The sequence below is a fragment of the Geothermobacter hydrogeniphilus genome, assembly GCF_002093115.1.
In the GTDB taxonomy this organism is placed as follows: Bacteria; Desulfobacterota; Desulfuromonadia; order Desulfuromonadales; family Geothermobacteraceae; genus Geothermobacter_A; species Geothermobacter_A hydrogeniphilus.
In genome coordinates, this window is record NZ_NAAD01000018.1 from 1 (window position 1) to 57671 (window position 57671).

The following is a 57671-nucleotide window of genomic DNA, read 5'->3' on the forward strand; positions in this document are numbered from 1 at the left end:
CACATCTCACATCTCACATCTCACATCTCACATCTCACATCTCACATCTCACATCTCACTGCCCTGCCAGCTGCGGCGCCGTGTCCTGTTGCGGCAGCCGTTTTTCCCAGGCGATCTCGAGGTCGGCGTCACGCTGGTAGACATCAGGGCGATACTGCACCCGACCACCGCTGTCGACCCAGGCCGTCCAGTAGAAGATATGAACCGGAATCGGTTCCGGCAGATCGACCTTGAGGGTCCGGTCGCTGTTCATCGCCGCCAGAATCCGCTCACAATCCCAGCCATCCAGTGACTGCAGCAGGTACTCGGCCAGATCGAGGGGACGTTCAACACGGATACAGCCCGAGCTGAAAAGCCTGGCGTTACGATCAAACAGCTGCGGGGAATCAGTATCGTGCAGATAGACCGCGTAGCGGTTGGGGAACATGAATTTGACCCGGCCGAGCGGGTTCCAGGGACCGGGACGCATGCGCAGTATGCCGGGGAAATTGTCGGCGTGGATTTTCGACCAGTCAAGTTTTTCCGGATCGAGCAGGCGCTCCCCCTTGCCGACCCAGGAAAGAATCTCGTAGTGATGGCGGGTCAGCCAGCCGGGGTCGCGGCGGATGATCGGCAGCTTGTCCTCACGCAGAATGGTTTTCGGCACATACCAGAAAGGGGCGAACTCCAGGTAACGCAACTGCGCGGAAAAGTTCGGTGTCTTGCGATAGGGGGTGCCGACCACCACCGGCATGCTCATCACTGTCTCACCATTCTCGACCACGTCCAGCCGGAAGGCGGCGATGTTGACCTGCAGACTGCGTCCGCCGAAGCTGTCCGGCTCGCTGCGCCAGCGCTGCAGGTTGTAACTGATCTGGCGGATCCTCGCCTCGACCGGAAGGTTCAGCTCCGCCAGGGTCATCGTCCCCAGCACGCCGTCCTCGCGCAACCCATGCCGCAACTGGAAACGACGGACCGCCTGCTCCGTTTCGGGTCCGTAGTTCTTCTCGTCCCAGGCCGCGTAGGGTTGCAGATCACCACCGAAAAAGAGCCGGTTGCGCAACACCGGCAACCGTTCATCCCGCATCCCCGGACGAAGCACCTCGCCCGCCGGAACCGTCGGCCAACCACCGTAAGCGGAGAGCGCCCGCAAGCGCTGCAGTTCATCGCGCAGGGCCAGATAGCCGGGCTGACGCGGTTCCAGGCGTTCAAGGCCGGCGGTTATTTGTCCACTGCCGAGGGCTTTCTCAAGATAGGGGACAAGACGATCAAGTCCCTTGCGGCGTTGACCGGCAACCGGTGGTATCCTGCCCCCGGAGATATCGACCGCGTAGCCGAAGTAGGCGTCGGTCAACAACAGGTCGATCAGCGCCTGGTAACGGGCATCGAACAGAACTTCGGACCGCAGGGAATCGGCCTCGTAACGAACCAGCGGCTCCAGTTCCTGCAGGTGGTAATGATCACTGCACAACCCCTTGTCGCCGCTGGCACGCAACACATCAAGCAACTGGTGCGCCATGGTGGTCAGACCGAGATTGTTCATCCAGGCGGGAACATGGTTCCGCTGCCGATAGAATTGCCGCAGGCGCGGATTCACAAGCAACTGCCGAATACCCGGCAATTCAACGGCCGGCGCGGCATCTTCCAGCAGGGAACGCAACTGTTCGCGAACTTCATCCACCAGCGGCGCGGCCATAACCGAACCCGGTCGACAGAAAGAAAACAGGATCAGGAACAGTAACGACAGAGCGGGGACCTTCATGTCTTCCAGAATACCAGAAACCACCGTTCCCGTTTGCCGCGGCTTGAAGAGCGGCCGCTTTTTTGTCATAGTGCTAACGACTCAAGCAGAAGGAACCTCATGAACCTGACTGAAATCTTTCGCGCTCTCGGCCTCAACACTCCCCGCTGGCAGTGGCGTGCCATGCGCTGGGAGCGCGCCCTGCGAAACCTCAAACGGGGCGAACTGCCGACCACCTCGATCCAGGTCAGCCGGACGCTGATCCTTGCCAACCTGGTCTTTTTTGTCCTGATGATTGTCCAGGGAATGCTCGCCGGACAGGGCCTGCGCCCCCTGCTCTCCCCCGACGGCTACCTGTTGATCCATGCCGGCGCCCAGTACTGGCCGCTGGTCCTCAGCGAGGGAGAATGGTGGCGCTGCATCAGCTACGCCTTCACCCATGCCGGGCTGATCCACCTCGCTTTCAACATGGTGGTTCTCTACCAGGTCGGTCCGCTGGTCGAAAGCGAACTCGGTCCCGGTCGTTTCCTGACCCTCTACACCCTCTGCGCCCTGACCGGCTCCTGGGCCGATTATCTCTGGCATCCCCTGGCCCCGGTGGTCGGCGCCTCGTCCGCGATCTTCGGCCTGATCGGCTTTGCCGCCGTCCACTATCACCGCCTCGGTGATCCCGGGTCCATTCAGCGCCGCAACTTCATGCTGCAATGGGCGGTGTTCGCCTTTATCTTCGGGCTGCTGGTCGGGGCCGACAACGCCGGACATGCCGGCGGCGTCATCGGCGGGGTGATCTTCGGGCTGCTGCTGCCGATGAGCTGGCAGTTGCGGCGCGCCACGAACAAGCTGTTCCAGGTTCTCGGCGGCGTCAGCCTGCTGGTTCTGGTCGGCAGCCAGCTGATGCTGATTCTCTCCTGGTTTCAAAGCAGGGGATAATCGATGGCCAAGATCAAGTTTCCGGTCACCCCGGCCGTCCGCCTGCTGAAACAGCACCGGGTCGCCTTCATCCCGCACCTCTACAGCTACCAGGAGAAAGGCGGCACCGCCGCCTCGGCCCGGGAACTGGGGATCGACGAACACCGGGTGATCAAGACCCTGATCATGGAGGATGAACGACGGCAGCCGCTGATCGTCCTGATGCACGGCGACCGGGAAGTCTCAACCCGGCAACTGGCACGCACGATCGGCTGCAAATCGATCCAGCCCTGCGCGCCGGAGGTCGCCAACCGGCATTCCGGCTACCTGGTCGGCGGCACCTCTCCGTTCGGCACCCGAAAACAGATGCCGGTCTACATGGAGGAAAGTATTACGGACCTCGAAACCATTTACCTCAACGGCGGCAAACGCGGATTCCTGGTCGAGATCGCCGCAACCGATGTGACCCGCCTGCTCGAACCGCGACCGGTCCGGGTGGCCATCTGATCAGGAACCGAAACGGGAGCACACGATGACAGAAGCAGTTCAGAAAGCGGCGGAGATCCTGCGGAAGGCCGAAGCACTGGTCATCACCGCCGGCGCCGGCATGGGTGTCGACTCGGGCCTGCCCGACTTCCGCGGCGACCATGGCTTCTGGAACGCCTACCCCATGTACCGACACCTCGGCATCAACTTTGTCGGCGCCGCCAACCCGGAGCATTTTGAACGCGACCCGGCCTTCGGCTGGGGATTCTATGGTCACCGCACCAACCTCTACCGCGAAACCAAACCACATGCCGGATTCGATCTCCTGCAATCCTGGGCCGCGCGTTTCAATCTCGACACCTTTGTCGTCACCTCCAATGTCGACGGCCAGTTCCAGAAAGCAGGGTTCGCCGAGGAGCAGATCCTCGAAGTACACGGCTCCATCCATCACCTGCAGTGCCTGATTCCCTGCAGCAACGCGATCTGGCCGAACCGGGAAGAGATAGCGGTCGACTTCGACTCGATGCGCGCCGACCGGGTGCCGCAATGCCCCCATTGCGGCGGCACGGCGCGACCGAACATCCTGATGTTCGGCGACTGTTCCTGGTTGCCGCAGCGCAGCCACGGTCAGCAGATGCGTTTCGACCTGTTCTGCGACCAGCACCGCGACCGGCGGCTGGCGGTGGTCGAAATGGGCGCCGGAACCGCCATCCCCACCATCCGCCATATCAGCGAAAGGCTCGGCGGCCGGTCGAACGCCGGGGTGGTCCGCATCAACCCGCGCGAGGCCCATATCCGGCCGCCGCACATCGGTCTACCCTGCGGCGCCCTCGAAGGCTTGCGGGCCATCGATCAACTGCTCAGCTGACAATCGAAGGAGTTGCCATGAAACCCTCAGCCCTGCTCACCGACCTTTACCAGCTGACCATGCTGGCCGGCTACCGGCGGGAGGGGCTGGCGGAACGCCCGGCGGTCTTCGACCTCTTTTTCCGCGATCTTCCCTATGGCGGCGGCTACGCCGTCTTTGCCGGGCTCGGCCCGGCCCTCGACTACCTGGCCGAACTCTCCTTCAGCGAAGACGACCTGGGCTACCTCGCCTCGCTGCAGCTGTTTGACGAAGCCTTCCTCGCCTACCTGCGCGACTTCCGTTTTCGCGGCCGGGTGCTGGCGCCTCCGGAAGGCAGCATCGTCTTTCCCCATGAACCGCTGCTGACCGTGGAAGCCGGCCTGGCCGAGGCGCAACTGGTTGAAACCGCCCTGCTCAATATCATCAATTTCCAGACCCTGGTCGCCACCAAGGCGGCCCGCGTCAGCCTGGCCGCCGGAGAGAGTACGGTTCTGGAGTTCGGCCTGCGCCGCGCCCAGGGACCGGACGGCGCCCTGTCGGTGGCCCGCGCCGCCTGTATCGGCGGGGTCGGCAGCACCAGCAACGTGCTGGCCGGCAAACAGTTCGGGCTGCCGATCAGGGGAACCCACGCCCACAGCTGGATCATGGCTTTCGACGACGAACTGAGCGCCTTCCGCGCCTACGCCGAAGCCTTTCCCGACAACTGCGTGCTGCTGGTCGACACCTGCGACACCCTCGGCAGCGGGCTGCCGAACGCCATCCGGGTGGCAGGGGAACTGCGCGCCAGGGGACACGAACTGCTCGGTATTCGGCTCGATTCGGGGGATCTCGCCTGGCTCAGTCGACAGGCCAGGCGGATGCTGGATGAAGCGGGTTTCCCGGAGGTCAGGATCGTCGCCTCCAACGAACTGGACGAAGAGGTGATTCACGCCATTCGCGACGAGGGTGGCTGCATTGATATCTACGGAGTCGGTACCCGGCTGGCAACCTGCGCCGGAAAGGGGGGCGGAGCCCTGGGAGGCGTCTACAAGCTGGTTGAAATCGACGGTCGGCCCAAGATGAAACTGACCGCCGACATCACCAAGGCGACCCTGCCGGGTCGCAAGATCCTGTGGCGGCTGAGTACCGCGGAGGGGCGTCATGTGCAGGATGTGCTGACCCGACCGGGGGAAAAACCAACGGCGGGAACGACCGTCTTCGATCCGACCAACCCGGCCCGGACTCGGACACTGGAACCGGACCTGACCATCCGCGATCTACGGCAGACAGTGATGAACAACGGACAGAAATTGCTACCGACCGAGCCCCTCGCCCGCCTCGCGGAACGCTGCCGGACCGGCCTTCTCGCCCTGCCGAGCGGAACCCTGCGAACCACCAATCCGCACCGCTACAAGGTATCGATCAGCCCGGACCTGCATGCCCTGCGGAACAGGTTGCGGACAGCAATGGAACATATCCCCGGAGACTGACAGTTCCCTGAATCAGTGAGCTTATGGCCCAGCCGTTACTTGCTGCCGCCGAACAATCCCTTGACCCCTTTCAGGACCTTGTCGGCCTCCTGCTGAACCTTGTCGGAATCACCGGCGGGCAACTGGACCTTGTCCAACTGTTCCTGAACTTTGGCGGCAGCCTTCTCCACCTCGACTCCGGCCTTGCCGATGACCTCGGTCCTGATCGTATCGAGCCCCTTGAGTTCACCCTTGAGCAGGTTGGAGAGCATTGGCGAGAGGCTGCCGCTGCTGTTGGCCGCGGCATCGAGAATCGCCTGCACCACCTTCTGGATCATCTCCTCCATCGGCATGCCGCCCTTGTCGGCGCCGAGATTCTTCAACTCGATCTTCGGCAGCACCAGGTTGATTTTCGAAGACTGTCCAAGAGCCGCGAGATGGGCAGTAACCCGGACATTTTCAATGGTGAAACGATCAACGATGAATTTCTTGCCGCTCCCTTCGGATGCCGCGGGCGCTTTTCGCCCCGAAGAAGCACCGCCGGAAGCAGCCTTGGCGTTTCGCAGCAGGGGCTGGATATTGTTCTTCTTGCCGTCCTGCTCAAGATTGACGACGATATCGGCGAGGCGCACCTTCGGGATGCGAATGGTGTCGCCGGTCAACGATCCGAGCGAGACAGCCACTTCACCGCTGCCGAGACTGAGAAATTGATCTCCGCTGAAACCGGGCGGGTTGGCAACCTTCAACCCGGTGAGTGAGGCCTCGCCTCCGAACAGCGAAATATGAATCTGCTGCAGGCTGGTCGGCACCCCGAGAGCCTGACTGCCGCCGTATTCAATCGCCTTCTTGGCAATCGTGTCGACATAAAACAGCACGCCGGCAAACACCGCGACGACAACGACCAGCAAGGCAACCAGAACTTTTATCAGACCCTTCATCTCTCAAATCTCCTTTTGAAAGAATGTACTTGTCATTATCCGCGTATTTATCCTGAACCCTGACTCAAGCCTAATCTTTCCGCCCTGAATTGCAAGCGTCCGATTTGCCGTGCGGAAATCTGTGCTACTGTTGAATATCATGCAGATTCTTCAGAACCCCAGCTGTGAAATTCCGGAAGACTGTCCCTATCTTCCCGGTCGACCGAAATCATCCCTCTCGTTTCTGGCCAGGAACCTCAAGGCAGAGGAACTGAACCGGTTGCTGACACGGGGATGGCGCAAATTCGGGCCCTATTTTTTTCAGCCGGCCTGTCCCGGATGCCGACAATGCATTCCGGTGCGGGTACCCGTCGCCGACTTTCGACCGTCACGCGGCCAACGACGGGTGGAGAGAAAAGGGCATTGCGTCGACGTTCGTTTCGGACCACTGCGCATCACAGAACGCGCCTTCGAAATCTACCGGGAGCATTCTCTGCGGCGTTTCGGAGAAGAGGTCGACCGGGATAGTTTCCTGATGCATTTCTATTTCCCTTCAGGACCGGCCCTGCAGAGTGAATATCGGCACAACGGACGGCTGATCGGCATCGGCTATCTCGACCGGAGCAGTGAAGCCCTGAGCAGTATCTACTTCTGCTACGATCCCGAATTCAGCCACCTGCGTCTCGGAACCCTGAGCGTACTGCACGAAATCAGCTACACGCGACAACTCGGCCTGCGTTACTACTATCTGGGATACTTCGTCCCGGGAGCGGAACGGATGGCGTACAAGGACAGTTTCCGCCCGCGCGAGCACTATGACTGGCAGGGTCGTTGCTGGCAGGACCCGGAGCAGACAGAGCAATGCCCGGCAGAGCAGGATCAGAGAATTCGCAGCGACTGATCGGAGTAGGTCAAGGATTTCAACCCGTCACCTGAAACCCAGAAGGTGTTCTCGATACCGACGGCGCCGAGACCGGGAAAAACAACTTTCGGCTCGAAGGCAAAGGTCATTTTCTCTTCGAGCAGTTGATCGTTGAACCCGCGGGCGATAAAGGGATATTCATCCAGTTCCACCCCCACCCCGTGGCCGATGAAAGACACCCGGGCATTGCCGGCACCCATGAAGTGCTCACCGTACCCGAGCTGCCGTGCCGCCTGCAGGCAGGTATCGTAGATCGCCCCCCAGGCGACCCCGGGGCGGGCCTGCTCCATCAGCAGCTGCTGGATCTGCAACATGTCGGCAAACCCCTTCTCCAGTTTCGGATCAAGTCCGCCGATGCAGAACAGCCGGGTCTGATCAACCATGTAACCGTCAAAACAGCTGACGAAATCAACCAGGACCGGCTCTTGAGGACGGATCTTCTTGTAACTGGCGCCTTGGGCAAAGGAAGGATTCAACCCCATCCCCCCGAGCGGGGTATCGCTGCCGGTCGGAACCGCGCTGTCGGGACCGGAAAAGGCATGACCGAAAAAGATTTCACTGTTGAACCCGCGCATGCGGATATAGCCCTGGTGCCCTTCCTTGCGAGCATGAAATTCCAGCTCCGCCGCCAGTTCCAGGTCGGTGATACCCTCGCGGATAACCTCGGCGGCACGCTGGTGAATCTTGTCAGCGATCAACGCCGCGTCCTTCATGATCGAGATCTCGTAATCCGACTTAACGGCGCGAACCCCACGGATCAACGGCGTGGCATCTCGAAAATCACACCCGGTCAAGACCTTTTCCAGACGACGGAAAAACGCAACCGGCAGCACATCGAGTTCCAGGCCGACCCGTTTCGGCGTCGCGTAGCCGAAATCCGCCAGGACACCGGGAAGATCACGTGGACTGCGCAACGGCACCAGGTGCTTGAGTCCCGATTCCATCCTTGCCCGGCCGAAATCCCTGCGCACCAGATAGAGCGGTTCCCCGTCAACCGGGATATAGAGCAGCCCCTGCTGGGTGGCGCCGGAAAAATAAAACAGGTCGGCGTTCTGGGCCAGAATCACGGCATCAAGGCTCTCTTGCAGCATCAGCGACTGCAGCCGCTGAAAACGATCGGTCAATTCTGTTGCCGGTGTGATACGCATCGCTTCTTCCTTTCCGGGCAAACCCTCCGGAACCGGCAGCACAGGCTGTCGGACCGGACGTATTCTGACAAGCCCGTCAGCCGTATGTCAACGCCAATTACGCAATTTTTCAATGACTTTATAAATATAGTGATTCTTTAATAATTGCAATTTATCGCAGACCTTGGGTGCTGCCGGTTTTCTAGGCAATTCGCTATTTCCGCCGTTTTCTGAATGCACTTACAGCCGGAATGAGCAGTTGTCAACACCCCTATCCACAGAATCTTGTGGATGGAAAACGTATGCTGTATACCTTTGACCTTGAGCTTCCCAAAAATGACCAGCGAACCTATGGGTGCGCTTCAAATTTTTGGGAATCCCATTCAGGCCAAGCACTTGCACTCTCCATCCGACAGGAACTCACGGATTCAGGTTTGACAGAAAGAACGCCGACCCCGGAAAAAGGTCGGCGTGATGGATGACGCGGACAGCAATCAGGAAACGGGTTCAGCCGTCCTCGTCATAACGACAACTGAGATCCTCACCGGCGAGCAGGCCTGAACAGTCGGCACAAACCGGCTCACCGTTGTCTTCCCGGATCAGCAGTTCCTCTTCCGGATAGAGCATGTGACAGCGACTGCAGCGTTGATCAGCCATGGCAACTCCTTTTGTGACGGGCCGAACCAAACTCGACAGGAAGCCAACTTTTATATTATCCCATGCAGCAGCCCGTTGTTAATAGCTTGTCGAGAAGGGCTTCACGTCACCGGTCCCGGGGATATGGCACTGGCGACAGTCGACATACTGCGGATGCTCTGTTTTTGGGGCTCCATTGTCGCCGTTGCGATGACAACCGAGGCAGGTATCACCGCCTTCATCGGCAGCAACATCATGGGGAATCAGGGGGGGATTTCCAGTCGACCCCGCCGGTACGGAAAGACTTGAATCAGACACCGCGGGCGCAGTCGGCTGCGCAGTCTGGCAGCCCCAGAACAGCGCTAACAGCAGGAATGAAATCAGAGTCAGGATAGTTTTCATCGTATTCTCCTTATTTGAGAGGATGTTGAAATCTCATGTTCAGAGCACCGGTCGGACAGGCGTCAAGGCAGGCACCGCAACGGGTACATTCTCCGGAGACAACATGGCTCGTCCCCTCGACCAGCGGCGCGTCCAGCACCTCGAAAACGAAGCAACTCCTGCGGCAACGATCGCAATGGGTACAGGCTTCGGCCCGATAACCGATGCGCAGCGGACTGACCCGCCCCGCCAGGCTGTAGAAGCCTCCCAGAGGGCAGAGACTGCGACACCAGAAACGCCGGACCAACAGCACCTCCACCAGTAAAATCGCCGCCACCAGCAACAGATCACTGGCTGGCCCGAAGCTCAGGGCGCGGCTGACAATGCCGATCGGGGAGATGGTTTCGAATGCCGGTATTTTCAGCGTCAGGCTGAGCAGCAGCACCACCAGCAGGGCGATCATCTTTCCCCGCAGGGGCCAGATCCGGAGCTGGCGAGTACTCGGCAGGTATTCGAACACATCGGTTACCAGTCCGAGCGGGCAGACCCAGCCGCAGAAGGTCTTGCCCCCCAGCAGTCCGTAACCACCGAGGACCAGCAGCGCCCCACCAAGCAACGGCAGCGCCACGGTACCGGTCAACAGCAGCACCTGCAGAGCGGCCAGGGGATCGGAAAGCTTGAGCCCGAGCAGCGACGCCGACTGCAGATTGCCCTGAAACAGCCCCCAGCCGAGACATGGGGTGAGAAGCAGGCCTATCACCGTCAACTGCACCACTCGCCGCGCTAGAGTCCAATGATTAACCTTCATAGAGACTCTCCGACGGAGGCTGCAGCGGGCCGACGACAATTGCCGGCCGATCCAGCACGCAGGCCTGTTCACAGATGCCGCAACCGGTGCAGTGTTCCTTGTGAACCACCGGTTCAAAGATCGCGTGGCGACCGGTACGGGCGTTGAGATAATTCTCGATGGTGATCGCCTTGTCGAGCAACGGACAGGTACGATAGCAGACTTCGCAACGCAGTCCCTTGAGCGACAGGCACTCCTGTCGCTCGACCAGCACCGCGGTGCCGATGCGGGTCTTGACGGCATCCTGTAGCTGCGGATCGAGAGCGCCGCTCGGGCAGGCCTTGACGCAGGGCAGGTCGGCACAGAGCCGGCAGGGATTTTTTCGCGCCCGGATAACCGGCGTGCCGAGAGCAATGCCGGCGTCGAGTCGCCCCATATCGACCGCCCGATAGAGACAGGACTGAGCGCAGCGTCCGCAGCGGATGCACTTGCGCAGGAACTCCTGCTCCTCGACCGCTCCCGGCGGCCGCAGCAGCCAAGCATAACCGGACCCGGAACGCAGCAGCAGATACCCCGCCGCGGCTCCGGTCAGGGCGGCGCGCACCCCGGTTATCACGGCTCGCCGACGTTCTTCCGACATCAGACTTTTTCGACTTTGACCGCGCACTTCTTGTAATCCGGCTCCTTGGAAATCGGGCAGAGGGCGTCCAGAGTCAGGTTATTGATCATCTTCTCCTCATCGAAGAAGGGGACGAAGACGCTGCCCCGTCCCGGCACGCCGCGCCCGCCGACACTGGCCTTGAGTTCCAACTGCCCGCGGCGGGTGGTAAGACGAATGCGGTCACCGTTCCTGATCCCCAGCTCTCCGGCATCCTCGGGGTGCAGCTCGCAGAAAGCCTCCGGTACCGCGCGATGCAGTTCCGGAACCCGGCGGGTCATGGTGCCGGTATGCCAATGTTCCAGCACCCGGCCGGTACAGAGCCAGAAAGGATAGGCGGCATCGGGCGGCTCGGCAGCCGGCTCGTAAGGACGGAAATAGATGGCCGCCCTCTTGCCGTATTTCTTGGCCTTGTGAAACTGGATACCGGCCCCCTTGTCAACCATGGGATCGTACTTCTCATTGTAGCGCCACCGGACGCTCTTACCGTTGATGTAAGGCCAAATCACCCCGCGTTCCTTCTGGTAGAGTTCGTAGGGAGCGAGATCTTTGCCGGTGCCGAGACCGAACTGGCGGTACTCTTCAAACAGCGCCTGGTGCAGCGGCTTGTCTTCCGGGTACTCGAACAGCTTGCCGAGCCCCATGCGCCTGGCCACCTCGATGATCTGCCAGAGGTCCTCTTTCGCCTCACCGGGAGCGTCGGCCAGCTTAAACCAGTGCTGGGTGCGGCGCTCGGCATTACCGAACATCCCCTCTTTCTCGACCCACATGGCAGTCGGCAGGATCAGGTCGGCGACCTCGGTGGAGCGGGTCGGATAGGCTTCCGAAACAACGATAAAGCGTCCCGGCTTGCGTGCTCCCTTGCGGAATCGATCGACGTTGGGGGCCGCCTGGAAGGGATTGTTGCACTGCACCCACAGAAAGCGGATGTCGCCGCGATCGAGCGCCCGCAGCATCTCGGTAGCATGGAAACCAGGCTTGGCGGAGATCTTCGAAACGGGGACATTCCAGATTCTGGCCGCTTTCTCACGATGCTCCTTCTTCATCACCACCATGTCGGCCGGCAGACGATGGGCGAAGGTGCCGACCTCACGGGCGGTACCGCAAGCCGAAGGCTGGCCGGTGAGACTGAAGGGCCCCTGCCCCGGCTGGGAAATCTTACCTGTCAGCAGATGAAGGTTGTAAACCAGCTGGTTGACCCAGGTGCCGCGCACATGCTGATTGAACCCCATGGTCCAATAAGAGCAGACCTTGCGCTTGGGATCGGCATAGAGGCGGGCCAGTTCTTCCACCTTGGCCGCCGGAACCCCGGAAATTTCTTCGACTTTTTTCGGCGTATACTCGGCGATCATCTCTTTGTAGGCCGCGAAGTCGATCATCTCCTCCTTGTCCCTAAACTTGAAGCGATCCTCGGTACCATAACCGATGTTGGTTTTCGCCTTCTTGAAGACCACGTTATTGGCAATAAACTTCTCATCGTAAAGCTTGTCGCGGATTATGACATGGGCAATGCCGTTGGCCAGCACCAGGTCGGTTTGCGGCCGGAAGCCGACATACATATCCGCTTCCTGGGAGGTGCGTGTGAAACGCGGTGCCAGATCGATGATTTTAACGTCGGGATTTTTCACCCGGTTGGCAGTCATGCGCGAGAAGAGGATCGGATGACACTCGCTCATGTTGGCGCCCCAGAGGAAAAAGGTGTCGCCGAGATCGAGATCCTCGTAATTGCCCATCGGTTCATCCGAACCGAAGGTCTTCATGAAGGCGGCGACAGCGCTGGCCATGCAGAACCGGGCGTTCGGATCGATGCTGTTGCTGCCGATACCGGCCTTCATGAACTTGGCGGCGACATAGCCGTCCTGGATCGTCCACTGGCCGGAACCGAACATGCCGACCGCCTGAGGACCAAAGGCCCGAATGGTGTTTTTGAGCTTGTCGGCTATCGTATCCAGGGCCTGGTCCCAGGAAATCTCAACGAACCTGTCCCCCTTGCGCAACAACGGTTTGGTCAACCGGTCCGGGCCGTAAAGAATCTTGGCGAGAAAATAGCCCTTGATACAGTTGAGCCCCTTGTTAACCGGCGCCTTGGCATCGCCACGGGTCGCGACCACCTTGCCGTTCCGGGTGCCGACCAACACCCCGCAGCCGGTACCACAGAAACGACAGGGGGCTTTGCCCCAGGTCAAACCGTCGTCGGCAGCTGCAGCCCGTTCCGCCAGAAGCAGATTGACTGGCAGGCCGGCAGCCGACAGGGCGGCGGCCGCCGCAGCTCCCTTGATAAATTCCCTTCGCTTGAGCGTCATATCCCGATCCTTTCTCCACGCAATCGCCGCCTGTTTCAGGCGTCGACCATATCTTCGAAATTGTGATAGGCGAGAGTCAGATCCGCGACCCCGTCGACCTCACGGATGCTTCGGGTCAGTTCTTCCTGGACCTCGAAGTCCGGAGCGTCGATCACGGCTACCAGCTTTCCCTCGGTACGTTCCGTCATCACTTCAACCCCCTGCAGACGATTCAGTTTCTCGACAACTTCGTTGTCGCGCGTGGCGTCGATGCTGATAACAACTCCACTGACCGGCATGGCTTTGTCCTCTCATGAAAAAGGGGCGACCGGTTCGCCGGTCGCCCCTGCTGTTGTTGACCGCTGTCAGTCAACCTTCTGCTGGTAACGCTCCTGGTAATACTTCTTCATCTCCTGGATCCGTTTTTTATCGAAGCCCTTGGTGTACCACTCATGCTCCTTGCGGCCATCGATATACTTGGCGATGATCTGCTTGTAGACCTCGGGCTTGCCGGCCTTCTCGCAGGCTTCCTTGGCCTCGGGCAGCAGTTCGGTATAGAAGTGCTTGGCCACTTCGTAGATGCCATGCCACCAGGCGTAATCGGGACCGCTCATGGCGGCGCCGTGACGGGCGCGGCGGCCTTCATGATGCCAGAGTTCCCAATAGATCCAGTCAATCTTGTCGTCGAAGTTGGCCTTGGTCAGCACACCTTCCTTGATCAGCAGGGCGCGGATTTCCCTGGCCGGGATAGCGAACTTGTTGTTGTAGAACTCGACGAACTCGTCCAGCTGCTTGTAGAACCCGTCGACAAACGGACCGGCATGGCAGGAGGAGCAGACGTCTTTCATCGCCTTCAGTTTCTCGGGGCTGTTGGCGGTCCGCTTGGAAACCGGAGCCCGCAGGTCCCAGGAGAGCCGGGTACCGACATCATGCGTCACGCCCTGATTGCGGGTGGCGCTCATGTGACAGGTGGCGCAGGTCGCGGCATCGAAATAATCCTCACCGGAGACCCACTTCGACTTGTCCATGTTCATGTCATCTTTAAAGGCCCGATAGAGAATGCCGTGCTTGGACTCTTCGTAAACCTCCTTCTGCGGATGATCAGGGCCGAGATGACACTTGCCGCAGGTCTCCGGCTGACGGGCCTGTTCCTTGCTGAAACGATGGCGGGTGTGACAGGCGGAACAGGTCCCCTTGGAACCGTCCGGATTAACCCGGCCGATACCGGTATTGGGCCAGGTGCCGGTATCAAGGGTACCGTCGGCATTGACCTTGACGATGGAGCCATGACACTGCCGGCAGGCAACCGCGACCGCCGGTTCACCGCCGACGGTCTGGCCGAGAATACCGTCCTTGGTATTGAGAATATCACCGGCCTTGGCGTGATGACTGGCCTCCTGCTCGGCGGTTTCCTTGGCATGGCACTGGCCGCAGTCACGCGGAGAGACGATGATCGCTACGGTAAAACCGTAGTGATCCATGGCGTCGGCATCGGTCTTTTCAGCCTTGTGACACTCGTAACAGCCGACCCCGGAACTCCAGTGGGCACTCTTCTCCCACTGTTTGACAATACCGGTCGTCGTCGAAGAATGACACTCCAGACATTCAGCCGTCTGCTTCGAAATCCGGTCCTTGGCCACAGCGGTGAAAGCGCCGCAGAACAACAACGCCGTCAGCATGGCCAGAATTGATACAACCGCACTCTTCTTCATCGTTTTCCTCCTGGGAAGGGTTGGCCCCGCGGGGCGTTCAAACTTCTTTAAAGGGGTTATCGGTACAAGACAGGAATGTGCTTAACCACATTTGGAAACATTAACAGCCATTTCGATTTACGCAATTGATCCAGGTCAAAAAAGAACGATTGGATTTGCAACTTTTTTGCATCCTGTCAAGTCACAGCAAGGCGAAAGGACTGCAGAGGGGCAGGACAACGGGACAGTGTGGAAACCGAGCCGTGGGGAAACTTTCCGGGAAAGTAGCGGAGAGACGGAATCAGGTTTTGCGGAACGCGGTCTGTACGAAATCCCGCACGGCCTGCAGATCGGCGAGAGACAGATCGAGAAACTGCACACCCATGCCGGCCGGCAGATGGGGCTTGGTGATTCGCTTCGGATCATTGATCCAGGCAACCCGAGCCTGGCTGACGATCGGTTCGGAGCGATTGGGAAGATTGAATTCAAGGGAGAGAGGCGAGCCGGGCGGCAGTGGATTGGAGGTTTCCAGAAAAACTCCTCCGGTACTGATATTCAGGCTGTAGTCGGTCAACTCCCGCTTCAGCCCCTCGCCGTAACGCACCTGCAGCCGGGCATCGACCCGCGGTGCCTGGCGCTCACTCAAACGCAGGTAACGGCTGGCCGCGTCGACGAACTGATGACGGTTGATCGGCTTCAGCAGCAGGTCGTCACAACCCGCCGCCCGGCAGCGTTCAAGATCGGCCCCACGCCCACCGTGGGTCACCATCAGCAGGGGGATATCCGCCAGTTCCGGATCGGCCTTGATGGCTCGACAGGCGGCATCACCATTCATCTCCGGCATGAACAGATCCATGAATATCAGATGCGGCTTTTCGCGACGGGCCAACTCGACCGCTTCAACACCATTGCGGGCAATCAGCAGATCGACCTGTTCACGCCGGAAAAAGGTCTTTTCCAGTTCAAGAAACAGTTCTACGTCATCCGCCAGCAGGACTTTTTTCCGTTCCATGGTCAGTCTCCATCAACAACATGGTGAATTGCCGCACCCCTCATAGTCTCTTTTCGGATGGGGAGGAGGAAATCTTTACCATGATCGGCATTCAGCGGGCACAGTCGCTCGGATCGCCTTTGAGCTTGGCCAGGGCATGGGGCAGAGCCGGCAACAGTACGGCAAAGTTTTCCCGTACCGCTTTCGGGCTGCCCGGCATGTTGGCAATCAACGTCGTCCCGCGCAGGCCGACCACCGCCCGTGAAATCATCGCGTGCGGCGTCTTTGCCAGGCTCGCGGCACGCATCGCTTCGGCCATGCCGGGAACCTCACGATCAATCACCGCCAGGGTCGCCTCGGGGGTGACATCGCGGGGACTCAGACCGGTACCGCCGGTGGTCAGCAGCAGGTCAAGTTTACGGTTGTCCGCCCAGTCCCGCAGGGTGGCGACAATCAGGGGAAAATCATCAGGTATCATTTCGTAGCAACAGACCGTCCCCAACTCGGCGGCCATCTCCCGCAGGATTTCGCCGCTTTCATCAACCCGTTCCCCCCGCGCTCCCTTGTCGGACAGGGTCAGGATACCGACCCGATATTCAGCAACGGCATTCTTCGTCATTTCTTCTTTTCCTTCGCCATGATCATCCGCCGGGCATTATTGACGATCACCTGGGTTACATTTCGGCTCTTGGAGAGTTCCCTGATATCTTTGTCGGTCAAAGTACTCATATAGCGGAGGGCCTTGGGCAACGGCGTGCGCGGATTCATCACCAGCGCGCGGCGGATTTCGTAATTCTTGACCCATTCGCGGTTGAGATTGATCAGGCGGATCAGCTCTTCGTGGGCACTGCGATTCTTGGCCACCATGAGAATCTCCCCCTCGGTGATGCGCGGGTTCTTGATCACCGCCGAACAGACCAGCTTGTTGGAATCCTTGATCAGCAGATTGCGCCATTCCTTGTCACCGGTCAGCGCCGCCTTGATCTTCTCCGAAACACCGAACTCGAGTGCCAACTGGTATTTCGACTTGACCTCATCATCCATCTCTTCGATTTCGGCGGCATGATCTTCCCGCTGCTTCTGCTCCTCTTCGGTTGGTTCCGCCTCGGGGTCTTTCCAGCCGAGACGAAACTTGACCGCCTTGTCGGCGTCGGGATTGGCAAAGATCGCGTTGATGATCTCAGGCTCGCGAATCAACCGCTCATCGTTGTTGGCAATCAGCGAGAGCACGCTCCCGGTCGCCCGGCCGGCGACATGGATCAGGGTTTCATCGCTGATTTGAGAATGGGTCAGGACAATCTCCATCAGCGCCAAATCATGAAGATGATAACGCGCCATGAAGTCAAGCAGTTGCGGATGGGCACCGGCATCGAGAGCGACCGGCTGCAGGATGCTGCCCGGCAGGGCGCGGAAAGTCTGCAGGGCCGACCGACGGATATCCCGGTCTTTGCCGTGAGCCAGGAAGAAGAGGGTTGTCACCAGGTCCCTGCCGCTTAACGGCAAGGCCCCCCGGGCCGCTGACAGCTTCAGTTCCCGGGGGGCTTTGGGGTCGACGACACGGGCCACCTCGGGGGAAACCTTGAGGCGCACCGTTTTTTTCTGTGAGGTCATTGCGGAACTCAGATGTTTCGAAGGGCGATAACCCGGGCTTCAAGACCGGCTTTTTTTGCCTTTTCAGCCGCGGCCCGGGCACTTTCCCGGTCGGTAAAGCCGCCGAGGCTGAGACGATGCAGGGGCACATCCACCTCGACCGGAACCTCGTCGACATGAATCCCCTTCTCCCACAACAGATCGGCATAATGCCGCGCCTTATCGAGATCAAGATAAGATCCGGCATAGACACCGAGCCGGTCGCCCTCGTGCAGCACGAAGGCATCGGCATCTATTTTTTTCAGTTCAGCCAACTTCCGGCGTCCCTCCTCCGGACTGAAGCTGCCGTACTTGAGCCGTGTCATCGAAGACTTTTTCCTGGCCTCCGACAAGACCGGCGTGAAGCCGAGTTGCCGAACTTTTTTCTCCGCCGCGTGCAGGTTGCTCTTCAGCAGAAAGGCCCCCACCTGCACCCGGTAACGGGCGACGGCCCTGGCCGGGGCAGGTGCCCGTTTTGCCTGCTTCGACACCGCGGGCACCTTCACAACCGCCTTTTCCAACGATGCCGCGGGTACCTTTTTCACCACCGGCGAAGACGACGGGACGTGTTTCCCGGCGTCCGGTTCGACGGTCTTTTTCCCGGTCGCGGCGGCGACCTTCACGGGTCCGTCCGCCGGTTCCGGTTTTGTCTGCGAGGAACGAACCGTTTTTCCGCTTACGGCGACATCCGCCGCGGCCGTTTCCCCAACCGCGGCCCTGGGAGCAGCCGAAACCGCCGGCAGATTCGATGCCGTTTTTTTCTGCGGCGGTACAATCGGCTGTTTCGCCGAAGATTTCACCACCGGCATCCGGGTGGACGAGGTGTCGTTGGCCGGCAGGGTAAAGAAATAGAAACCGAGCGCCCCGGCCAACAGCAGCACCAGCACCAGCAACACCAGTTTCGCCGGTGAACCGCGACGCACGGGAGGCAGGACTTCTTCCTCACCGGGATCGAAGATGACCTCCGCGTCCCCGGCATCTCCGAACAACGGCTCCGCTTCGACCTCTTCCTCTTCAACAGCCGTTTCCGGAGGGAGGACCGGTTCCTCGACCTCAAAACCGGTTTCCGCCTCGTCACTGATCAGCACCTCATCATCGGCGATAGTAAAAAGCTCCTCGCCGAAGAGATCGCGGTCTTTCGGGCCATCCCCGGACTCTTCATCGGTGACGGCAAGGGTAAACTCCTCTTCTTCCGCACCAGACGCCTTTTCCGTTTCAAACCCGAAATTTTCGTCGTCACGTCCACTCATAACAGCTTCAACCCTTCCATCAACAGCCGTCCCGGGTCAGTCCTCGGTCTTGCTGGCGGCGACCACCTTGGCAGCCATGTGCGAGGGGACTTCTTCGTAATGGGAAAATTCCATGGTAAACAGCCCGCGATCAGAGGTCATCGAACGCAGTTCCGGTGCATACTTGAGAACCTCGGACATCGGCACCTGGACCTTGACAATCTGGTTGCCGCCCTGCGGATCGACACCGAGAACCTTGCCCCGTCGCGAGTTCATGTCGCCGATCACATCGCCGACGCAGTCATCCGGGACGGTGATTTCCATCTCCATGACCGGTTCCAGCAAAACCGGGTTGGCCGCTTCCATCGCCTTCTTGAAGGCCATCGATCCGGCAATTTTGAAGGCCATCTCGGAAGAATCGACGCTGTGGTGCCCTCCGTCGAAAAGGGTGATGCGGAAATCCTGCACCGGGTATCCGGCCAACGGTCCCTTGCGCATCGTTTCCTGGATGCCCTTGTCGACAGCGGGAATGAACTGTCTCGGGATGACGCCACCAACGATCTTGTTGACAAACTCGTACCCTTCTCCACGGCCAAGCGGCTCAAGTTTGATGGTGACATCGGCGAACTGCCCCTTGCCGCCCGACTGTTTCTTGTGGCGGTAGGACTGCTCGACCGTTTTCTTCATCGTCTCGCGATAGGGAACCTTCGGTTCCTTGAGTACCACCTCGACGCCAAACTTGCGCTGCAGCTTGTCGCAGGCGACCTCGATATGGACCTGCCCCATCCCCGAGATGATCATCTCCTTGGTTTCCTCGTCACGCTGCACCTGCAGGGTCGGATCCTCTTCCATGAGACGCTTGAGCGAACTCATGATCTTGTCCTCATCCCCCTTCGACTTGGCTTCGAGAGCAAAGGAAATAACCGGCTTCAGGGCCAGCGGGCTTTCATACTGGACCGGTTTTCCGCCATCGCAGAGGGTGTCGCCGGTCATCGTCTCCTTGAGTTTGGCCACGGCAACGATATCCCCGGCCTCGGCTTCGGTCGTCGCCTTCTGTTTCTTGCCCTCCATCTCGTACAGGGTCGCGAGACGCTCGGTGCAGTCGCGGTTGGGATTGAAAACCACGCTGTCCGATTTCACCTTGCCGGAATAAACCCGGAAGAGGGTCAGCTTGCCGGCGTAAGGGTCACTGATGGTCTTGAAAACCATGGCCGAGAAGGGTTCGTTCGGGTCGGGATTGCGGGTCACCTCGTCGCCTGACTTGGGGTCAACGCCGACCTGCGTTCCCTTGTCGAGCGGAGACGGCAGACAGGCGACGATGTAATCGAGCAGCTGCCGGACCCCGATATTGGCCGTGGCGCTGCCGCACAGAACCGGGGTAAAAACACCGGTCAGGGTCCCTTCCCGCAGACCACGGTAGATCTCCTCATTGTTCAATTCATCGGTGTCGAGATATTTTTCCATCAACTCGTCATCCGATTCCGCCGCCGCTTCGACCAGCATCACGCGCAGCCGCTCGGCCTCCTCGCGATATTCGTCCGGAATCTCCTCTTCGCTGTAGGTTCCCTTGTCGTCAAACTGGTAAATCCGCGCCTTCATGTGGATCAGGTCGATGATCCCCTTGAAGTTGTCTTCGCTGCCGATCGGCATGTTGACCGGAACCGGTCGGGTTCCGAGATTCTTTTCCAGTTCGTCCAGAGCCTTGAGATAGTCGGCCCGCTCGCGATCGAGTTTGTTGACAAAGGCGATACGCGGCACCTCGAATTCATCCATCCAGCCCCAGATCCGGTTGGTCGAAGCCTTGACGCCGTCAACGGCGGAAACCAGCAGCACCGCACCGCCGAGGATGCGCAGGCAGTTGCGGGTATCGTGGAGAAAGTTGGTGTAGCCGGGAGTATCGACGATGTGCAGGCCATGGCCCTGCCATTCACAGTGATGCAGACTTGAACTGATGGTGATGTGACGCTTGACTTCTTCGGGTTCGAAATCCATGGCGGAGGAGCCGTCATCGACCTTGCCGAGACGATCGATCATCCCGGTGTTGAAGAGCATTGCTTCCGTCAGCGAGGTCTTGCCGGCGTCTCCCTGGGCGACAATTCCGAGGTTTCTGATGTTTTCAGTCGCGTACTTTCCCATGGTCACTCCTTTACTCCCGCAACGGCGGGGACTGGAACTCAAACCTGATTAAGTAACCCCTGTCGAATGAACTCCCTGATACAGCCGAACCCGTGAACCGGTGAAAAATCACTGATCCGGGCAGATTATTGAAGAGGATTCTAACACCCGCCCTACGGGGTGTCAAAACGCGGTTTTATTACGCTGATAGATAATTTGCAGCCCCTCCAGAGTCAGATTGGGATGAACCTCCTCGATGGTTTCCGAGGCCCTGGACAACAGGGGGGCGATACCGCCGGTGGCAAGGACCGAGGCGGACTCACCGGCTTCCTCCTGCATCCGCCGAACGATACCGTCAACCAGACCGACATAGCCGAAGAAAAGACCGGACTGGATACTGTTGACCGTGTTCTTGGCAATCACCTGCGGCGGCCGCGAAAATTCGACCCGCGGCAGCTTGCTGGCCCGGTCGAACAGGGCCTCGGTCGAAATTCCCAGGCCTGGAGCAATCGCGCCGCCAAGGTATTCGCCCCGCGCTGAAATATAATCAAAGGTGGTCGCGGTGCCGAAATCAACCACGATCAACGGACGCTGTTTCTTCTCATAGGCAGCGATGGCATTGACAATCCGGTCGGCACCGACCTCGCGGGGGTTGTCGTAGAGAATCGGCATCCCGGTCTTGATCCCGGGGCCGACCACCAGCGGCGGCCTGGCGAAGTAACTGCGGCAAAGACCCTCCAGGGTCGGCAGCATCGGCGGCACGACACTGGAGATGATGACGTCATCAATATCGGTAAAATGCAACCCCGACATGCTGAACAACTCATGGATGAGCATGGCGTATTCATCGACCGTACGTGCCTTGTCGGTGGTCAGCCGCCAGTCGTGCAGCAGATCGGAATCACGGTAAATACCGAGTACGGTATTGCTGTTGCCTACATCGATAACCAGAAGCATGGTGTTAAACCCTGTTGTTGGTTGCCTTGCATCTCACCCCACCGGCACCACATCGCCGGCCAGGACCCGCTCGACGGTGCCGGCGGCGGCGACCAGCAGGGCGCCGTCGGTGTCGATACCCTGCACGATGCCGGACAGGGTCCGGTCCCCGGATTCAACCCGGACCTTTTCCCCCACCAGGTCGAAACAGGCCTCCCAGGCCAGCCGGATCGGGTCGAATCCCTCGTTGAGATAAAGGTGGTAGAGATCATCAAGCTGCCGGTAGACAGCACAGGCAACCTCGACCCGGGACAACGGCCGGTCCATTTCAATGGCCAGTGACGTGGCCGGATAGCGCAGGCTGGCGGGGATCTGGTCGGCCCGCATATTGATGTTGAGGCCGATGCCGAGGACGACGAAATGGACGGCATCGGTCTCGGCGCTCAACTCGTTGAGCAGGCCGGCGACCTTGCGGCCGTTGATGAGAATATCATTCGGCCACTTGACCCGCGCCGGCAGTGCGCAGACCTGCTGAACGGCACGAGCCACGGCGACCGCCGACAGAAAAGTCAGTTGGGGAGCATCCCACGGAGGAATCCGCGGCCGCAGAATAATCGATGTATAGAGATTGACGCCGGACGGGGACAACCAGTGACGCCCCAGTCGGCCCTTGCCGCCCCGTTGGGACTCGGCGACCAGCACCGTCCCCTCGGTCGCGCCCTGTTCTCCCAGTCGCAGGGCCTGCAGATTGGTGGAATCAGTCTCCTCGAAGCAGACCAGCTCGCGGCCGACAATACGCGTCTGCAGACGGGCGGAGAGATCCTCGGCGGAGAGTCGGTCGGGGCTTGACTGCAGGCGGTAACCGTGCGAGCGGACCGCCTCGATCCGGTAACCGAGAGCCCGCAGAGATTCAATCTGCTTCCAGACCGCGGCCCGGCTGACCCCCAGCTCACGGCTGAGTTCAGCTCCGGAGATAAAGGCCCCCTGCCGGGACATGAACAGGCGCAGAATCTGTTGGCGGGCATCGTTATGCGGCAAGCAGTCCCCCAGGCATCAACGAAAGAGCATCGAAATATCAACCGAACGGTAGGAATGGGTCAAGGCGCCGACCGAGATCAGGTCGACCCCGGTGGCGGCAATATCCGCCACCGTATCGAGATTGACACCTCCGGAGGCTTCCGTCAGGGCGCGTCCGGCAACCAGCTCCACCGCCCGGCGCAACTCATCCGGACTCATGTTGTCGAGCAGAATCACCTCCGCCCCAGCCTCCAGCGCCTGGCTGACTTCATCGAGGTCACGGGTCTCGATTTCAATCTTGAGGACATGGGACACGCGCGCCCGCGCCCTTTCAACGGCAACGGCGATACCACCGGCCGCGGCAATATGATTTTCCTTGATCAGCACGCCATCGTAAAGTGAAGTGCGATGGTTATGACCGCCCCCCTGGCGAACCGAGTATTTCTCAAGCACCCGCAATCCCGGCGTCGTCTTGCGGGTGTCGACAATGGTCGCCCGGGTTCCGGCAACGGCATCGACAAAACGGCGGGTCATGGTCGCGATGCCGCTCATCCGCTGCAGCAGGTTGAGAGCCACCCGTTCCCCCTGCAGCAGAGCGGCCGCTTCTCCCTTGATCCAGGCGATCACTTCCCCGCGACGAACCTTCTGACCGTCAACGGTGAGGGCCTCAAAAGCGATTTCATCATCAAGCTGATGGAAGACCCGGCGCGCGACATTGACACCGGAGAGGATAAAATCCTCCTTGGCCACCAGTTCGGCATGAGCCCTGGTCCCCGGTTCCACCGTCGCCTGGGTGGTGATATCTCCCAGGCCGATATCCTCCTGCAGTGCCTGCCGCACGATGCGTTCAACTTCAAACATGCATACTCCTGACAAGAACAGCCGTTTCCGACGCAGCCGAAGAGGCTGAAAAATAGACGCTAAACTATTGAAAACACTTTTTTATATCATAGCCCCCAAACCCCGACAAGGGAAATAAGGCAAATTGTTTTTCCTTTACATTCCAAACAGTTATGATAGAAAAGAAGATCCTGGAAAATAGCCCTCCGGGCATCCTCTGACAACCAAGGAGATTGCCGTGCGCATCACGTCCCCGTTCTTTTTTTTCGGTCTTTGTCTCTGCCTGCTCACGACCGGCTGCGTGAGCAAGTCAACCTACGAACAAAAGGCAGCCGAAGCCAACCGGCTGCAGGCGTCACGAGACGAACTGCAGTCATCCCTCTCCAAGCTGCAGGAAGACTACCGGCAACTGAGCAGTGAAAAAGAGGGGCTCACCGACAAACTGACCGACACCGGCGAGCGCCTCAAGGCCTGTAATGATGACCTGGAACGGGCCCAGAACGACATCAGGCGGCTGGAAGACGTTCTGACCACCCGCAGCGCCGAAGCCGGCGCAGCGATGACCGAAATGCGGCAGAAGATCGATGCCCTGGAAGCGGCGAAACATGATCTTGAGAACCAGGTGGAACGGGAACGCATCGCCCGCGAAGCACGCCTGGCGCAATTGAAGAACACCTACGATCAGCTGGTAGGCAAACTGGAAAACGAGATCCAGCGGGGCGAAGTCACCATCTCCGAACTGCAGGGACGGCTGACCGTCAACATGGTCGAGCGGATCCTGTTCGACTCCGGCAAGGCCGAGATCAAACCGGAAGGACTCGACGTCCTGCGCCGGGTCGGCAACATCCTCAACGCCGCCCAGGACAAGGTCGTGCAAGTCGAAGGGCACACCGACAACGTACCGATCAGCGCCCGCCTGCGGGACAAGTTTCCCAGCAACTGGGAACTCTCCACCGCCCGCGCCGCCAACGTTGTCCATTTCCTCCAGGACCAGGTCGGCATCCCCGGCGAGCGCCTCGCTGTCACCGGCTACGGCCCCTACCGCCCCATCGCCGACAACGACACCCCCGAAGGCCGCGAACAAAACCGCCGTATCCAGATCGTGCTGGTCCCCGCCCAGGCGAGGGTCGTGGAACCGACCAACTGACGACCAATGTCCGTCACGTCAAAAAAGGGCCGCTGCCGGAAGAAGGCAGCGGCCCTTTTTCTATTCTCAAGGCCGATCAAAAGGGCCCAACGCGAGGCGCATGAAGGCGTAGCGGCTGCTACGTCGCAGTGACGAGGGCGCCGGCAACAAAGCAGACGGGTGCTTTTCATCGGCCTGCATTCGACAACTTGTCTCCAGAACGTCATAACGCTATAATGTCAAAGAACTCAGCATGGAGACAACATCATGAACAGTTCCTCTCGTCGATCAACGATCTACTTTGACTCGGAAATCCACAAAGCCATCAAACTGAAAGCGGCCGTCACCAACAAAAGCCTGTCCGAGCTGGTCAACCTGGCGGTCCGGCAGATGCTGAAGGAAGACCGGGAAGATCTGACCGCCTTTAATGATCGGGTTGCGGAACCGACCATCAGCTATGAACAACTTCTCGACGAGTTGAAGTCTGATGGCAAGATATGAGCTGTGCTTCAAACGTTCGGTCACCAAAGACCTGCGTCCGCTGCCGAAAACCGACCTGAAATTGATCCTGAAACGGATCGAAGCCCTGGCTGATGACCCACGCCCCCCGGGATGTGAAAAGCTCAGCGGGCAGGAACGCTACCGGATTCGTCAGGGAATGTATCGTATCCTCTACGAAATTGAAGATCACCGACTGGTCATCACGGTCGTCAAGATAGGCCATCGACGAGACGTTTATCGACAGTGATTCCTCGCGACAATTATGGGACGATCACAGCAACAAACAAGAAAGAGGGGCCGCTGCCGGATGACGACAGCGGCCCTTCTTCTATCATTGAAGCACCGTTCCAAAGCCGATCAAAAGTGCCCGGATGCGAGGCGCCTGAAGACCGAGGAGCGAGGCGTAGCGGCAGCTACGTCGCAGTGACGAGGGCGAGGGCAACGAAGCAGACGGGTGCTTTTCATCGGCCCTCGCACCTAGCGGAGGAGGCGGGCCAGGTAGATGAAGGTCCCGGCAACCGACAACCCCGCCAGCAGGTTGCCGACGTTGGAACAGATCTGCGACAGCTCGTAGCGGAAAGGGAATAGCCGGCTGACATCCGGGTTGGCGAGATCATAGACCTGGATGTAGAGTTCCGAACCGCGCCACAGGAAGATGAAGATAAAAACCAGCATGAAAGCGATGAAGCCCTTGCTGATCGGGCTGTCCTTGACATTGATATAAATTTTGCGGATCAGGTCGATATTGATCAGCGACAGGAAAACCCAGTTGGTATCTTCGACCACACGGATGACCTTGAGGGTTGACGGAGTGGGGTCGGGATTGATCAGGATGAAGATCATCGAGGCGAAAATAACCCCGAGCGTCGCAACATAGACCAGCAGCTTGTTGCCTTCCAGTTCCAGGGTGCGGGAGAAGACATAATACTCCTGGAAGCCATGACTCATCACCAGAATCGAGATGGTGCCGAGAATGTAGCTCATTGCCTCGATCTGCGGACTGCTGGCACCCGGCAGAAACGGCATCGCCTGGGGCAGCAGTTCCCCAAGCAGGATCAGGCCGAAACCGACGGCAATGCTGGTCCAGACGCGGGCGTTGCCGATGCTGAAGTAGAAAGAGACGATCCCGGCAATCAGCCAGAGAACCAGTTGTACGATGTTCCAATCCATACCCGATGCCTCCTGGTGGCAAGACCGGCCGCGACCGGGCGACAGACCCGGCGCGACGAGATAAAAAGAAATCAGTCCGTCTTCATCAGCGCCTTGATGCCGCGCTGCATTTCATCAACCATCTGCTTCACCGTCGAGGGTCCGGCAACCAGTTTCGCCGCCTTGCCCAGACGCTGATAAAAATCATCCAGCACCGACTCCGAAACAACCCCCTGCCCGTTCATGGCCCGGGTGAACTCCTTGTCCGCCAACTGGGCACCGATGCGGCCGAGACTCTTTTCCGCCACTCCCTTGAGCAGACCGAGCACCTTCTGCCGACGGTCCTTCTCCCGCTCTTCAAGGCTACGGGCGACCTCCGCTTCCCGCGAACGTTTGTCCCGGGTGACATTTTCATGGGCTTTCTGCCAGAGGGCGCGAATATCAGCCGAGGCCTGCAGATCAGCCATGGTCGCTTCTTCGGAGACCTGGGCGGTCAACACGTCGATCTTGGCACCCGGCAGTTTGGCGACCGAAAGAGAATTTTCCGCGCTCTTTTCCAGATCGGTCGAACCGTCATGAAAAAATCCGAGCGGGCTTCCCTCGCGGTAGAAGATCAGCGCGATATGATCCGAGGTGTAGATCCGCAGACAACCGGTGATCTTATCTTCCTTCATTTTGCCGAGCAGGCCACGGATATCGAGCAGCTTGACCTCCTGCCCCTTGTAGAGAACCTGGCCGTGCAACAGGGCATGAATACTCATCGCCAACTCGGAAGACAGCCGGTAGATATTGAGATTGGCATTGCCGGCCAGGGAACATTCGAAAATCAGCGCGATGGCATCGTAGGCAATTTCACGTTCACTGGCGCCCTCGAACAGGGCGCTGATCAGCCGACCCTTGTCATAGATCAGGATGCCGACCCCGCGGGTCGTGTCAAATCGCAGGTATCCGGTGAAATTGCCTTTTTGCAATTTCTGCAGGGCGTCCGGCAATTGCACTTTGCCCGGATCGATATTTTCTTTAACGGGGTTCCCCCGTGGCAGCAGGATCATGAGACAACCTCGACTGTGAAAGATTCAATTCATAACAGAAAACTTTTTATATTTAAGCGAGTTAGCGTCGACTGTCAACGTTTTTAGCTCGATTAAAAGAACACGCACCACCATCGGCGGCAAAAACCCGGCAACAGGTCGACCGCCCCCCCCGGAGACAACCGTGACGCGCGGGCATTAACGCCAGTTGCAAACTCCGCGCCGGCAGGGGATATCAGCGCTCGCGCAGGGAACGATCACGGGCGGCCCGCAGAGCCAGCCGCCGCCAGTTTCGATAGCCCGGATCCTGCAGCAACGTAACCGGCGGGTCCCCGGTCAGGGGAATCAACAGCAGCTCCTGGAACAGTTCGGCGGGATCATCCCGTCCGGCTGCGGTGACCAGGAAGGCCTCAAGGCGACGCCCGGTACGCGCAGTCGGGATCTCTTCAAGCTGACAGGTGCCATCGGCATCAAACAGGGCCAGGCACAGCCGTCTCCCCTCGCCGCTGAGCCCGCCGCCGGTGAGGGTCAGCGCCAGCAGGCCCCGCTGCCCGGTCACCAGGGTCCGCAGATCGGTCCCTTCGAGCAGCCGCTGGAAACAGTCTTCATGCAGAAAACCACGTCGCCTGCTGCGACGATCGAAAAACAGCCGGCCGCTGCCGCCGTCACCGGCGGCACCGCAGACCGGACAATCCGGCAGCAGGCGACGCAGGCGGCCCTCCGGGACAGCTCCCTCCAGGGCCAGCGTACCCTGCCGGCAGCGTCCACGGGGGCAGGACGCCCGGCGCTCCAGGACAAAGTCGGCAAGAATCCGCAACTGGCGATGGACCGCCGTCCCCCGGGCGTGGTTGAGAACCGGATGGATGCGGCGGCTGAAGCCGCTGGCCAGTCCTTCCACCTTGGGACTCTTGGAGATATGGGTCGGAGCGAATCGGTAACCACGCTCCTCCCCGTTGAAAACCAGGTAGTCACGCATGCCGACCCGGCCCTTGAGTTTGAGCCGTCCGTCGATCAGACTCGGAACCAGCCACAGCCGTTCCTCCTCCGGGCGATCATTCATCAGGTTGTGAATCGAGGCGACATTGACCAGCGAGGCACGGTCCTTGACCGGTACCAGCACCAGGTCGGCGGACTCCAGGGCACTGCGGGTGAAGAAATCAAGAATCGGCCGGGTATCGAGAATCAGGATGCCCCGCAGTCCGCTCCCCGCGAGACGTTTTCGCAGGGTGGCCGTGTCGGCCGCGGGAGGTGGTTCCAACTGCCGCTGCGAAGCGAGATACTGGACCCCGTATTCACCCAGCATGGCCTGTCCGAACGGCTGTCGCCCGGCAAACAGGTCCACCACCGAGGCAGCCCGCTGCCGACCGATGGCGAACATGTTGTCAACCGAAAAATGGTTGTCAAAAGAGGCGATGGTGACCGGCAGATCCTCGGCGAGGGCCTTCAGGTAGACGGCCAGATTGGTGGCGATGGTGGTCTTGCCGACGCCCCCTTTTTCACTGGCGACAACGACGACGAACAGCTGATCCGGTCCCATGCGTCCCTCCGTTCCCCGGCAGTCATAAAGCTGAACAGACTTCAGGCCGACTCTTCCAACTGCAACCCTTCCCAGCGCTGGTAAAGCTCGGCCACCTGGTCCTTGAGCCGCTCGTAGCGGGTCGAAACCTCGCGCCAGCGCTGCTGGTCCCGGTAAAGGTCCGGGTCGGCCATCAATTGCTCAAACTCCCCCAGCTCGCCTTCCAGGCGTTCAATCTCGGCCTCGACCTCGGCCAGTTCCCGACGGCGTTTCTGCTCCGCCCGCTGCGCCGCCTTGCGCTCGGCATGCGCCTTGCGTCGGGCATCCTTGTCCGCGGTGTCGGCGGGGACGACCGTGTCCAGGTGCTGCTCGACCCGCTGCCGGCTGTGACTGGAATCTCCAAGGGCCGCCTTGGCACGCAGAAAATCCTCGTAATTGCCCGGCCAGGATGCAATCCTCCCCCCCCCGACTTCGATCACCCGGGTCGCCAGGGAATCAACGAAGTAACGGTCATGACTGACAAAAACCATGGTCCCGGAATAGCTCTTCAGCGCCGTCAGCAGCACCTCCTTTGAGGCCAGGTCAAGATGGTTGGTCGGTTCGTCGAGCAGCAGCAGATTGGCCGGCCGCAGCAGCAGAATGGCCAGAGCCAGCCGGTTTCGCTCACCTCCGGAGAGAACCCGAACCGGTTTTTCAACATCATCGCCGCTGAACAGGAAGCTGCCGAGGATATCGCGCAGGCGCGGCACCATGTCGAAGGGCGCAGCGGCGGAGATCTGCTGCAGAACCGTTTTGCCGGGATCGAGTACCCGGGCCTGATCCTGGGCGAAATAGGCCTGCTGCAGATTGTGGCCCTCGCTGCGGGTTCCCTGCGAAGGCGACTCAACCCCGGCCAGCAGACGCATCAGGGTCGACTTGCCGGCGCCGTTGGGTCCGACCAGGGCGATCCGTTCGCCGCGTTCAACCACCAGGTCAACATCCCGCAGGACCTGCAGTTCACCGTACCGTTGACCGGCCCGTTCCAGTTCCAGCACCACCCGACCGCTCTTGATCGGCGCGGGAAAGCGGAAGGCGATGCTTTTGCGTTGCGGCGGAATCTCGATCCGTTCGATCTTCTCCAGCTGCTTGACCCGGCTCTGCACCTGGGACGCCTTGTTGGCCTGGTAACGGAACCGGTTGATGAAAGCCTCGATGCGCGCCACCTCCTCATCCTGGCGACGCTTGGCCTCCCGCAACGCCCGGATGCGCTCATCACGCTGCACCAGGTAGCGCGAATAACTGCCCGGGTACTCGGTCAGGTGACTGTTCCAGAGTTCGACGATGCGGCTCACCACCTGGTCGAGAAAATAACGATCGTGCGACACCATCACCACCGCGTGGGGGTAGGCGCGCAGGTAACCCTCCAGCCAGTCGCGGGCCGGCAGGTCGAGGTGGTTGGTCGGCTCATCGAGCAGCAGCAGGTTCGGCCGCTGCAGCAGCAGCTTGGCCAGAGCGATACGCATCTGCCAGCCACCGGAAAACGTCTCGCAGGGTTTTTCCCAGTCCGCTTCGGAAAAGCCGAGTCCGGCCAGGACCTTGCCGACCTCGGCGGCCATGGTGTAACCGCCGCGCTGCTGATAGAGCTCCTGAACTTCAGCGAACCGCTCCAGGACCGCATCGTCAGCCCCGTCGGCAAGACGCTGCTGCAGTCGTTCGAGTTCGTTCTCCAGCGACAGCAGCTCGGAAAGGGCGCTGCGGACTTCCTCGAACAGGGTCCGGCCGCTGTGTTCAAGTCCATCCTGCGGCAGGTAACCGTAGCTGGTCCCTTTCGCCATCTGCAGGGATCCGCCGTCAGGCTCGACCTGTCCGGCAAGAATCTTCAGCAGGGTCGTTTTTCCGGCGCCGTTATCGCCGCATAGACCGATCCGGTCACCGGGGCGAAGATGCAGATCCAGACCGGCGAAAAGAACCCGGTCGGCAAAATTCTTCCTGATTTGTCTCAATTGCAGCATCCGGCTTTTATAGCACAGGCCTTGACCCTCGGGAAACCTGTTACGGCTCTGATAGGCAGACGGATCGCCGGTGGCCGGGAACGATTCGGATACGGGCATCCCGACCGGGAACAAGAATTTTCCTGCAGAACACGTGAGAATTTGTTATATTGACCGGGTCGGACGCCCTGACCCTGAATCAGTGAGCCCCTTGTCGGCGAACAGCACAAGTCACTGATTCAGGCTGAAGGAACGGTTCGGCAAAGATCATCCCGACCGGTTGAGCCATGCTCCCGGACGGGAACAATTGTTCAGGTCCAATCAGGGGATGACAGGTGAAGCGACCCTGTCCGGCAGCCTCAGGGGCTGCAGCCGTCTTCGGACGGACAACCAGTTTGCGATGATCCCGCGGGGTCATCGGAAGGATTTTCATAATGATCAAGAAGATGTTGGTGAATGCCAGCAACCCGGAAGAAAACCGGGTGGCCATCGTCGAGGACGGTGTGCTGTCCGAACTCGACATCGAAATTACCGGGCGGGAACAGACCAAGGGTAATATCTACAAGGCGGCGGTGGTCCGGGTTGAAACCGGGCTGCAGGCCGCCTTCGTCGATTATGGAGCGGAACGGCTCGGTTTCCTGCAGCTCGGGGAAATCCATCCTTCTCTTTACCCGCAGCGCGACGAGCAGGAAAGCAAGTCACGCCCGCGCATCAACGAAATTCTCCATCGCGGCCAGGAAATCCTGGTGCAGATCACCAAGGAAGAACGGGGCAACAAGGGCGCGGCGCTGACCACCTTTCTCTCCCTGCCCGGCCGCTATATGGTGCTGATGCCGGATGACGATGCCCGCGGCATCTCCCGCAAGATCCCCGACGGCGCCGAGCGCAAGGCCCTGCGGGCCGCCATCTCCGACCTGGAGCTGCCGACGAACATGGGTTACATCATTCGTACCGCGGCCATCGGCAAATCAGCGGACGAACTCAAACGCGACCTCGACTACCTGCTGCGGCTGTACGAAAATATCAGCGCCCATGCCGAAAAATGCAGCGCCCCGGCCCTGATCTACCAGGAATCGAACCTGGTGATCCGCTCCATTCGCGATTACTTCACCCGGGAAATGGACGAAGTCCTGATCGACGACCCGCAGGTCTACAACGAAGCGCGGGAATTCTTTGCCCAGGTGATGCCCGACTACCTGCGGATTGTCAAACTTCACCAGGAACAGCGACCGATCTTTTCCAAGTACCAGATCGAAGAACAGATCGACACCATTTCCCAGAACCAGGTCAACCTCCCCTCCGGCGGCTCGATCGTCATCGACCAGACCGAGGCGCTGGTCGCCATCGATGTCAACTCCGGCAAAATGGCCAGCGAGAAAGGCATCGAAGCGACCGCCTACAAGACCAACCTCGAAGCGGCCGATGAAGTGGCCCGACAGCTGCGGTTGCGCGACCTTGGCGGCCTGATCGTCATCGATTTCATCGACATGCGCGACCGCAAGCACGGTCGGGAGGTCGAGAAGCGTCTCAAGAACGCACTCAGCGGGGACAAGGCCCGCGTCACCGTCGGCCGCATCAGCCAGTTCGGCCTGATGGAAATGAGCCGCCAGCGGATCAAGGCGACCCTCGCCGCGGCCGCCTGGCACACCTGCCCGCACTGCCAGGGACGGGGCAAGGTCAAGAGTACCGAAGCCCAGGCGGTGGCCATCATGCGCAAAATCCACGCCGGTGTGGCCAAGAAGCAGATCGGCCGGGTCGAGGCGGCAATCCCCTCCGAGGTCGCCGAGTACCTGCTCAACACCCGGCGGGAAGAGCTGCTGGACATGGAACGCCGCTACAACACCAGCATCTACCTCAAGGGCGAAGCGGAACTGGTTGCCGAAGAGGTCAAGCTCGAATTCATCAAGCGTGAAAAACAGGCAGCAACCAATGGCGATGCCGCCGCCCCGGTAACCGCCGCCGCGGCACTGGCCGAAACCGCGGCCGACGCCGAAGAGAACGAAGGACGACGACGCGGAGATTCTTCCGAAGAACCTCAAGAAGAAGCGGAGCTGTCCGAAACCGGGTCCGGCACAACCGAAGATGAGGGTGAAGCCGCCACCGAAACGCCGCGTCGCTCCCGTCGGCGTCGGCGGCGGGGACGCCGCGGCGGAGCACGCAGCGGCAGCAGGGACAACGAGCAGGCGGCAACCGAAAATGATCCGCAGCCGACTACGGAAACCGTCGATGGTGAAACAACCGGAGACGCCGACGAGCAGAAATCCGCCGAATCGGAATCGGTCGCGGAGACAGAGGAGAAACCGAGCCGGTCGCGTCGTTCCCGCTCGCGAAGAAAAAAACCGGCGACTGACGCCGGCCAGGAGACTGCGCCCGCCAGCGGGGACACTTCCGCCGAATCCACCGATGACAACATGACGGCGCCGGGGGATGCCGCCCCGGCAGAGACAGCAGAAACGGAAACGGCTGCGACACCTCCCAAGCGACGCCGTAGCCGTAAAAAGGCCACTGAAGAGCAGGCCGGAGGAGAGGCAGACCAGTCGACCAAAGACCAGTCGGCCGCAGCCGAGCCCCCGCCCGAACCGGCGCGGAAAAGAAGACGCCCAGCCAAAGCGGCCGCCGGGGAGGAAAAGGAAACGCAGCCCGAACAGACACCGGCACCGACCGGGGAAGCGGAGGGCAAACCGAAACGCCGCCGCTCCAGTCGCAAACCGGCCGCCGCGGAGGACAACAAGGACACCGCGGAAACAGCAGCCGCGACTCCTGAAACGACGGTCGAAGAAAAACCGAAACGCCGCCGCAGCCCGCGCAAGAAGGCCACCGAGACCGAGACAACAGCCACCGGACAACCGCCGGAAGAGGCGCCGGAGGCCGAGTCCGCCAAACCGAAGCGCCGCGCCAGCCGCAAGAAGGCAACGGAACCGGCTGCCCCGGAAGAGACCGCGGCCACCGTGGAAACGAAAAAAACCCGTCGCCCCGCGGCACGCAAAAAGGCCGCTGAACAACCGGCTGCTGACGACAGCGCCCCCGCCGAGCCCACGGCCAAACCGAAACGTAAACCCGCGGCACGCAAAAAAGCCACTCCGGCTCCATCAGAACCGACAGCGACCGACACCCCGACTGCCGAAACGGAGAAACCGAAACCACGCCGCCGCGCGACAAAGAAGAAGACCGAACCCGATCAGGATTGAGCCCGGCAACCAGCAACAGAACGAAGCGGTCGAAAAAATGTTTCCCAGGCTGAGCAAAAATGTCCAGATGCAAGGCGTCCGCCCCCCGCGGAATAAGGCGTACCGGAAGGTACGTCGTTGACGCGGGGGGAAGGACAACGCCGCAGATGGGCGTTTTTCATCAGCCTGCTGAACGAAGAATGAAACCGCAGGCGTAGCGGCAGCTATCGAGGATTGAAGACTTCAGTTCAACGCCGCAGATGCGTGCGTATCGACCGCCTACCCCTTAAGCCGTTTCAGCCACCCGGCCTTCTTCGCCACATACCTCTCCACCCGGTTGCGTCCGCCCTCTTTGGCGGCGTAGAGAGCGGTGTCGGCCTGCTCGATCAGCAGATTCCTGCCGGCGTTCACATCAACCGGGTCATAAGCGGCAACCCCGAAACTGGCTGTCACCGAATATCGCTCTCCGCCATTGTCGAATTCATGCCCGGCGGTCGTCTGGCGCAGCTTTTCCGCTACCACCAGCGCCTCATCGACATCGGTTTCGGGCAGAATAACAATGAACTCCTCGCCCCCGTAGCGCGCCAGCAGGTCATAATCCCGCAGCTGTTCTCCCCAGATCCGGCAGGCCTCTTTAAGGACGAAATCACCCGCCTGGTGACCGTAAAAATCATTGATGTTCTTGAACTTGTCCAGATCAATCATGATCAGGCTGAGGCCCCGCCCGGTACGTACCGCGCGATTCATCTCCCTGTTCAGGCTCTCCTGGAAATAGCGATGATTGAAGATCCCGGTCAGCCCGTCGAGATTGGCGATCTGTTCCAGGTAACGGTTTTTTTCCTCCAGTTCCGCGTTCAGTCGTTCCAGTTCGAGCTTGGCTTCGACCAGCTCCCGGTTGACCTGCTCGTAGGACATGTTGAGCGTGGCCAACTCAATATTCGCCCGTTGCAGGATTTCCGGAACCGATGGCGTTCCGGCGATCTTGAGACCGAAATAATCAGCCGCCCGGCTGACCTCGCGATTGACATTTTCAAAAACCTGGTCGACCACACCGGACTTCAGCCCGAGCCGTTTTTTCGCCTCTCTGCGAAATCGGTCGGCATATTCAAGCGGGTGACCTGAGTAGAGAATATTGGCCACCAGCCCGGCCAGATAGGCGACCACCACGACCTTCTCCATCTCCCGGTTCCCGCCCTGATAGGAGGACGGGTCATGATGGTAGAGGATCGGCTGCACCAGGGTCTCCGGAAACTGCCAGTGGCGCGCGGCATGACAGCCGACAAAGGAGTGGTCAGCACCCAGTTCCCGTTCCTCAAGGACAAACAGTTCCTCCGCGTCGGTCTCACATTTCCGCAACACGGCATCGTACTGTTCGGGAAAGGCCTTGGCCAGGATCAGGACCCCGATATTTTCCAGCAGGCAGACGGTAAAGACCTCCTCCGGGTCAACATCGGTCTCAACCTCCTCGACCAGCATCCTGGCCGCCACGGCGGTCGCCAGGGACTGTTCCCAGAAACGCTGGTAATCGAACCCGGTCTGCCGCCGAGCATGTTCAGCATCGAGAAAAGAGAAGGAGAGGACCAGGCTGCGCACCGCGTTGGTGCCGAGAATCGCGACCGCCTGCTGGATGGTTCTGACCTCGTTGGGAAAACTGTAGAAAGCCGAGTTGACAACCTTGAGCAACTTGGCGGAAAGGGAGACATCCTGGGCCACCAGGCTGCTGATCTGGTAGATGGTCGTCTCCTCGCGACCGGTGATTTCGATCAACTTGGAGGCAACGCTGGAAAGGGTGGGCAGGGCTCCCGCGTCCATGACGCCCTGAATAATCTGCTCCCGGGTCATTGCAATACTCCTGGCCGTCTGACTGAGAATCAGTCAATCCCGCGCGACGAAAAAGGCCGCACATCAACATATCGGCCGGAGTAACAATAATCTCTAGGGAAACCAGAACCTGTGAGAATTCAGTCCCGGGGGGTGGTGCGCAAGAAGAGGATCAGCGCCCCCTGGCCTCCCAGGTTGCGGGGCGCCCGCCCCCACTCGACGACCTCCGTGAAGGACTCCCGCTTCAGCAGCTGCTCGATGGCGTCGCGCAGCACCGGTCCGTCGGGCGAATGCAGGCCGCGGCCGGTGATCACCCGCACCGTGGTCCACCCCTGGTAGCGGGCATCGACAAGAAAGTGGCGGAATACTTCTTCCGCCCGGGCGCGGCTCAGGCCGTGCAGATCGAGATCCCGCTCGACACGCAACCGGCCGCGCTGCAGCTGCTTCATGCGCCGGGGAGCAGCAGTCGATTCTTCTTCCTCCGGCAGTTCATCAACAAAGCACACATCGAGTTGTCCGAGGGCGGCGAGAAACTCGTCCTCGTCCGATGCGGGTGATTTCGGAACGGTCGGCGGGTCCTCCCCGAGGTCGACCGGGGGATGAGACCGATCCTCCCCATCGGAAAACCTGGCGACACCGAGGGCATCCATCGCCGAAGCGAAATCCTCCTCCGCTTCCGCCGGTGTCGGCGGGGCCGGTTTCGGCAGGGGCGCCGGTGTCTTCGCCGGCGACGGAACAGAAAGCCCCTTCAGTTTCTTGAAGGGGCTGTTGTTGAAATCTTTTTTCGACTTGCGGGAGGCCATTTCAACGGCGGACGATCTTCCGGCGGCCCTGCATCGCCCGGGTCTGCTGCTTGATGATCGCACCCTGCTTTTCGAGATGAAACTGCAGCCACATATCGCCATACTGTTTCATCTTCATCTTTTTGCCGGCACGAAGCAGCTCCAGGTTGCCCTGCAACGCCTCCTTATTGGAAACCTTCTTGAGTCCCTTCTCCAGGACCTTGATCGCCTGGTCCCGCCTGCCGACCCGATCCAGGCAGTAGGCATAGAGATTCCAGAGCATGTCCTCCTTCTTGGTTCCGGCGATTGCCTTGTCGAAGGTGGCGATCATCTTCTCAGTCTGCTTCTTGCGCATCTGGCAGATGGCCAGCATGCCCATGCCGACCCAGTGGCGGAAAAACCCCTTCTCAAGATACTCGTAGGCCTTGGCGAAATCACGTTTCAGGTAGTAGATGGTGCCGATCTGGGAGTTGACCTGCTGTTTGACGTAAAACTGCCAGGCACCGTACTTGTAGGCCTGCTCCAGGGTCTTGACCGCTTTTTCGGCCCGGTTGCCCTGGATATCGCGCTGGGCCTGCTCCATGATGACCCCGACCTTCTTCATCACCACGCGCAACAGGACAAAATAGACGACGGCAAACACCCCCAGGCTGATGAGGATGGCAACCCAGATTTCGAACCCGGCCCCGTACTGCAGGGCAAGGGAGGTTGCGGCACTGCAGGCCGCGGCAATAAGGACACTTAACATCTTGACTGGACTTCCTTTCAAATGGGATGGCCCGCGTCCGGAATTCCACCCGGGACCGAGCCGTCAAAGGCAAGCGAGTTTAGCAACCCGGCCGCCAAAAGTCAAAGGCCGCGGGGGGCGCGGCCCCGCCCTTCAGGCCGGCAGTTCGAGGTGTTCAACAATACGATCAATGCCCAGCCGGTCCAGGTCGTCGGGCAGGCGGTCGTTGCGCAGAAACTGGCTGTTGCCGCCCTGCAGCAGGGGAATCTCGCTCTGGCTGTTTTCGAGGGTAAAAACCTCACCGCAGGCGGGTCGGCAGGGGCGGTCGTGGCGGGGAGAGCGGAAAGGACAGTTTCGGCTGGAGGTGACCAGCACATAAGGCCGGTGCAGGCTGCCACGCAACGACCGCGGCAAAGGCGCGATTCCCTGCAGCAGGTTGTCGAGTTCAACCCGCCCGATGCCCGCCTCCCGGAGAAAGGCGACCGCCTCGCTGCTGTACCAGCTACCGCGCTGGAAATAGTCCCGTTCGGCGGGAGAGAGGTCGAAATCGAGAATCCGCGGGCCGCGTTTCTGCCCCGACAGGGCACGACCGCAGACCCGCGGCAGACGGGGAAGAAACTCCCCGGCGAGAGCAATCATGCCGAGATCTGAAATCAGCAGTTCATCACCGGCGTCAAAAACATCAACCAGCCCCTTCAACAGGCTGCGGACAGCAGGCAGCCAGGACTGGTAAAGAACCGGGGTGACCAGGGTCATGGCGATGGATTGCCGACGGCAGAAAGCGACCGCGCGCAGGACCTGATCACGTGACGGCATCCGCCAGCTGCAGAACTCGGCCCCGAAATAGAGACGATCGATTCCCGGAGGCAGGGAATCCGGCACCCGACAGGTCAGCAGCGCCCGTTCCATCCCACTCCTTTCAGCCGGCGGGAACCAGCAGGGTCAACTTGTCCCCCGGATGGAGAATATGGTCGGCGGCAAGATTGTTCCAGGCGAGGATCTGACGTGTCGGCACATCGTAGCGGCGACCGATGGTCCACAGGGAATCTCCGGCACGTACCCGATAGACGATCCGCTTCAGCGGCCCCCGGTGCTTCTTCAGACGTTTCCCGCCGGCCCCCTTGCTGGAGACCACCAGAGTCTGTCCGGGGTGAATCAGGTTGCTCCAACCGAGCCGGTTCCAGACCCGCAGCTGTTTCTGGGTGACGTTGAATTTCTTCGCGATGCTCCACAGGCTGTCGCCGTTACGCACCTTGTAGGAACGGCGGTAGGAACGCACGTAATCATCGCGCAGTTCATCCAGCGGACGACGGGTGTAACCCTTCTTGAGCGGCAGAATCAGATCACTGCCGATCTTGAGGGCGCGCGGGTTGCGGATCGCGTTGAGGGCGATGATGTCGTTGACCCGGACATGATGACGCTTGGAGAGGCTGAGCAGGGTGTCGCCCGGCTTGACGCGGTGGCGCAGATACTTGACCCGGTCGGCCGGGTCGAGGGCGGCATAGGCGTCGACAAATCGCCGGTAGCTCCCCTTCGGCAGGCGGACCACGTAGCCGCGTTCACCGGGAGGCGTTGACCAGCGTTTCAGTTCCGGATTGAGTTGTTTAATGGTCCGGTAGTCGCTGCCGGCCAGTTTGGCGATGACCTCCAGGTCGGTGGCTGACGGCAGAGCCACTTCGTCGTAAACCAGCGGTTGCTGCAATTCAACCGTATCGAAACCGTATTTGCCGGGCTGTTTGCTGATCAGCAACACCGCCAGCAGCTTCGGCACATAGTTGCGGGTTTCCGGCTGGAGAAAATTCCCGCGCGAAATATCCCAGAAGTCAGTGCTCTTGTATTTCCTGACGGCACGACTGATCTTTCCGCCGCCGGCATTGTAGGCGGCAACCGCCAGGTACCAGTTGCCGTCAAAACGGTCGTGCAGGTCGGCAAGGAAACGGGCGGCGGCGTAAGTCGATTTTTCAAAATCGCGCCGTTCATCCCGCCACCAGTCGGTTTTGAGGCCGTAGTGACGGCCGGTTTTCTCGATAAACTGCCAGGGCCCGACGGCATTGGCCCAACTGTAGGCTCTTTCATTGAAGCCGGACTCGACCATCGCCAGGTAGGCGAGATCGCGCGGCAGGCCCTGCTCGGCAAAAATGGCACGCATCCTCGGCAGGTAACGCCCCGAGCGGGCGAGCCAACGGACAAAACCCTTGCGGCCGGCGTGAGTGTAATAATCGATGAAATATTTGACTTTAGCGTTTTCCACCACCGGGAAATCAAACAGTTTACCCGACGCGGGGGTGGTCAAACCCTCATCTTCCGGGGGATGCTGATCAAACCCGGTGAGCAGCAGGGTATCGGCCAGGGTTTCGAGGTCAAGCGTGGACGACGGTTCTTCGCTCTCCAGCAAGGCCCGGTCGGCGAGGACAAAATCGCCGGGCAGCAGCGACATTCTGTCCCGCGCCGCTTCCAGTGACGAGATGTCACAGGTTTGACGCGCCTCTGCCGGCGCTCCCCCGGCCCCCCCGACAGCAGCGGCCTTCACCTCCGGAGACGGAGCGGAAAGCCGGACGCCGCAACCGCCGAGAAGGATCAGAGAAGAAATAAAAAGAATGCGAACCACCATAAAAAACTCCTGCAAGTCGGCCCGAACCTAAACAAAAAACCTTTTTGTGTCAAGTATTTCGAGCTTCTTCCGGCCAGAAACGCCGCTCCAGTTCCGCCAGCAGGGGGTCGAAGCTGCGGCGCTGCAGGGCACTGATCGGCAGGGCCCCGAACCGTCGGCAGAGGGGTTGCAGTTCCTCCTCGGGGACCTGATCGATCTTGTTGAAGACCAGCAGCCGGGGGAGATGCTGCAGGTTGAGATCCTGCAAGATCTTTTCCACGGCACTGATCTGAGATTCGAACTGCGGGTTGGAAAGATCCACCAGGTGCAGAATCAGGTCGGCATCCTCCAGTTCTTCAAGAGTGGCGCGAAAGGCGCCGAGCAGACTCTTCGGCAGCTGGCGGATGAAACCGACGGTATCGGTAATGATCACTTCGCGATCACTGGGGAAACGCAGGCGGCGGCTGGCGGTGTCGAGGGTAGCGAAAAGCAGGTCCTCGGTGAAGGTCGCGCTCTGGGTCAGGGCGTTGAGCAGGGTCGACTTGCCGGCGTTGGTATAGCCGACGATGGAAATGACCGGGACTCCGGCGCGAACCCGTCGCTGGCGTCGCTGGCGGCGACCGCGGGTCAGCTCCTGCAACTGTTTTTCCAGCCGGCGGATACGATCACGGGTCCGGCGACGGTCAATTTCCAGCTTGGTCTCCCCCGGTCCGCGACCGCCGATCCCCCCCATCAGGCGGGAGAAGGCCGTCCCCCGGCCAGTCAGGCGCGGCAGGATATATTTCAGCTGTGCCAGCTCGACCTGCACCTTGCCGTCGCGGGTGTGAGCGCGGCGGGCGAAGATGTCGAGGATCAGCTGGCTGCGATCAATAACTTTGAGGTCGGTGATGGCGGCGATGGCCCCGACCTGGGCCGGTGCCAGGTCATGGTCGAAAATCAGCATGGTGGCCCGCTGCTGCAGGGCGCGGATCACCACCTCCTTGAGCTTCCCCTCCCCCATCAGGTAGCGGGGATGAATGCGGTGGGTCCGCTGCACGACCCGATCAAGCACCTGGACATCGGCGGTTCGCGCCAGCTCGGCCAGCTCGGCCAGAGATTCCTCGACCTGGCGCGGCTTGCCGCCATTGACCGAGATCAGGATGGCACGTTCCCGGCCGTCATCGAGATCGACGGTGGCGGCAAGATCCCGCTCCAGTTCATCGTCGAGGGCATGGATAAAGGCGTCAAAAACGAGATCGAGCTGGTAGAAGTCAGCAAAGGAAAGACGCTCGCATGTGGTTCCAGCCGGGTTGGTCGGCAGCAGGTGGGCGATTTCGGTCCGTCCCGGCAGGCCCTGATCGTCGACCCCGATGGCCACCATCAGATCAAGGCGCAGCAGCGAGAGATCGTTGATGTCATCCTGGGAAAGGGGTTCCTGCCGGAGATGGGTGTGGATGCAGCGCAGGCCGCGCAACCCGCTGCGCCCCAGGCCGTAGTCGGAAAGGTCGGGGATGACAATTTCCCGGTCGTCACCAAGGATGACATGCAGGACCGTGCCGCGACGGTCGACGATGATGCCGATCTGCCGGCGCAACTCGAAAGAGAGTTCGGTCAGGTAGCGGGCCAGTTCGCCGGTGATCACCTCCCCGCCCGGAATCCGCCGTCGGTAGATCCGCTCCAGAGCCTGGATCCGGCTCGCCTTGAGCCCGGTGGTCGTACCGTGGATGACTGCCATCGGCTCTCAGACGACCCGTTTTGAACAGAAAAGGGCCTGTTGCCAGGCCCTTTTCTTAAAGAGTTCAGAGTGAATTCCCATATCAGCGGGCGGAGATATTGAAGCCGCCATCGACATAATGGATTTCGCCGGTGACACCGCTGGCGAGATCAGACAGCAGGTAGAGGGTCGCCTTGCCGACTTCATCCTGGGTGATCAGGCGCTGCAGCGGCGAGCGTTCCTCCATGACATGCAGTTTCTGCTTGAAATTGCCGACGCCGGAAGCCGCCAGGGTCTTGATCGGTCCCGCGGAAACGGCGTTGACGCGAATATTCTTCTCTCCCAGTTCGGTGGCCAGGTAACGAACCGACGATTCGAGAGCCGCCTTGGCCACTCCCATGACATTGTATTCGGGAACCGCCATAACCGCGCCGAGATAGGTCATGGTGACCACGCTGCCCCCTTCTTTCATCAACGGGATGGCATAGCGGGTCATCGGGATCAGCGAGTAGGCGCTGATGTCAAGGGCCAGGTGGAAACCGTCGCGACTGGTCTGGGAGAAGGGATTCTTCAGATCCTCGCGATTGGCGAAGGCGACCGCGTGGACCACGAAATCGATCTGCCCCCAGCGTTTTTCCAGTTCTGTGAAAACCGCGGCGATATCCTCATCCGAAGCAACGTCGCAGGGCAGAATGATCTCCGAACCGAGGCTTTCGGCCAGCGGACGGACCCGCCTTTCCAGCGCCTCGTTGAGATAAGTAAAGGCGATCTCGGCTCCCGCCTCGTGCAGTTGCCGGGCAACCCCCCAGGCAATACTTTTGTCGTTGGCCACGCCGAAAATGACGCCGCGCTTGCCGGCCATCAATCCCATGGTATCGATACCTCCTTGCAGGTGAAAAACTGCCTTTTAACAGATGTCCCGGATAAAGGCAAGAGAACAGGCTCAATCCTGCTCCGCGGTCACCTTCGAACCCAGCATCTTCAACAGAACCGCCGCCGGTTTTGCTCCCGAACTGACAGTCCCGTCGGGCAGGATCATGGTCGGAGTGGAGTTGATACCGAGTTCCTTCACCAGTTTCAGATTGGCATCGACGGCCGCTGCGGCTTCACACTCGGCCGACGGGATTTCTTCCCCGGCAAAAACCTTGTCGAGCAGGGAGATATCCTTCTTGCAGATCAGGGTCTTGGCCAGTCCGTAGGCATCGGGATGCATCTTCAGGGGGAAGAACTTGATCAGGAAGGCGATATTCGGATCGAGCTTGACGACCTTTTTCAATTCGCCGTGCAACCGCTTGCAGTAGGGACAACGCGGATCGGTAAAGACGATCACCCGGGTGGCCGCCATCGGGTTGCCGAGCAGCAGGGCATCATCCAGCGGTATCCGGCTGACATCGACCTTGGGCCGCTCTTTTTCCTGGGCCGCCGCGGTAATGTTGGTCTTGTCCTTCAGGCGGATGATATTGCCGGCGATCAGGTATTTTTTTGAAAAGTCGAGATAGAGCGGAAAGGTCTGCCCGTTCCTCTCCACTTCCACCAGCCAGACACCCGGCATCTCGGCGAATTCGACCTTGACCACCTTATCGACCCCGCCTTCCAGCAGCCTGGTCGCTTCGGGGATATCGAGGCTGTGGCAGTCACTGCACTCACCGGCACCACAGCCCCCTCCCTCGGCCATGAACGCCGCGGCCGGAGATGTCAGAAACAACAGGCACAGCAATGTCAGCAGTAGGTTCATCAGGTCAGCTCCTGTTCATTCGGTTCTGTCAGCGGGCTTGCAAAGCGGTTCATAATAAACTGCCGTCCCGCTTGTGGCAAGAGTATCGTCACAGCCCAAATCCGCCGGCAATTTCGGGATTCAGGTGTCGTTACGGATGAATCTGCTACGTTTCCACCCGAATCGGCACGGCGCCTCGCATCTCCACCCGTCCCACTACCCTCGATCCGCAAAACAGCCGGTGGATTTGGGCACGGATTGACCCGGCCTCCGGGGAGTGCTTAAATGTCGCTTCCGCCACAGGAGACCCGCATGGACCTGATCACTCTCTTCGGCCTCGCCCTGGCGCTGGCAATGGACGCCTTCGCCGTGGCACTGGCCAGCTCATTAAGCCTGCCCAAGCTGACCGGCCGGCATCTGTTCCGTCTCGGCTGGCATTTCGGCCTGTTCCAGGCGCTGATGCCGGTCATCGGCTGGCTGGCGGGACGGTTGGTACAGCAGTGGATCGTCGAGGTCGATCACTGGATCGCCTTCGGCCTGCTCACGTTCATCGGCGGACGCATGCTGTGGGAAGCCCTGCACCATGACGGGGAGGAGGTCCGCGGCGACCCGACCCGCGGCTGGACGATGGTGATGCTGTCGGTCGCCACCAGCATCGATGCCCTGGCGGTCGGCCTGACCCTGGCGATGCTCGGTGTCTCGATCTGGTTCCCGGCCCTGATCATCGGCCTGGTGGCCGGCATCCTGACCGTGGCCGGCATGCTCCTCGGCCGGCGCCTCGGCGGCCGCTGGGGGCAACCGGTGGAAATCATCGGCGGCCTGGTGCTGATCGGCATCGGCCTGAAGATTCTCTTCGAGCACCTGGCCGGCTGAAAGCTCAACACTTTCGGCGTCCCTCCAGGACAAAATTCCATCAGAATCAGTGAGTACCTGTTGGATGGAGAGTGCAAAGGGCTCACTGATTCTGGTTCCAGCCACGTCATCCGGCAATCCCCCCTGCCTGGCGGTTAATAAAAAATAATTCTACAATCCCTACAACAGATCTAAACAATCCTGTTATTCTTCCGACAAGAGACAGACAACATACTGTTTTTAAAAAATAATTTATTTCGGAGTACCAATGAAACGGGGTTTCTTTTTTGCGATTATCGTGTCTGTTCTCTGTATTTCCATCAATGTCTCGGCAACCGGAGCCAACAACCCCGCACGCCTCTTTCTGGTGGCAAGCTACGACTGTGACAACGTCTGCGGCGCTCCCCAGGAAACCGGGGCACTGAATGAGCTTCGCGACAACGACTGGATTGAAGGTGAGAACCTGATCGTCGGCCGATTCTACATGCAGACCAAAAGCCGCTACACATCCCCGGATGAAATTCATCAAAGAGGCCTGGCGGCCCTTGAGAAAATTCGTCAATTCAATCCCGATATCGTTCTCACGTTCGATGACAATGCGTTCCGGGAAGTCGGCCTGGCCCTGGCCGGTGGCCCGGTCCCCGTGGTCTTTTCCGGACTGAACGGCCAACCGGAAGATTACAACCGGATACGTCGTTTCATGACGTCACGCCAGCATCCGGAAGGCAATATCACCGGCGTTTATGAAAAATTGTATCTCGAACACTCCCTTGAAGTCCTGGCGGCGGCCTTTCCGGAGCTGCGGGGCGGCAAGGTGGTCGGCATCACGGATGATTCTCCCACCGGGAAAGCACTCAGCAAACAATTCCGGATAGAACTCGGTCAAACTCGTCAAATTGCCGGCCTGCAATGGGAAGAACGCCGGGTAAAAACCTTCGGTGAGTACCAGAAACTGATCCGGCAACTCAACGAGAATCCTGAAGTGGTCGCCATCTATCCGGTTGCCGTGCGGCTTCCCACCGCCGACGGAACCATCCGCACCGCCAGACAGATTTTTCCCTGGACCATCGCCCACAGCACCAAGCCGGAGTTGGCGCTCAATTACTACTTCTCCAAACTCGGCCTGTTCGGTGGAGCTGCTGTTGATTTTCGCAAAATGGGTGCCGTTGCCGGACGCCAGGTCGGTTGGATTCTGGAAGGACGCCACGCAGGTGACCTGGCCATTGTGGATGCCCCGGATTACGCTATCGTCTTCAACCTCACCCGCGCCGAAGAATTGGGGCTGCAGATACCGATGCCGCTACTGACCGCTGCTGACCATATCTACCGTTAAAAAATATGGATTCATGAATTTTCTCACCCGACTCCATTTCCGACAGAAACTGACACTGCTGATTTCGGTCGCACTCATTGTACCGTTGCTGGCATCCGTCCTGTTATTCAGCGGCATGATCAACCGACAGCTCAACCATAACTTCAGTCAACGACTCGAAGCCGATCTGGGAGCCTTGACATTGCTGCAGGAGCACCTGCGCAACAGTCTCGAGCAAGGGGTCGTTGGTCTGGCCAATGACAATACCCTGCAGATCACCAGCGACCTCAAGATCATTCCGCAACTGCAAAATTACCTGCAACGTCAAAGCCGGGCGCTGGACATTTCGGCCCTGCAGGTCTTCACTCCGTCAGGCCATCTTCTGGCGGCAACCGCGGAACTGCCGCAAAGCTGCTTTGATGCCCCGGGAACTCACCTGGTTACCGAAGGTCAGGGAGCCGTTCTGTGCACCCGGTCGACCATCCAGCAGGGAGAAAAACTGATCGGCTATATCGTCGGCGGCGAGCGACTGACCCTGCAGGCCATCGGGCACCATGCCCCGACCAGCCTGTTCGACGATTTCCTTTTGACACTTGACGGACAGGTGTTTCTCACCAACCTGGAAAGTCCGCCGGACAACATCTTCTCCGAACTGTCCTCGGCGAAAAAAGATGCCACCATCACTCTGTCCGGAACCAGGTATCGATCCCTCAGTCGTTGCATCAACGATGAAGGGCATCAGCTGTGTACTTCAGTGCTGCTGCCACTCAAACCCCTGCAACACAGTTTCTGGCGTACCGGCATACAGATCACGGGACTGGCCCTGCTCCTCTACCTGATCCTGCTGGTCATTCTACAACGCCTGATCAAGGGACTCACCGGGCCGATCCATCGTCTGACAAGGGCCGCGTCCCTGCTTGAAAAGGGGAGCGAACAAGAGTTGAAGCTCGACTTGAGCCGAGAGGATGAGTTCGGATTGCTCAACCGGACCTTCGCTCACATGGCCAGAACCCAGCGGAACCATACCCGTGAACTGGAGGCCCGGGTCGCCCAGCGAACCGCGGAACTGCAGAAAACGAACGATGCTCTGCGCCACGACATCCTGGCCCGACAAAAGGCGGAACGTGAAAAAGCTCAGCTCGAGGCGCAACTGCGCCAGACTCAGAAGATGGAGGCCCTCGGCACCATGGCCGGAGGTATCGCCCACGATTTCAACAACATCCTGATGCCGATCATCTGCTTTGCCGATCTGGCCCATATGCGCCTGGCAGAGGATCATGAAACCCGTCCCCTGCTGGAAGAAATTCTCAAAGCCGGCAACCGTGCCAAGGACCTGGTTGGACAGATCCTGGCTTTCAGCCGTCAGGACAAACAGAAACGGCAACCGGTCAACCTGGCCGAGTCGGTCAGCGAGGCCATGAAACTGGTCAGAGCCTCAACACCGGCGGGTATCGATATCTGCATGAATATCGACGCTTCAAATCTCTGGGTCGAAGCCAACGCCACCCAACTGCACCAGTTGATTCTCAATCTCTGCACCAACGCCGTTCAGGCCATGGGCGACAAAGGGCACCTTGAAATCCGATTGGAACAGGACGAGAGGGCGCAGGCCGTACTCAAGGTCAGCGACAACGGGCCGGGAATCCCGGCCGATATCCTTGAGCATATTTTCGAACCGTTCTTCACGACAAAAGAAGCCGGTCAAGGGACGGGAATGGGGCTGGCCATGGTACACGGAATCGTCCGCAACCATCACGGAGCCCTGAATGTCCAAAGCACCCCCGGCAACGGTACAACGTTCGAAGTCCGCTTCCCCTGCTGCAATTTTGACAATCTCCCGCTGGAGGAAACCACTGGCGAACTGCCCGGCGGCAAGGAACGGATTCTGGTGGTTGACGATGAGCCCGCCATTCTCCTGGCCTGGCAGACCCTGCTGGAAGACCTCGGTTACCGGGTGACGACGGCGGAGAAACCGGAAACCGCCCTTGAGGAAGTGATGAAAGAAATTTCCAGCTATGACCTGCTGATAACCGACCAGAACATGCCGGAAATGAGCGGTTCTGAACTGGCCCTGGCGATCCGCGACCTCAACCCCAACCTCCCGGTCATCATCTGCACCGGATACAGCGAAAGCTGTTCGCCGGAAGATGCTCGCCATCTCGGCTTTGACCATTACCTGCATAAACCCTGCAGATCCCAGGAATTGGCCGGCGCGGTACGCCAGGTGCTCGATCGCCGAGAGGAAAGCGGAATTGACTCTCAGCCGACCCGGACACAGAATACCGACAAGGATGCTTCGTCACCAACCCTGCAGGATGCCGTGGGACACTGACCCGGATTCCAGACGCCGTATCACCGGCAGGTACAACCCGCCGATTCAAGCTTACGCCGCAATTCCTCCAGGCAATCGTAGGGCACATTCAGCGAACCGAGGCGCGCCCCGGCGGCATCCTGTCCGGAGTCGCCGTTGCCGTGATCGTCGGAGCCGCCGGTCACCAGCAGACCCCGCCGGCGGGTTTCGGTGAGATACCAGAAGGTCTCCTCGACCCCGGCGCCGCCGTTGTAGACCTCGACCCCGTCGAGACCCTTCGGCTGCAGATCGTCGAGAATGCGGCGGAAAGTCTCGCGACCTCCGGGGATGTAGGGGGGGTGAGCCAGCACCGCGACCCCGCCGGCGTCGTGAATCAGGTCGATCGCCTCGACAACCGGAAAGAAACGTTTCTGGATATTGCAGCTGACCAGGTAGTTCTTGAACGCCTCTTCCATGGTCTTGACATGCCCCGCCTCCAGCAGCGCCCGGGCGATGTGCGGACGGCCGAAGGTGCCGCCGGCCAGCTGCCACACCCGCTCGAAGGAAATCGGCGTCCGTCCCTGCTCCACCAGCCTGTCGTTCACCCGCTCGACGATCCGTTCGTTGCGCCCGGCGCGGAAATCACGGAATTCGGCCAGGCTGGCGGTCAGCCGCGGGTGGTGATGATCGAAGCCGTAACCGAGCAGATGCACATCCTGCAGATCCTCCCAGATCACCGATAGCTCCACCCCGGAAATCACCTCGACCCCCAGCCGCTCACCGGCCGCCAGCGCCGCGTCGATGCCGTCGACATTGTCATGGTCGGCCAGGGCGATGGCCGCAACCCCGCGTTCGGCCGCCAGCATCACCACCTCTTCCGGGGTCATCAGGCCGTCGGAACAGGTTGAATGGAGGTGAAGGTCGACGGTTTTGTCAGCTTGGTTCATCTTTTTCTCCCTCGGCAAAGTCCCATTGTACCCTACTTTTTCACCCGAAACCCTGCCTTTTCGAAAGCGGCCTGCAATCCATCAGCAGATTTTTCCCCGCGCTTTCGCTGCGGGCGATTTCCACCCCCACCCTGCGGAGCCGGCTGGGTCTGCTTGATCGACAGGCCGATCCGTTTGCGGGCGCCATCCACACTGAGCACCTTCACCTTCACCTGCTGACCGACCTTGACCACCTCGGCCGGGTCGCGAACGAAGCGATGCGCCAACTCCGAAACATGCACCAGGCCGTCCTGGTGCACACCGACATCGACAAAGGCGCCGAAGGCGGCGACATTGGTCACCGTGCCGTCGAGGGTCATCCCTTCCCTGAGGTCTGAAATCTCCCGCACATCGTCACGGAAGCGCGGCGGCTCGAATTTCTCGCGCGGATCGCGTCCCGGCTTCTGCAGCTCCGCCAGGATGTCCCGCAGGGTCGGCAGCCCGACCTCGTCGCTGACATAACACTGCAGGTCGATACCCGCGACACGTTGCGGATCGGCACAGAGGTCGGCCACGGAGCAGCCGAGATCCGCCGCCATCCGTTCGACCAGAGCGTAGCGCTCCGGGTGGACCGCCGTGTTGTCAAGCGGATGGATGCTTTCCGGCAGGCGCAGGAATCCGGCCGCCAGCTCGAAGGCCCTCGGACCGAAGCGCGACACCTCAAGCAGCGCCCTGCGACTGGCAAAGGGACCGTTGGCGTCACGATGGGCGACGATGTTGCGGGCCAGGTTCTCGCCGAGACCGGAGACGTAGCTGAGCAGCCGCCAGGAGGCGGTATTGAGATTGACCCCGACCCAGTTGACCGCCGACTCGACGGTTGCGTCGAGGCTGCGCTGCAGGGCGTTCTGGTTGACGTCGTGCTGGTACTGGCCGACGCCGATGCTCTTCGGATCGATCTTCACCAGCTCAGCCAGCGGATCCTGCAGGCGGCGGGCGATGGAGACGGCGCCGCGCACCGTCAGGTCGAGATCGGGGAATTCGTCGCGGGCGATCTCGCTGGCCGAGTAGACACTGGCCCCGGCCTCGTTGACCAGTACCACCGGCAGCTCGATGCCGGCCTCCCCCAGGGTCTGACGGGCAAACTGCTCCATCTCGCGCCCGGCGGTGCCGTTGCCGACCGCCAGCAGCTCGATGGCGTGGTCGCGGACCATCTCCAGCAGGGTCACGCGGGCCTGCTCGACCTTTTGCGCGCCGCCGGTGTGCGGGTAGATGGTAGCGTGAGCCAGGAAACGGCCGGTGGCATCAACCGCCGCCAGCTTGGAGCCGGTGCGCAGCCCGGGGTCGATGCCGAGGGTCCGCTTCGGCCCGGCCGCCGGCTGCAGCAGCAGGTTCTTCAGGTTTTCGGCAAACACCTCGATAGCCGCGGCGTCGGCCGCCTGCTTGGCCTCCAGCCGCAGGTCGACCTCGATGGCCGGCGCCAGCAACCGGGCATAGGCGTCCCGTACGATGTCACGCAGCAGCTCGGCAAACGGTCCGCCACCACGAATGACCCGCTTTTCGATCCGCGCCCGGATCTCCTCCTCCGGAGCGGCCAGGGACAGGCGCAGCCAGTCTTCCTTTTCGCCGCGACGCATGGCCAGCAGCCGGTGAGAAGGGATCGATTTCAACGGCTCGCGGTAATCGTAGTACATCTCGTACTTGCTCACCTGCCCTTCCCTGTCCCGTGCGACCTTCGAGACCATCTCCCCCTTCTCCCAGGTCATGCGCCTGACCTGGGCACGGATCTCAGCGTCCTCGGCAATCCGCTCGGCGAGGATATGTCCGGCACCGGCCAGCGCCGCGGCGGTATCGGCGACCTCCCTGCCGGCGTCGACGAAGGGAGCGGCGATCTCGTCCAGGCTTCCCGGCAGGGGCTGCTGCGCCCAGATAATCTCTGCCAGCGGCTCCAGGCCCCGTTCGCGGGCAATCATCGCCTTGGTCCGGCGCCGGGGCCGGTAGGGCAGATAGAGATCTTCCAGTTCGGTCTTCTGCCGACAGGCGCGGATCTTCGCCTCCAGCTCGGCGGTCAGCTTCTGCTGGTCGGCGATGCTCTTCAGCACCGTCTCGCGACGTTCTTCCAGCTCCAGCAGGTAGTTCCAGCGCTCCTCGATGGTACGGATCTGCACCTCGTCCAGCTCGCCGGTCGCCTCCTTGCGGTAGCGAGCGATAAACGGCACCGTCGCCCCCTCCCCAAGCAGCTCCACGGTTCGCGCCACTCCGCCCGCGGGCAGCGAGGTCTCTTCAATCAGCCAGGAAAGCAGCTGTTTCCGCTGCGGTTCGGTCAGTTCAATGGCCATGTTTCCTCCAGTGGTTCGGTTGTTGCGAAGGCGCGGATTTTAGCACAGGCGGGAAGAACCGGGATAAAGATATTTCAGCCTGCGGAGTTCTGATCTGCCAGCCCGAACGGGCCGGCGGACGGGTTATGACTTCTGCCTGCGTTTTGCACTGCGCACGCGATAGAGGCGTTCGGAAAAGCCCCCTTCGTTCTCAAAATCCAGGGCCAAACGCTTCACCTGGCGATCGAGAAGGTAGCAGGCCTCAGTAACGAAAGAGCGGCGTTCGCGGCCAGACAGGCAGAAGAGAGGGACCCGCACGGACGTGCAGCGACGTCCACGGACCCGGCAGGACCCGTCCACTCCTGGACAGTCCGTGTGTCTCTGTTCAGCCTCCGTGTCTGTCCCTGTTCGTCCAGGAATCTTTTCCGCTCCGCGGCAACCCAGGCCTGTACCTCTTTCAGGGTTTGCGGCTTCAGGGCTTTGAAGCGCATCAGCGCAGGGTGCTGCGGTTCCAGCATGGGCAATTCCCGCTGCCGCAGAAAATCCTCATAGTCGAGCTTCAGCTCTTCCAGGCTCGCCCGCGCCACCTGCGTCAGCTTGAGTTCGGTCTTTTTCGACGTGGCCGAAGCTTGCGAGCCCTCCGCGATGTTCTGTACCCCGCTGCGCGCCGCCTGAACCATCTGATCTTTCGTCCGACTGAAGCGGTCTATAACCTGAATCAGTGGGCTTATCACCGGCGAATAGCACAACTCATTGACCTGCCTGCGCTTCCCCAAAATCACCGGCGAACCTATGGGTGCGCCTCAGATTTTTGAAAAGCGCATTCAGGCCAAGCACCTGCACTCTTCATCCGGCATAAGCCCACTGATTCAGGTGTACTTGTCGCAGAACCGAACCGTCACATCGTAGACCAGTTGCGCCACCTGGAAGCTTTTCAGTTTGCGGTATCCACCATGTTGCGGGATCAGTCCAGACATCCGCCCCCCTCCTCCTTCGCCAAGCCTGGCATTATGTTCTACCACAAATTTTCTCTCATCTCACAACCTGGCAGCCGGGCCTTCACATCAGAGACATTGCAAAAACATCATGATTCCGGGCAAATGGACAATTGACAGACCCTGAGAAATTTTTTAGGCTGTCAAACAGCTTTCTACAGCACGCCGGGGAATCCAGGGAGGGGAATATCCACGCAGCACCCGGATCAAGTCACCTGCCAAATTCTCCATTCACAGAAACATTTCAGCTTGCGCAAACGCGACAAAGTTTGCAGTCGGAAAGGCTGAAAAGGGAACTGTTCAAGTGGTCTTCAAAATTCAGGGAGAAGAAAAGTGCCCGCACATGGCATAGGGGCACAATGATTGCCAATCCGAAATTGAAATGCCCATCATTGAACAATTAAACAACGTTCCTCTGCTACTCACACAATTGAACACCACAAAAAAGGGAAATCTCAGGCAAGCGATAAACGATATAAACAACTGTTAATTTGGGTATGAGGTAGACGATAATTTTGCCATAGAAACAGCATCTAATATTCCCACAAAATCCTTTGCAGTTAATGGATATTGATATCGGAGGGAACCGACAATGGAATCAGGGCTAAAGCTAAAACTATTCATAAGTTATTCTCATCTTGACGAAGGTCTAGTTAATGAATTTATAAAGCACATCACTCCACTAAAAAACAATGGTGTGATTGATGAGTGGTATGACAGAAAAATTTTAGGTGGTGATGATTTTCAAGATACCATTGATAACAACTTGGACAATGCAAATATTATTTGTCTTTTCATATCTAAGAATTTCATCTCTTCTAATGCGTGTATCAAGGAGAAGGAAAAAGCTTTTTACCTTAAATGCTCTAAAGGAGTCATTGTTCTTCCAATAATATTGTCTCCATGTGCATGGTTGGATGATATGGAATTAAGGAAAGTTTTAGCTTACCCAACAGACGGCAAGCCAGTTATCAGTCATTCAAATAATGATGAAGCTTGGGTTGATGTTTATAATGGACTAAAGAAAATTATCGATGAAATGTCAAAATATAAACAACTCAATCTTAAAACTGACTTCATTGAGTTCTTAAACAGCGCTGAACTTCTATCAAAAGCCCATTACAAGAAAGAGCGCATAACCCTTGATGACATTTTTATTTATCCATATTTTGAAAAATATGACTACGTCAAGGGCAATGAAAAAAAAATAAACTCAAAGGAGCTAATTGAAAAAATACTACTAATTGAAAAAATACTATTGGCTGGAGAAAATCAAGCTGGAAAAACAACTTTTTGCAAAAAAGTGTTTTCTAAGCTGCATGAACTTTCTATGGTTCCTGTTTATGTAGCAGGAGAATCAAGTAATTCATACCAAGGAAAAATCGACAACATAATTAGCAATTGCTTTTCTCAACAATATGAAGGGTTGGAGTTCAAAGAAATAGACAAGATTAAGATAGTCCCCATCCTTGATAATTTCCATTATGCAAAGGAAAAAGAAAAACACATTAAAGACCTGGAAGAGTACAAACATCAGGTGATTATCGTTGATGACATATTTGGTCTTAACTTTAAGAATGAATCAACTATAAGTGCATATTCTCACTACAAAATTCAGGAACTTTCGCCGTCTTTAAGGAATGAATTAATCAGAAAATGGGCAAGCATTGGCCAGCAAGAATTGCCATTGATTCATGAAAATGAAGTTTACAGAGAGATAGACAGCAAAGAAGAACTTATAAATACAACACTCGGGATTGTTATAGGCAATGGCATCATGCCTTCCTACCCGTTTTTTATTCTTTCTATTATTAGTACATACGATACGGCAACACCACTCAATCAGGAAATAACCTCACAGGGATATTGTTATCAAGCCCTAATATATATGTACTTAAGAAAACATGGCGTCAAAAACGAAGACATTGATATATACATCAACTTCCTGACGGAGTTTTCATATCACATATACAAAGCCAAGAAATATGAAATTCCGCAACACGAATTTGATTTATTCATGAAAGGGTACCTTGAACGTTTCAATATGCCAATTGAACAAGAGGTCCTGATTCAAAGACTGAGGTCAACGAGGATTATTAACTTAGACTCATTTATGAACTATTCATTTTGCTATCAATATATTTATTATTATTTTGTTGCAAAATATATAGCTGAAAATATCGAAGAAACAAAGGATGACTTGTGTAATATTGTTTATAATTTGCAACGAGATGAAAATGCTTATATATGCATCTTTATTACGCATCATACGCGAGATGACTTTGTATTGGATGAGATAATACTGAGTGCATGTGAACTATTTTCGAGTTATCAGCCTGCCACTTTAAGTAAAAAAGAACTGCACTTTTTTGACGAGGAAGTTAGTTCAATTATTAATGCAGTATTGCATTTGCCTGACAACTCTCCAGAAAAGGAGCGCGAAGAACGCTTAAGAGCAAAAGACGAGGCAGAGCAGGAAAATCAACATAGACCTCCTGCGCCAGAAGTTGAGCATAGTGATGATTTAACGCTTGCGATACGTAAAAGCATTAAAACAGTCGAGGTGATGGGGAGGATAATTAAACAACGTGCAGGGTCATTAAAGAAGGACAGACTTGAGTTTCTTTTTGAAGAAGCAATGAATGTTCATCTACGCATTCTGTCATATTTTTTTGAGCTTATCAGGAATGTCGACGGACAACGTGAAATTGTTGATTACATCTCGTGCAGGCTCGAAAAACACATTGAGGACAATGAAGGCAAGAAGCCTTTATCAAAAGATCAACTTATAAAAATCAGCAAAAACATTTTCTGGAATACTAACTTTTTTATTATATGTGGTTGTTTTGAAAAAATGACTCATTCGTTGGGTTCAAATAAGTTGACTCAGGTAATTGATTCAGTATGCAATAAGGTGGATACTCCATCGGCATTCCTACTCAAACATGGGATATTGATGTGGTACAATAAAAATTTACAAGTTGACCAGATATCAGACAAAATCAAAGAGGATGGTTTTTCTGAAACAGCAATCAAAGTAGTCAAAACCATGATCATAAATCATTGTGCAATGCATTCTATTGGATTTCGAGACAAACAAAAAATTGAAGATAAGCTTGGGATTACTGCAAAAAAACTATTGGTTGAGCAATCTAAGGGAAAAGCATTGTCAATGGCAAACAAAAACTGACCAACATTTCAGCTCTTTGGAAATTGAAAATTGACCCACCTGTTCTGAGATGGTTATAACCTGACAGTTGGCCACAAAATGAAGAGATGGTCATGCCGCCCCTGGCTGGGGTAAAGATGGAGTTGTCGAAGCTTCATCAACCTCAGCAAAGGAGAACGTCATGACCACCAAACGCAAAGTAGCACGAAGGAAGCTCAGCTTGCTAGAACTCGCTGCCGAAATGAACAATGTCAGCAAGGCCCGTCAGCAAGGGTGGATTCAAATTGCAAGTGCACCACGAGCGACAGACCAGAACACCTCATGGGGAGTCCGGTATCCGAGACACTTCCGTGGGCGATTATTTAACCGTCTGACGGCCTCTGCAACATCGTCTTCATCGATTTTGCGAAAGTCGACTCCTTTTCGGAAATATTGGCGCAACAAATCGTTGGTGTTTTCGGCACCAAAAAGGGACGCCCATGTAATTAAAAGAACCTATGGGGTCAGGCTTGTAAGATGGTAAGTTTGTCATGGGAAACCCTTGAGGGACGTTGTTTAACTGTTGAATGGGAAGAAGCTCCAAAGCCTTTCGCTACATCTGCTCAAGGATGGTTTTCGTATTTATCTCCCCGCCAAATAGTCTTCGAAAACATAGGGATTCAGAAACTGCCTGCTCCGCAGCAGGTTGCGATCCACCGGGCTCAGTTCGGCCTCGTCGCAGACCTCCTCCCATTTCTGCTTGATCGTCTCGATTTGCCCTTCGATAATTTCCCGTGCTTCCTCCTTTTTCAGCAGGAAGTTGGGGGCCGCCTGCAGGCAGGTGGCCAGCCTGCTTGAACGGTCGTTGCCGACAATCAGCATGGCCTGGGAGGCTTCGTTGCCGCCACAGTCCTGGGGGCAGATGTCGTAGGCCGGGGTCAGGGACAGGGTCTTGCCGTCCCAGAAGGCCGCATGGTTGCGCGCGTGGTCATCGGTATTGCCGCACAGGATGTTGAAGACCAGCCGGGAGAAAAGCTCCCTGAGCGTTTCGCGGGGCTGGTCGAAGTCGTGGCGGATCAGTTCGGCGAAGGTCTCATAGCTGGCATAGCGGCCCATCATCTCGTCGAGCCCGAACAAAGTCAGCGCCGAGATCATCAGCTTCCGGGTCCATCCCGTTGCTGTTTTGCGGCGATCGAAGCGTTCGATCAGCAGCACATCCCGGTGGGCGGCCTTGACGAGTTTGACCGGGGCGACATTCATCCCGGCCAGCTGAGCGAGGCGCATGGCGACAAACTCAGCCTTAACGACATTGCGGGTGTCGGTGGTCGATGAGAACTTGGCGATGTATTTCCGCTTACCGTCTTCGATCAACGCCTTGGGTCTGGCCCCACCGATGGAACTGCCATGGAGCAGCGCGCTGTTCAGCCCCGGTGTCAGGGGAATTCCCTTTTCCACCCGCTCCGCCGCTTCCAGCAGCTCGGCCAACGAAGCATTTCGGGCCAGCCGAGGGGTGTATTCTGTCGGTGACCGTTGAAAGTCGAGGGCTCCGATCCGGTCTGACCCCGACATGAGCAGGAAGGTCAGCTCACTGGTCTCCCCGGTATCGATCTTCACGGCATCTTTGCCATAGATCCTGTTGAGAATGACCCTGCGGCCCCAGGCATCGGGAGCTGCATCTCTGATGCAGCCGGGAATGGACAGTCCGTCGAGGAGGGGCAGGTGTCCCGCCCGCAGGGGCAGTTCCGGTGGAAAAAGGGAGATGGCCTCGGCCCGTTCCAGGAAGCTGCGCCCGTAATTGAACAGCAGCGAGCCGTGACTTTCTTCCAGTCTGCCGGCGACCACCGGTTCCGTTTCTCCCGGCAGCCAGACCCAGACAAAGGCCTCATTGGGTACCTTAGAAGTCATCGGAGACCTCCCGGGGGTTGCTGCGGATCCGTTTGGGCAGCAGAGACAGAGTCTGTTTGGCCAGGTTCGACCTCGCGGCGAGCTGTTCGGTGTCGGTCTCGAACAGGGGGAGACCCACCAGGGTGGCGACCTCGAAGACCAGCCCCAGGGAGCAACCGGGATCCCCCGCCTCGATCTTCTGCAGGGTCGCTCGGGAAATGCCGGCCCGCTCCGCGAGCTCTCGCTCGGACCAACCACGTTGCTTGCGAAACGATTTAATCTGCACCGCCAGGTAGTTGATCGCCTCTCTGGTATGCCTGGAAAAGGCTCTGGTTTTTGACATTGTCGCCTCTTTGACCATTATGATAATCATTGTCGGCATTAGTGACTTATATACTAGTCACAATTGGTTGCAGTTGTCAAAAACCAACGCTCTATTTGGGAGATGCCCAAGGTGGCGCAGTCCCGGTTTGGCCGGGTTAAGCCTGTTTCAGAGGCGCCGCATGTTGATCGGCACAATTTGGGTTGAAGACAACCGTTTGACGTTGCAATAAAAGCGTATTACAATGTCATACATATTGAGGAGGAAGGGAT

General features: G+C 58.7%; 50 protein-coding genes and 1 pseudogene (1 of these 51 running past the window's edge). 14 read left to right on the top strand and 37 right to left on the bottom strand.

The genetic code is table 11. The features are described 5' to 3' along the window. Positions 1-55 precede the first annotated feature (55 nt). On the bottom strand, positions 56-1741 hold the full coding sequence (locus B5V00_RS13080; protein WP_172399753.1) for a L,D-transpeptidase family protein: 1686 nt from the start codon (positions 1739-1741) through the stop codon (positions 56-58). Positions 1742-1840: 99 nt separating this feature from the next. Here B5V00_RS13080 and B5V00_RS13085 point away from each other — a divergent pair, with 99 nt between their 5' ends. Genes B5V00_RS13085 through B5V00_RS13100 form a run of 4 tightly spaced genes read left to right on the top strand, consistent with a single transcriptional unit; the run spans position 1841 to position 5431 of the window. Beyond that, positions 1841-2650 (top strand): rhomboid family intramembrane serine protease, encoded by an 810-nt coding sequence (locus B5V00_RS13085; RefSeq protein WP_085011262.1) that lies wholly within the window; start codon positions 1841-1843, stop codon positions 2648-2650. Between the two features lie 3 nt (positions 2651-2653). After that, positions 2654-3136 (top strand): Cys-tRNA(Pro) deacylase, encoded by a 483-nt coding sequence (gene ybaK / locus B5V00_RS13090; RefSeq protein WP_085011263.1) that lies wholly within the window; start codon positions 2654-2656, stop codon positions 3134-3136. A gap of 25 nt (positions 3137-3161) precedes the next feature. Beyond that, positions 3162-3983 (top strand): SIR2 family NAD-dependent protein deacylase, encoded by an 822-nt coding sequence (locus B5V00_RS13095; protein ID WP_085011264.1) that lies wholly within the window; start codon positions 3162-3164, stop codon positions 3981-3983. 17 nt (positions 3984-4000) lie between these two features. Further along, positions 4001-5431, top strand: a complete 1431-nt coding sequence (locus B5V00_RS13100) for a nicotinate phosphoribosyltransferase (protein WP_085011265.1) — start codon at positions 4001-4003, stop codon at positions 5429-5431. Positions 5432-5466: 35 nt separating this feature from the next. Here B5V00_RS13100 and B5V00_RS13105 read toward each other — a convergent pair whose 3' ends face one another. Beyond that, positions 5467-6348 (bottom strand): DUF748 domain-containing protein, encoded by an 882-nt coding sequence (locus B5V00_RS13105; protein ID WP_085011266.1) that lies wholly within the window; start codon positions 6346-6348, stop codon positions 5467-5469. Positions 6349-6469: 121 nt separating this feature from the next. Between B5V00_RS13105 and B5V00_RS13110 the strand changes: the two genes are divergently transcribed. Next, positions 6470-7228, top strand: coding sequence for an arginyltransferase (locus B5V00_RS13110; protein ID WP_139800775.1), 759 nt, complete (start codon positions 6470-6472; stop codon positions 7226-7228). Here the strand turns inward: B5V00_RS13110 and B5V00_RS13115 are convergent. The 16 genes from B5V00_RS13115 to nadC form a co-directional block, all read right to left on the bottom strand. Continuing rightward, positions 7207-8397, bottom strand: a complete 1191-nt coding sequence (locus B5V00_RS13115; protein WP_085011268.1) for a M24 family metallopeptidase — start codon at positions 8395-8397, stop codon at positions 7207-7209. The genes B5V00_RS13110 and B5V00_RS13115 overlap by 22 nt on opposite strands. Positions 8398-8883: 486 nt before the next feature. After that, entirely contained in the window at positions 8884-9033 is a 150-nt protein-coding gene (locus tag B5V00_RS17225) for a hypothetical protein (RefSeq protein ID WP_158247185.1), read from the bottom strand. Positions 9034-9111: 78 nt separating this feature from the next. Then, the gene (locus tag B5V00_RS17000) at positions 9112-9414 is read right to left on the bottom strand and encodes a hypothetical protein (protein WP_139800776.1); all 303 of its coding nucleotides are present in this window, start codon (positions 9412-9414) and stop codon (positions 9112-9114) included. A 10-nt stretch (positions 9415-9424) separates the two neighbouring features. Beyond that, a complete protein-coding gene (locus B5V00_RS13125) occupies positions 9425-10201 on the bottom strand; it encodes a NapH/MauN family ferredoxin-type protein (protein WP_085011270.1) in 777 nt (258 codons plus the stop codon). Then, positions 10191-10820 carry a 4Fe-4S dicluster domain-containing protein gene (locus tag B5V00_RS13130; RefSeq protein WP_085011271.1) on the bottom strand — a complete coding sequence of 210 codons (630 nt, stop codon included), beginning with the start codon at positions 10818-10820 and terminating at the stop codon, positions 10191-10193. The genes B5V00_RS13125 and B5V00_RS13130 overlap by 11 nt, the downstream gene beginning before the upstream one ends. Next, a complete protein-coding gene (locus tag B5V00_RS13135; RefSeq protein ID WP_085011272.1) occupies positions 10820-13141 on the bottom strand; it encodes a molybdopterin-dependent oxidoreductase in 2322 nt (773 codons plus the stop codon). Before B5V00_RS13135 ends, B5V00_RS13130 begins: the two co-directional genes overlap by 1 nt. 35 nt (positions 13142-13176) lie before the next feature. Continuing rightward, on the bottom strand, positions 13177-13419 hold the full coding sequence (locus tag B5V00_RS13140; RefSeq protein WP_085011273.1) for a chaperone NapD: 243 nt from the start codon (positions 13417-13419) through the stop codon (positions 13177-13179). 66 nt (positions 13420-13485) lie between these two features. Continuing rightward, on the bottom strand, positions 13486-14832 hold the full coding sequence (locus B5V00_RS13145) for a multiheme c-type cytochrome (RefSeq protein WP_139800777.1): 1347 nt from the start codon (positions 14830-14832) through the stop codon (positions 13486-13488). Positions 14833-15112: 280 nt separating this feature from the next. Continuing rightward, complete coding sequence (locus tag B5V00_RS13150; protein ID WP_085011274.1) at positions 15113-15823, bottom strand: TIGR02266 family protein; 711 nt, start codon at positions 15821-15823, stop codon at positions 15113-15115. 91 nt (positions 15824-15914) lie between these two features. Next, entirely contained in the window at positions 15915-16421 is a 507-nt protein-coding gene (locus B5V00_RS13155) for a MogA/MoaB family molybdenum cofactor biosynthesis protein (protein WP_085011275.1), read from the bottom strand. Beyond that, on the bottom strand, positions 16418-17413 hold the full coding sequence (locus tag B5V00_RS13160; protein WP_085011276.1) for a hypothetical protein: 996 nt from the start codon (positions 17411-17413) through the stop codon (positions 16418-16420). The genes B5V00_RS13155 and B5V00_RS13160 overlap by 4 nt, the downstream gene beginning before the upstream one ends. A gap of 8 nt (positions 17414-17421) precedes the next feature. Next, entirely contained in the window at positions 17422-18681 is a 1260-nt protein-coding gene (locus B5V00_RS13165; RefSeq protein ID WP_085011277.1) for an SPOR domain-containing protein, read from the bottom strand. 36 nt (positions 18682-18717) lie between these two features. After that, positions 18718-20796, bottom strand: coding sequence for an elongation factor G (gene fusA, locus B5V00_RS13170; RefSeq protein WP_085011278.1), 2079 nt, complete (start codon positions 20794-20796; stop codon positions 18718-18720). A gap of 162 nt (positions 20797-20958) precedes the next feature. Then, complete coding sequence (locus B5V00_RS13175) at positions 20959-21732, bottom strand: type III pantothenate kinase (protein WP_085011279.1); 774 nt, start codon at positions 21730-21732, stop codon at positions 20959-20961. 33 nt (positions 21733-21765) lie between these two features. Continuing rightward, positions 21766-22749: a biotin--[acetyl-CoA-carboxylase] ligase gene (locus B5V00_RS13180; protein WP_139800778.1), complete on the bottom strand. Its 984-nt coding sequence runs from the start codon at positions 22747-22749 to the stop codon at positions 21766-21768. A gap of 15 nt (positions 22750-22764) precedes the next feature. Beyond that, on the bottom strand, positions 22765-23589 hold the full coding sequence (gene nadC, locus B5V00_RS13185) for a carboxylating nicotinate-nucleotide diphosphorylase (protein ID WP_085011280.1): 825 nt from the start codon (positions 23587-23589) through the stop codon (positions 22765-22767). A gap of 217 nt (positions 23590-23806) precedes the next feature. Between nadC and B5V00_RS13190 the strand changes: the two genes are divergently transcribed. The 3 genes from B5V00_RS13190 to B5V00_RS13200 all read left to right on the top strand — a co-directional run bounded on the left by B5V00_RS13190 (position 23807) and on the right by B5V00_RS13200 (position 25442). Then, positions 23807-24715: an OmpA/MotB family protein gene (locus B5V00_RS13190; protein ID WP_085011281.1), complete on the top strand. Its 909-nt coding sequence runs from the start codon at positions 23807-23809 to the stop codon at positions 24713-24715. Positions 24716-24961: 246 nt separating this feature from the next. Further along, the gene (locus B5V00_RS13195; RefSeq protein ID WP_085011282.1) at positions 24962-25195 is read left to right on the top strand and encodes a CopG family transcriptional regulator; all 234 of its coding nucleotides are present in this window, start codon (positions 24962-24964) and stop codon (positions 25193-25195) included. Next, positions 25182-25442: a type II toxin-antitoxin system RelE family toxin gene (locus B5V00_RS13200; RefSeq protein WP_085011283.1), complete on the top strand. Its 261-nt coding sequence runs from the start codon at positions 25182-25184 to the stop codon at positions 25440-25442. Before B5V00_RS13195 ends, B5V00_RS13200 begins: the two co-directional genes overlap by 14 nt. A gap of 230 nt (positions 25443-25672) precedes the next feature. Here B5V00_RS13200 and B5V00_RS13205 read toward each other — a convergent pair whose 3' ends face one another. The 4 genes from B5V00_RS13205 to abc-f form a co-directional block, all read right to left on the bottom strand. After that, positions 25673-26365, bottom strand: coding sequence for a hypothetical protein (locus B5V00_RS13205; protein ID WP_085011284.1), 693 nt, complete (start codon positions 26363-26365; stop codon positions 25673-25675). A 71-nt stretch (positions 26366-26436) separates the two neighbouring features. Then, entirely contained in the window at positions 26437-27396 is a 960-nt protein-coding gene (locus tag B5V00_RS13210; RefSeq protein ID WP_085011285.1) for a hypothetical protein, read from the bottom strand. Positions 27397-27610: 214 nt separating this feature from the next. Next, positions 27611-28912, bottom strand: coding sequence for a ParA family protein (locus B5V00_RS13215; protein ID WP_085011286.1), 1302 nt, complete (start codon positions 28910-28912; stop codon positions 27611-27613). A 41-nt stretch (positions 28913-28953) separates the two neighbouring features. Continuing rightward, positions 28954-30882 (bottom strand): ribosomal protection-like ABC-F family protein, encoded by a 1929-nt coding sequence (abc-f, locus tag B5V00_RS13220; protein WP_085011318.1) that lies wholly within the window; start codon positions 30880-30882, stop codon positions 28954-28956. Positions 30883-31295: 413 nt separating this feature from the next. Between abc-f and B5V00_RS13225 the strand changes: the two genes are divergently transcribed. Then, positions 31296-34049, top strand: coding sequence for an Rne/Rng family ribonuclease (locus B5V00_RS13225; RefSeq protein ID WP_085011287.1), 2754 nt, complete (start codon positions 31296-31298; stop codon positions 34047-34049). Between the two features lie 258 nt (positions 34050-34307). Here the strand turns inward: B5V00_RS13225 and B5V00_RS13230 are convergent, their stop codons facing one another. The 8 genes from B5V00_RS13230 to B5V00_RS13265 form a co-directional block, all read right to left on the bottom strand. Then, positions 34308-35870, bottom strand: coding sequence for a sensor domain-containing diguanylate cyclase (locus B5V00_RS13230; RefSeq protein WP_139800779.1), 1563 nt, complete (start codon positions 35868-35870; stop codon positions 34308-34310). Positions 35871-35989: 119 nt separating this feature from the next. After that, positions 35990-36652, bottom strand: a complete 663-nt coding sequence (locus tag B5V00_RS13235) for a Smr/MutS family protein (RefSeq protein WP_172399754.1) — start codon at positions 36650-36652, stop codon at positions 35990-35992. A gap of 1 nt (position 36653) precedes the next feature. Next, on the bottom strand, positions 36654-37379 hold the full coding sequence (locus B5V00_RS13240) for a tetratricopeptide repeat protein (RefSeq protein ID WP_085011290.1): 726 nt from the start codon (positions 37377-37379) through the stop codon (positions 36654-36656). A gap of 132 nt (positions 37380-37511) precedes the next feature. Continuing rightward, positions 37512-38267 carry a hypothetical protein gene (locus B5V00_RS13245; RefSeq protein ID WP_085011291.1) on the bottom strand — a complete coding sequence of 252 codons (756 nt, stop codon included), beginning with the start codon at positions 38265-38267 and terminating at the stop codon, positions 37512-37514. 10 nt (positions 38268-38277) lie between these two features. Beyond that, positions 38278-39969, bottom strand: coding sequence for a LysM peptidoglycan-binding domain-containing protein (locus B5V00_RS13250; protein ID WP_245803976.1), 1692 nt, complete (start codon positions 39967-39969; stop codon positions 38278-38280). 49 nt (positions 39970-40018) lie between these two features. After that, on the bottom strand, positions 40019-41662 hold the full coding sequence (gene hflX / locus B5V00_RS13255) for a GTPase HflX (RefSeq protein WP_085011292.1): 1644 nt from the start codon (positions 41660-41662) through the stop codon (positions 40019-40021). Between the two features lie 82 nt (positions 41663-41744). After that, complete coding sequence (gene fabI / locus B5V00_RS13260; protein WP_085011293.1) at positions 41745-42512, bottom strand: enoyl-ACP reductase FabI; 768 nt, start codon at positions 42510-42512, stop codon at positions 41745-41747. 72 nt (positions 42513-42584) lie between these two features. After that, positions 42585-43376, bottom strand: a complete 792-nt coding sequence (locus B5V00_RS13265) for a DsbC family protein (protein WP_085011294.1) — start codon at positions 43374-43376, stop codon at positions 42585-42587. Between the two features lie 291 nt (positions 43377-43667). Here B5V00_RS13265 and B5V00_RS13270 point away from each other — a divergent pair, with 291 nt between their 5' ends. The 3 genes from B5V00_RS13270 (at position 43668) to B5V00_RS13280 (ending at position 47851) form a co-directional block, all read left to right on the top strand. Continuing rightward, the gene (locus tag B5V00_RS13270; RefSeq protein ID WP_085011295.1) at positions 43668-44228 is read left to right on the top strand and encodes a manganese efflux pump MntP; all 561 of its coding nucleotides are present in this window, start codon (positions 43668-43670) and stop codon (positions 44226-44228) included. 247 nt (positions 44229-44475) lie between these two features. Further along, positions 44476-45540, top strand: coding sequence for an ABC transporter substrate-binding protein (locus B5V00_RS13275; protein WP_085011296.1), 1065 nt, complete (start codon positions 44476-44478; stop codon positions 45538-45540). Positions 45541-45553: 13 nt separating this feature from the next. Further along, positions 45554-47851, top strand: a complete 2298-nt coding sequence (locus tag B5V00_RS13280; RefSeq protein WP_085011297.1) for a hybrid sensor histidine kinase/response regulator — start codon at positions 45554-45556, stop codon at positions 47849-47851. 20 nt (positions 47852-47871) lie between these two features. On the opposite strand, the gene B5V00_RS13285 is transcribed toward B5V00_RS13280, so the two are convergent. From B5V00_RS13285 to B5V00_RS17450, 4 genes are all read right to left on the bottom strand, one after another. Then, entirely contained in the window at positions 47872-48756 is an 885-nt protein-coding gene (locus B5V00_RS13285) for a PHP domain-containing protein (RefSeq protein ID WP_085011298.1), read from the bottom strand. A gap of 32 nt (positions 48757-48788) precedes the next feature. Beyond that, positions 48789-51071, bottom strand: a complete 2283-nt coding sequence (locus tag B5V00_RS13290; RefSeq protein WP_085011299.1) for a Tex family protein — start codon at positions 51069-51071, stop codon at positions 48789-48791. Positions 51072-51194: 123 nt separating this feature from the next. After that, entirely contained in the window at positions 51195-51287 is a 93-nt protein-coding gene (locus tag B5V00_RS17650) for a hypothetical protein (protein ID WP_216355492.1), read from the bottom strand. Continuing rightward, positions 51284-51832 carry a four helix bundle protein gene (locus B5V00_RS17450; RefSeq protein ID WP_245803977.1) on the bottom strand — a complete coding sequence of 183 codons (549 nt, stop codon included), beginning with the start codon at positions 51830-51832 and terminating at the stop codon, positions 51284-51286. Before B5V00_RS17450 ends, B5V00_RS17650 begins: the two co-directional genes overlap by 4 nt. An 805-nt stretch (positions 51833-52637) precedes the next feature. Between B5V00_RS17450 and B5V00_RS13300 the strand changes: the two genes are divergently transcribed. Beyond that, positions 52638-55235 carry a toll/interleukin-1 receptor domain-containing protein gene (locus B5V00_RS13300; protein WP_085011300.1) on the top strand — a complete coding sequence of 866 codons (2598 nt, stop codon included), beginning with the start codon at positions 52638-52640 and terminating at the stop codon, positions 55233-55235. A gap of 258 nt (positions 55236-55493) precedes the next feature. On the opposite strand, the pseudogene B5V00_RS17455 reads toward B5V00_RS13300, so the two are convergent. From B5V00_RS17455 to B5V00_RS13310, 3 genes and pseudogenes are all read right to left on the bottom strand, one after another. After that, positions 55494-55673, bottom strand: a pseudogene (locus tag B5V00_RS17455) (IS30 family transposase); the annotation flags it as partial. 162 nt (positions 55674-55835) lie between these two features. Then, entirely contained in the window at positions 55836-57098 is a 1263-nt protein-coding gene (locus B5V00_RS13305) for a type II toxin-antitoxin system HipA family toxin (protein ID WP_085011301.1), read from the bottom strand. After that, the gene (locus B5V00_RS13310) at positions 57088-57420 is read right to left on the bottom strand and encodes a helix-turn-helix transcriptional regulator (RefSeq protein ID WP_085011302.1); all 333 of its coding nucleotides are present in this window, start codon (positions 57418-57420) and stop codon (positions 57088-57090) included. Before B5V00_RS13310 ends, B5V00_RS13305 begins: the two co-directional genes overlap by 11 nt. A 249-nt stretch (positions 57421-57669) precedes the next feature. On the opposite strand from B5V00_RS13310, the gene relB reads away from it, so the two are divergent. Beyond that, positions 57670-57671 carry a 2-nt sliver of a type II toxin-antitoxin system RelB family antitoxin gene (gene relB / locus B5V00_RS13315; RefSeq protein ID WP_085011303.1) on the top strand. 211 nt of this gene lie beyond the right edge of the window, so only 2 of the gene's 213 nt are visible here; the start codon is cut by the window's right edge — 2 of its three bases fall inside, at positions 57670-57671; its stop codon lies off the right edge, out of view.

Excerpts from the sequence above, each read along its gene's own strand:
- B5V00_RS13080 (WP_172399753.1), bottom strand. The coding sequence starts at position 1,741 with ATGAAGGTCCCCGCTCTGTCGTTACTGTTCCTGATCCTGTTTTCTTTC.
- B5V00_RS13085 (WP_085011262.1), top strand. The coding sequence starts at position 1,841 with ATGAACCTGACTGAAATCTTTCGCGCTCTCGGCCTCAACACTCCCCGC.
- ybaK (WP_085011263.1), top strand. The coding sequence starts at position 2,654 with ATGGCCAAGATCAAGTTTCCGGTCACCCCGGCCGTCCGCCTGCTGAAA.
- B5V00_RS13095 (WP_085011264.1), top strand. The coding sequence starts at position 3,162 with ATGACAGAAGCAGTTCAGAAAGCGGCGGAGATCCTGCGGAAGGCCGAA.
- B5V00_RS13100 (WP_085011265.1), top strand. The coding sequence starts at position 4,001 with ATGAAACCCTCAGCCCTGCTCACCGACCTTTACCAGCTGACCATGCTG.
- B5V00_RS13105 (WP_085011266.1), bottom strand. The coding sequence starts at position 6,348 with ATGAAGGGTCTGATAAAAGTTCTGGTTGCCTTGCTGGTCGTTGTCGTC.
- B5V00_RS13115 (WP_085011268.1), bottom strand. The coding sequence starts at position 8,397 with ATGCGTATCACACCGGCAACAGAATTGACCGATCGTTTTCAGCGGCTG.
- B5V00_RS17225 (WP_158247185.1), bottom strand. The coding sequence starts at position 9,033 with ATGGCTGATCAACGCTGCAGTCGCTGTCACATGCTCTATCCGGAAGAG.
- B5V00_RS17000 (WP_139800776.1), bottom strand. The coding sequence starts at position 9,414 with ATGAAAACTATCCTGACTCTGATTTCATTCCTGCTGTTAGCGCTGTTC.
- B5V00_RS13125 (WP_085011270.1), bottom strand. The coding sequence starts at position 10,201 with ATGAAGGTTAATCATTGGACTCTAGCGCGGCGAGTGGTGCAGTTGACG.
- B5V00_RS13130 (WP_085011271.1), bottom strand. The coding sequence starts at position 10,820 with ATGTCGGAAGAACGTCGGCGAGCCGTGATAACCGGGGTGCGCGCCGCC.
- B5V00_RS13135 (WP_085011272.1), bottom strand. The coding sequence starts at position 13,141 with ATGACGCTCAAGCGAAGGGAATTTATCAAGGGAGCTGCGGCGGCCGCC.
- B5V00_RS13140 (WP_085011273.1), bottom strand. The coding sequence starts at position 13,419 with ATGCCGGTCAGTGGAGTTGTTATCAGCATCGACGCCACGCGCGACAAC.
- B5V00_RS13145 (WP_139800777.1), bottom strand. The coding sequence starts at position 14,832 with ATGAAGAAGAGTGCGGTTGTATCAATTCTGGCCATGCTGACGGCGTTG.
- B5V00_RS13150 (WP_085011274.1), bottom strand. The coding sequence starts at position 15,823 with ATGGAACGGAAAAAAGTCCTGCTGGCGGATGACGTAGAACTGTTTCTT.
- B5V00_RS13155 (WP_085011275.1), bottom strand. The coding sequence starts at position 16,421 with ATGACGAAGAATGCCGTTGCTGAATATCGGGTCGGTATCCTGACCCTG.
- B5V00_RS13160 (WP_085011276.1), bottom strand. The coding sequence starts at position 17,413 with ATGACCTCACAGAAAAAAACGGTGCGCCTCAAGGTTTCCCCCGAGGTG.
- B5V00_RS13165 (WP_085011277.1), bottom strand. The coding sequence starts at position 18,681 with ATGAGTGGACGTGACGACGAAAATTTCGGGTTTGAAACGGAAAAGGCG.
- fusA (WP_085011278.1), bottom strand. The coding sequence starts at position 20,796 with ATGGGAAAGTACGCGACTGAAAACATCAGAAACCTCGGAATTGTCGCC.
- B5V00_RS13175 (WP_085011279.1), bottom strand. The coding sequence starts at position 21,732 with ATGCTTCTGGTTATCGATGTAGGCAACAGCAATACCGTACTCGGTATT.
- nadC (WP_085011280.1), bottom strand. The coding sequence starts at position 23,589 with ATGTTTGAAGTTGAACGCATCGTGCGGCAGGCACTGCAGGAGGATATC.
- B5V00_RS13195 (WP_085011282.1), top strand. The coding sequence starts at position 24,962 with ATGAACAGTTCCTCTCGTCGATCAACGATCTACTTTGACTCGGAAATC.
- B5V00_RS13200 (WP_085011283.1), top strand. The coding sequence starts at position 25,182 with ATGGCAAGATATGAGCTGTGCTTCAAACGTTCGGTCACCAAAGACCTG.
- B5V00_RS13205 (WP_085011284.1), bottom strand. The coding sequence starts at position 26,365 with ATGGATTGGAACATCGTACAACTGGTTCTCTGGCTGATTGCCGGGATC.
- B5V00_RS13210 (WP_085011285.1), bottom strand. The coding sequence starts at position 27,396 with ATGATCCTGCTGCCACGGGGGAACCCCGTTAAAGAAAATATCGATCCG.
- B5V00_RS13215 (WP_085011286.1), bottom strand. The coding sequence starts at position 28,912 with ATGGGACCGGATCAGCTGTTCGTCGTCGTTGTCGCCAGTGAAAAAGGG.
- abc-f (WP_085011318.1), bottom strand. The coding sequence starts at position 30,882 with ATGCTGCAATTGAGACAAATCAGGAAGAATTTTGCCGACCGGGTTCTT.
- B5V00_RS13225 (WP_085011287.1), top strand. The coding sequence starts at position 31,296 with ATGATCAAGAAGATGTTGGTGAATGCCAGCAACCCGGAAGAAAACCGG.
- B5V00_RS13230 (WP_139800779.1), bottom strand. The coding sequence starts at position 35,870 with ATGACCCGGGAGCAGATTATTCAGGGCGTCATGGACGCGGGAGCCCTG.
- B5V00_RS13235 (WP_172399754.1), bottom strand. The coding sequence starts at position 36,652 with ATGGCCTCCCGCAAGTCGAAAAAAGATTTCAACAACAGCCCCTTCAAG.
- B5V00_RS13240 (WP_085011290.1), bottom strand. The coding sequence starts at position 37,379 with ATGTTAAGTGTCCTTATTGCCGCGGCCTGCAGTGCCGCAACCTCCCTT.
- B5V00_RS13245 (WP_085011291.1), bottom strand. The coding sequence starts at position 38,267 with ATGGAACGGGCGCTGCTGACCTGTCGGGTGCCGGATTCCCTGCCTCCG.
- B5V00_RS13250 (WP_245803976.1), bottom strand. The coding sequence starts at position 39,969 with ATGGTGGTTCGCATTCTTTTTATTTCTTCTCTGATCCTTCTCGGCGGT.
- hflX (WP_085011292.1), bottom strand. The coding sequence starts at position 41,662 with ATGGCAGTCATCCACGGTACGACCACCGGGCTCAAGGCGAGCCGGATC.
- fabI (WP_085011293.1), bottom strand. The coding sequence starts at position 42,512 with ATGGGATTGATGGCCGGCAAGCGCGGCGTCATTTTCGGCGTGGCCAAC.
- B5V00_RS13265 (WP_085011294.1), bottom strand. The coding sequence starts at position 43,376 with ATGAACCTACTGCTGACATTGCTGTGCCTGTTGTTTCTGACATCTCCG.
- B5V00_RS13270 (WP_085011295.1), top strand. The coding sequence starts at position 43,668 with ATGGACCTGATCACTCTCTTCGGCCTCGCCCTGGCGCTGGCAATGGAC.
- B5V00_RS13275 (WP_085011296.1), top strand. The coding sequence starts at position 44,476 with ATGAAACGGGGTTTCTTTTTTGCGATTATCGTGTCTGTTCTCTGTATT.
- B5V00_RS13280 (WP_085011297.1), top strand. The coding sequence starts at position 45,554 with ATGAATTTTCTCACCCGACTCCATTTCCGACAGAAACTGACACTGCTG.
- B5V00_RS13285 (WP_085011298.1), bottom strand. The coding sequence starts at position 48,756 with ATGAACCAAGCTGACAAAACCGTCGACCTTCACCTCCATTCAACCTGT.
- B5V00_RS13290 (WP_085011299.1), bottom strand. The coding sequence starts at position 51,071 with ATGGCCATTGAACTGACCGAACCGCAGCGGAAACAGCTGCTTTCCTGG.
- B5V00_RS13300 (WP_085011300.1), top strand. The coding sequence starts at position 52,638 with ATGGAATCAGGGCTAAAGCTAAAACTATTCATAAGTTATTCTCATCTT.
- B5V00_RS13305 (WP_085011301.1), bottom strand. The coding sequence starts at position 57,098 with ATGACTTCTAAGGTACCCAATGAGGCCTTTGTCTGGGTCTGGCTGCCG.
- B5V00_RS13310 (WP_085011302.1), bottom strand. The coding sequence starts at position 57,420 with ATGTCAAAAACCAGAGCCTTTTCCAGGCATACCAGAGAGGCGATCAAC.